At 59.9% G+C, this 51,458-nt stretch carries 35 protein-coding genes; 27 read left to right on the top strand and 8 right to left on the bottom strand.

The window, feature by feature from the left end; translation table 11 throughout:
• Nucleotides 1–1,406: hydantoinase B/oxoprolinase family protein (locus A3714_RS08380; RefSeq protein WP_063509139.1), on the bottom strand; the 1,406-nt coding region annotated here is incomplete at its 3' end.
• A gap of 226 nt (nucleotides 1,407–1,632) precedes the next feature.
• Between A3714_RS08380 and A3714_RS08375 the strand changes: the two genes are divergently transcribed.
• The 3 genes from A3714_RS08375 to A3714_RS08365 all read left to right on the top strand — a co-directional run bounded on the left by A3714_RS08375 (nucleotide 1,633) and on the right by A3714_RS08365 (nucleotide 4,873).
• Complete coding sequence (locus A3714_RS08375; protein WP_063509246.1) at nucleotides 1,633–2,814, top strand: aspartate aminotransferase family protein; 1,182 nt, start codon at nucleotides 1,633–1,635, stop codon at nucleotides 2,812–2,814.
• Complete coding sequence (gene argF, locus A3714_RS08370; protein WP_062816891.1) at nucleotides 2,811–3,719, top strand: ornithine carbamoyltransferase; 909 nt, start codon at nucleotides 2,811–2,813, stop codon at nucleotides 3,717–3,719. The genes A3714_RS08375 and argF overlap by 4 nt, the downstream gene beginning before the upstream one ends.
• A 98-nt stretch (nucleotides 3,720–3,817) precedes the next feature.
• Nucleotides 3,818–4,873 carry an ABC transporter ATP-binding protein gene (locus A3714_RS08365; RefSeq protein WP_063509377.1) on the top strand — a complete coding sequence of 352 codons (1,056 nt, stop codon included), beginning with the start codon at nucleotides 3,818–3,820 and terminating at the stop codon, nucleotides 4,871–4,873.
• Between the two features lie 140 nt (nucleotides 4,874–5,013).
• Here A3714_RS08365 and A3714_RS08360 read toward each other — a convergent pair whose 3' ends face one another.
• The 5 genes from A3714_RS08360 to A3714_RS08340 form a co-directional block, all read right to left on the bottom strand.
• Entirely contained in the window at nucleotides 5,014–6,117 is a 1,104-nt protein-coding gene (locus A3714_RS08360) for a GGDEF domain-containing protein (RefSeq protein WP_063509376.1), read from the bottom strand.
• Nucleotides 6,114–7,217, bottom strand: a complete 1,104-nt coding sequence (locus tag A3714_RS08355; protein ID WP_063509386.1) for a diguanylate cyclase — start codon at nucleotides 7,215–7,217, stop codon at nucleotides 6,114–6,116. The genes A3714_RS08360 and A3714_RS08355 overlap by 4 nt, the downstream gene beginning before the upstream one ends.
• Nucleotides 7,218–7,417: 200 nt before the next feature.
• Nucleotides 7,418–8,908, bottom strand: coding sequence for a glycerol kinase GlpK (glpK, locus tag A3714_RS08350; RefSeq protein ID WP_063509375.1), 1,491 nt, complete (start codon nucleotides 8,906–8,908; stop codon nucleotides 7,418–7,420).
• A 351-nt stretch (nucleotides 8,909–9,259) separates the two neighbouring features.
• Entirely contained in the window at nucleotides 9,260–10,876 is a 1,617-nt protein-coding gene (locus A3714_RS08345) for an ATP-binding protein (protein WP_063509374.1), read from the bottom strand.
• A 35-nt stretch (nucleotides 10,877–10,911) separates the two neighbouring features.
• On the bottom strand, nucleotides 10,912–11,634 hold the full coding sequence (locus A3714_RS08340) for a response regulator (protein WP_062816885.1): 723 nt from the start codon (nucleotides 11,632–11,634) through the stop codon (nucleotides 10,912–10,914).
• 648 nt (nucleotides 11,635–12,282) lie between these two features.
• Here A3714_RS08340 and A3714_RS08335 point away from each other — a divergent pair.
• From A3714_RS08335 to A3714_RS08320, 4 genes are all read left to right on the top strand, one after another.
• Nucleotides 12,283–15,165, top strand: coding sequence for a ribonucleoside-diphosphate reductase subunit alpha (locus tag A3714_RS08335; RefSeq protein ID WP_062816883.1), 2,883 nt, complete (start codon nucleotides 12,283–12,285; stop codon nucleotides 15,163–15,165).
• Nucleotides 15,166–15,319: 154 nt separating this feature from the next.
• Nucleotides 15,320–16,609, top strand: coding sequence for a ribonucleotide-diphosphate reductase subunit beta (locus A3714_RS08330; protein ID WP_062816882.1), 1,290 nt, complete (start codon nucleotides 15,320–15,322; stop codon nucleotides 16,607–16,609).
• Nucleotides 16,610–16,760: 151 nt separating this feature from the next.
• The gene (locus tag A3714_RS08325) at nucleotides 16,761–17,600 is read left to right on the top strand and encodes a hypothetical protein (RefSeq protein ID WP_063509373.1); all 840 of its coding nucleotides are present in this window, start codon (nucleotides 16,761–16,763) and stop codon (nucleotides 17,598–17,600) included.
• A 258-nt stretch (nucleotides 17,601–17,858) separates the two neighbouring features.
• Nucleotides 17,859–18,071 (top strand): hypothetical protein, encoded by a 213-nt coding sequence (locus A3714_RS08320; RefSeq protein WP_035248960.1) that lies wholly within the window; start codon nucleotides 17,859–17,861, stop codon nucleotides 18,069–18,071.
• Between the two features lie 52 nt (nucleotides 18,072–18,123).
• Here the strand turns inward: A3714_RS08320 and A3714_RS08315 are convergent, their stop codons facing one another.
• Nucleotides 18,124–19,833 carry an amidohydrolase gene (locus A3714_RS08315; protein WP_063509372.1) on the bottom strand — a complete coding sequence of 570 codons (1,710 nt, stop codon included), beginning with the start codon at nucleotides 19,831–19,833 and terminating at the stop codon, nucleotides 18,124–18,126.
• A gap of 293 nt (nucleotides 19,834–20,126) precedes the next feature.
• Between A3714_RS08315 and A3714_RS08310 the strand changes: the two genes are divergently transcribed.
• The 12 genes from A3714_RS08310 (at nucleotide 20,127) to A3714_RS08255 (ending at nucleotide 41,399) form a co-directional block, all read left to right on the top strand.
• On the top strand, nucleotides 20,127–21,767 hold the full coding sequence (locus A3714_RS08310; RefSeq protein WP_063509371.1) for an acetolactate synthase large subunit: 1,641 nt from the start codon (nucleotides 20,127–20,129) through the stop codon (nucleotides 21,765–21,767).
• A gap of 136 nt (nucleotides 21,768–21,903) precedes the next feature.
• Nucleotides 21,904–23,337 (top strand): aldehyde dehydrogenase family protein, encoded by a 1,434-nt coding sequence (locus A3714_RS08305; protein WP_063509370.1) that lies wholly within the window; start codon nucleotides 21,904–21,906, stop codon nucleotides 23,335–23,337.
• Nucleotides 23,338–23,670: 333 nt separating this feature from the next.
• Entirely contained in the window at nucleotides 23,671–24,183 is a 513-nt protein-coding gene (locus A3714_RS08300; protein WP_063509369.1) for a spore coat protein U domain-containing protein, read from the top strand.
• A 61-nt stretch (nucleotides 24,184–24,244) separates the two neighbouring features.
• Nucleotides 24,245–26,725 carry a fimbria/pilus outer membrane usher protein gene (locus A3714_RS08295; protein WP_156493849.1) on the top strand — a complete coding sequence of 827 codons (2,481 nt, stop codon included), beginning with the start codon at nucleotides 24,245–24,247 and terminating at the stop codon, nucleotides 26,723–26,725.
• Between the two features lie 15 nt (nucleotides 26,726–26,740).
• Nucleotides 26,741–27,430, top strand: a complete 690-nt coding sequence (locus tag A3714_RS08290; protein WP_063509367.1) for a molecular chaperone — start codon at nucleotides 26,741–26,743, stop codon at nucleotides 27,428–27,430.
• Nucleotides 27,427–28,383, top strand: a complete 957-nt coding sequence (locus A3714_RS08285) for a spore coat U domain-containing protein (protein WP_082844754.1) — start codon at nucleotides 27,427–27,429, stop codon at nucleotides 28,381–28,383. Before A3714_RS08290 ends, A3714_RS08285 begins: the two co-directional genes overlap by 4 nt.
• Before the next feature lie 106 nt (nucleotides 28,384–28,489).
• Nucleotides 28,490–30,535: a bifunctional UDP-sugar hydrolase/5'-nucleotidase gene (locus A3714_RS08280; RefSeq protein WP_156493848.1), complete on the top strand. Its 2,046-nt coding sequence runs from the start codon at nucleotides 28,490–28,492 to the stop codon at nucleotides 30,533–30,535.
• 125 nt (nucleotides 30,536–30,660) lie between these two features.
• The gene (locus tag A3714_RS08275) at nucleotides 30,661–31,452 is read left to right on the top strand and encodes an endo alpha-1,4 polygalactosaminidase (protein ID WP_063509365.1); all 792 of its coding nucleotides are present in this window, start codon (nucleotides 30,661–30,663) and stop codon (nucleotides 31,450–31,452) included.
• A 101-nt stretch (nucleotides 31,453–31,553) separates the two neighbouring features.
• Entirely contained in the window at nucleotides 31,554–33,506 is a 1,953-nt protein-coding gene (locus tag A3714_RS08270; RefSeq protein WP_063509364.1) for a monovalent cation:proton antiporter family protein, read from the top strand.
• A gap of 379 nt (nucleotides 33,507–33,885) precedes the next feature.
• Nucleotides 33,886–35,478 carry an AarF/ABC1/UbiB kinase family protein gene (locus A3714_RS08265; RefSeq protein ID WP_063509363.1) on the top strand — a complete coding sequence of 531 codons (1,593 nt, stop codon included), beginning with the start codon at nucleotides 33,886–33,888 and terminating at the stop codon, nucleotides 35,476–35,478.
• Between the two features lie 333 nt (nucleotides 35,479–35,811).
• Nucleotides 35,812–38,328: a membrane dipeptidase gene (locus A3714_RS08260; protein ID WP_063509362.1), complete on the top strand. Its 2,517-nt coding sequence runs from the start codon at nucleotides 35,812–35,814 to the stop codon at nucleotides 38,326–38,328.
• 32 nt (nucleotides 38,329–38,360) lie between these two features.
• Nucleotides 38,361–41,399 (top strand): parallel beta-helix domain-containing protein, encoded by a 3,039-nt coding sequence (locus A3714_RS08255; protein ID WP_082844753.1) that lies wholly within the window; start codon nucleotides 38,361–38,363, stop codon nucleotides 41,397–41,399.
• 228 nt (nucleotides 41,400–41,627) lie between these two features.
• On the opposite strand, the gene A3714_RS08250 is transcribed toward A3714_RS08255, so the two are convergent.
• Nucleotides 41,628–42,242 carry a lysophospholipid acyltransferase family protein gene (locus tag A3714_RS08250; RefSeq protein WP_231865994.1) on the bottom strand — a complete coding sequence of 205 codons (615 nt, stop codon included), beginning with the start codon at nucleotides 42,240–42,242 and terminating at the stop codon, nucleotides 41,628–41,630.
• 99 nt (nucleotides 42,243–42,341) lie between these two features.
• Here A3714_RS08250 and A3714_RS08245 point away from each other — a divergent pair, with 99 nt between their 5' ends.
• The 8 genes from A3714_RS08245 to A3714_RS08205 form a co-directional block, all read left to right on the top strand.
• Complete coding sequence (locus A3714_RS08245) at nucleotides 42,342–42,839, top strand: M48 family metallopeptidase (protein ID WP_063509361.1); 498 nt, start codon at nucleotides 42,342–42,344, stop codon at nucleotides 42,837–42,839.
• A 313-nt stretch (nucleotides 42,840–43,152) separates the two neighbouring features.
• Nucleotides 43,153–45,897, top strand: a complete 2,745-nt coding sequence (acnA, locus tag A3714_RS08240; RefSeq protein WP_062816819.1) for an aconitate hydratase AcnA — start codon at nucleotides 43,153–43,155, stop codon at nucleotides 45,895–45,897.
• A gap of 463 nt (nucleotides 45,898–46,360) precedes the next feature.
• On the top strand, nucleotides 46,361–46,639 hold the full coding sequence (locus A3714_RS08235; protein ID WP_062816818.1) for a hypothetical protein: 279 nt from the start codon (nucleotides 46,361–46,363) through the stop codon (nucleotides 46,637–46,639).
• Complete coding sequence (locus A3714_RS08230) at nucleotides 46,636–47,232, top strand: GNAT family N-acetyltransferase (protein WP_063509360.1); 597 nt, start codon at nucleotides 46,636–46,638, stop codon at nucleotides 47,230–47,232. Before A3714_RS08235 ends, A3714_RS08230 begins: the two co-directional genes overlap by 4 nt.
• Nucleotides 47,233–47,568: 336 nt before the next feature.
• A complete protein-coding gene (locus tag A3714_RS08220) occupies nucleotides 47,569–48,564 on the top strand; it encodes an AraC family transcriptional regulator (RefSeq protein ID WP_063509358.1) in 996 nt (331 codons plus the stop codon).
• Nucleotides 48,565–49,163: 599 nt separating this feature from the next.
• Nucleotides 49,164–50,045 (top strand): fatty acid desaturase, encoded by an 882-nt coding sequence (locus A3714_RS08215; RefSeq protein WP_063509357.1) that lies wholly within the window; start codon nucleotides 49,164–49,166, stop codon nucleotides 50,043–50,045.
• 12 nt (nucleotides 50,046–50,057) lie between these two features.
• On the top strand, nucleotides 50,058–50,864 hold the full coding sequence (locus tag A3714_RS08210) for an SDR family oxidoreductase (protein ID WP_063509356.1): 807 nt from the start codon (nucleotides 50,058–50,060) through the stop codon (nucleotides 50,862–50,864).
• Nucleotides 50,865–50,950: 86 nt separating this feature from the next.
• Nucleotides 50,951–51,458: SDR family NAD(P)-dependent oxidoreductase (locus tag A3714_RS08205; protein ID WP_156493847.1), on the top strand; the 508-nt coding region annotated here is incomplete at its 3' end.

Raw genomic sequence — 51,458 nt, 5'->3', positions numbered from 1 at the left:
CCTGCCAGTCCCCAGGGTGCGTGACGGCGGCGCTCGGTCAGCAAGGTCACCTGGGCATCGCCCAGGAATTCCAGCTCACGCACCAGACCATCACCGCCTGCAAACTGCCCTTCACCGCCACTGCCCCGGCGCAGCTGATAGCGGTGCACCCTGAGCGGATAGTGGGACTCCAGACTCTCGATGGGGGTATTCAGGGTATTGGTCATATGGCTGTGCACCGCCGACAACCCCGGACCACCGGCATGGGCGCCAGTGCCCCCGGCCATGGTTTCGTAGTAATCCCAGCCATCCTCTCCGGCGGCGCCCATGGCCACATTGTTCATGGTCCCCTGGCTGGCAGCGGGAATCGCCTGGGGGGCCGCCTGGGCCAGCGCCCCCAGCACCACATCCACCACCCGGGAGCTGGTTTCCACATTGCCAGCCGCCACTGCCGCCGGACGATTGGCATTGAGCAACGAACCTTGCGGGGCTGACAGGCTGATGGGCCGAAACAGTCCATCGCACGCGGGCACATCATTGTCCATCAGGCAGCGAAAGCAGTAATAAGCGGCGGCGGCCACTGACAGCGGACAATTGATGTTGCCTGCCACCTGGTCGGCGGTGCCGGAGAAATCCAGGCCGGCCTGCTCCCCGGCAATGGTCAGGGTGACAGCAATGACGATGTCCTGCTGCCCCTGGCCATCGTCATCCATGTAATCCCGGAACCGGTAACAGCCGTCCGGTAACGCTGCGATTCGGGCCCGGGCCCGTTTTTCCCCATAGGCGTTGAGGGCATCGAAGGCAGCAACCAGGTCGGGCTGCTGTTCCGCCAGTTCTGCCAGACGCCGAGCCCCCGCCTCACAGGCGCTGGCCTGGGCGACAAAATCGGCAAACCGCCGGTTTTCCACCGGCAGCCCCCCGCTCTCATCCAGCCCGGCCAGGTGTCGACACAAAGGCACCTGCCACTGTCCCGCCCGTTTCAGCCAGCTGGGAGCAATGACGATGCCCTCCTCCTCCAGATGGGTCGACACCGGCATGGATCCGGGACTGTGGGCGCCGATATTGGCGTGATGAGCACGGGTAACGGAAAAGCCAATCAGTGAGGCAGCATGAAACACCGGCGCGACCACGGTCACATCCGGTAGATGGGTGCCGCCCAGATAGGGATCATTGACCACCAGCAGGTCGCCGGGCTGCCAATCCCGGCCACTGACCAGATCCGCCATGGCATAGGCCATGGACCCCAGATGCACCGGAATATGGGCTGCCTGGGCACACAACCTGCCTTGTTTGTCGAAAACGGCGCAGGAGAAATCCAGGCGATCCTTGATGTTCGGCGAGAGGGCACTGAGCCGCAGCACCGCCCCCATCTCGTCACAGATCCCTGACAGGCGGTTGGCGAAAATACTGAGCTGGACAGGATTCATAGAAGCAATTAACAGTTAATAATGAATAGTTAATAACTAAAAACGGGACAACAGCCTACCGCTGTTAACTATTCACTGTTAACTATTCACTGAATTGTGCGCTATTATCGACGGTTCCGGCAGCCTTCGGCTGCCGTTTTTTATTTGGGACGCGTACAGACGGTGCTGTGATCAACGGTCCGGTGCCCGTTATCAATTCTCCATTATCGATTATCAATTGCCTGTTATGTCGCAATATCTGATTCCCACCTATGCACGGCAGCCGCTGGCGTTTGTGCGCGGTGAAGGGGTATGGCTCTACGATGAGGCCGGCCACAAGTACATGGATGCCATCTCCGGTATCGGGGTCTGCAACCTGGGCCACTGCCATCCGGCGGTAACCCGCACCCTGGCCGATCAGGCCGGGCAGCTTATGCACACCTCCAACCTGTACCGTATTCCGTCCCAGGAAGCCCTGGCCCAGCGCCTGTGCGAAGTGAGCGGCATGCAGAGCGTGTTCTTTTCCAACTCCGGCGCCGAAGCGAATGAAGCGGCCATCAAGATTGCCCGGCTCTTTGGTCAGCGCAAGGGCGTCAGCTGCCCCACTGTGGTGGTCATGGAGGGCAGCTTCCATGGCCGCACCATGGCTACCCTGTCCGCCACCGCCAATGCCAAGGTACAGGAAGGCTTTGCCCCGCTGCTGGAGGGGTTTGTCCGGGTGCCGTTTAACGATCTGGACGCGGTCCGCGCCCTGGGCGACAACGCCAATGTGGTCGCTGTCCTGGTGGAACCGGTACAGGGCGAAGGCGGTATCAATGTCCCCGCCAGTGACTATCTGCCCGGCCTGCGTGCCCTCTGTGACCAGCATGACTGGTTGCTGATGCTGGACGAAATCCAGTCTGGCAATGGCCGGACCGGCGATTACTTCGCCTGCGTGGGCGACAAGGTGACGCCTGACGTGCTGACCACCGCCAAGGGCCTGGGCAACGGCTTCCCCATCGGCGCCTGCCTGGTGGCCGGCAAGGCCGACGGGGTGTTCGGCCCCGGCAACCACGGCAGTACCTACGGCGGCAATCCTCTGGGCTGCGCCACCGCGCTGACCGTGGTCAACACCCTCACCGATGACGTGATGGCAGGGGTCGCGGAGAAAGGGGCTTGGCTGAAGGACGCCTTTACTGACGCCTTTGCCGATCTGCCCATGATCAAGGAAATCCGTCAACGCGGCCTGATGCTGGGTATCCAGCTGGATCGCCCCTGCGCCGAGCTGGTCAACCGGGCCCGGGAAGCCGGCCTGCTGATCAATGTCACCGCAGGCTCCGTGGTACGCCTGCTTCCGCCACTGGTGATCAGCCAGACCGAGATGCAGCACCTGGTGGAGACTCTCTCCCAGGTCATTCATGACTTCGCCAACGAACAGGAGGTCGCATGACCCGCCACTTCCTGACGCTCACCGATCTGAGCCGGGACGAGCTGGGCTACCTGATCCAGCGCGCCATTGAACTGAAAACCATGCTGCGTAATGGCCAGAGCCATACGCCCCTGCTGGGCAAGACCCTGGGCATGATCTTCGAGAAATCTTCCACCCGTACCCGGGTATCCTTTGAAGTGGCGATGACCCACTTCGGCGGGGCCAGCATCTTTCTGTCGCCCCGGGACACCCAGCTGGGGCGCGGCGAGCCCATTGAAGATTCCGCCCGCGTGCTGTCACGCATGGTGGATGCGGTGATGATCCGCACCTTCGACCACGCCACCGTGGAAACCTTCGCCCAGCATTCGGCGGTGCCGGTGATCAATGCGCTCACCGACGATTTCCACCCCTGCCAATTGCTGGCCGACATGCAGACCTTTGTGGAGCATCGTGGCAGCATCCAGGGCAAAAAGGTGGTCTGGGTGGGCGACGGCAATAACATGTGTGCCAGCTATATCAATGCCGCCAACCAGTTCGACTTCGAGCTGGTGATCAGCAGCCCCAACAGCTTTGAACCGGACAGCGAACTGCTCAACCGTTATCCCGAGCGGGTGCGTCTGGAAGCCGACGTGAACGAAGCCGTGAAAGGGGCGCATCTGGTCGTTACCGACGTGTGGGCCTCCATGGGGCAGGAAGACGAGCAGCAAGCCCGCCTCAATGCCTTTGAAGGCTACCAGGTGACCCCCGAGTTGATGGATCGGGCCGACCCGGACGCCCTCTTCATGCACTGCCTGCCTGCCCACCGCGGCGAGGAAGTCAGCCACGAGATGATGGACGACCCGCGCTCGGTGGTTTGGGATGAAGCGGAAAACCGTCTGCATGCCCAGAAGGCGCTGCTGGAGTTCCTGCTCACAGGCCAGCACTGATACAAACCCGTAAACCGTTGGAGTCTTGCTCGCAGGGCGAATATTTTCCGGCTTTCGCCCCGAGCCAGCCTCCAACATCTCCAGAAGGCGCAAACGCAATGAACCCGCCGTTGCTTACCCTTGAAAACCTGGCCTGCGGTTACCACCAGCAAGCCGTGGTAAAGGATCTGAGCCTGGAGCTGGCCACCGGCGAAATTGCCTGCCTGCTCGGCCCCAGCGGCTGTGGCAAAACCACCACCCTGCGCGCCATTGCCGGGCTGGAACCGGTCTCTGGTGGCAGTATCCACATCCAGGGCCGGCAGGTCTCCAGCCGCAGCCGTCAACTGCCTCCGGAACAACGGGGCCTGGGCATGGTGTTCCAGGAACATGCCCTTTTTCCCCACCTGACCGTGGCCGACAATGTGGCGTTCGGCCTGCGCAAACAGCCTCGCGCGCAACAACGCCAGCGAGTCAGCGAGTGCCTGGACCGGGTCCGGCTGGCCGGCATGGAAGACCGTTACCCCCATGAGCTGTCCGGTGGCCAGCAACAGCGGGTGGCACTGGCACGGGCACTGGCCCCCCGCCCGGCCCTGCTCCTGCTGGACGAACCTTTTGCCAGCCTGGATCTGGACCTGCGCCGGGCCCTGGCCCGTGAACTGGGCGATATTCTCCGCCAGGAAAATGTCACCACCCTGCTGGTCACCCACGATCAGGAAGAAGCCTTCGCCCTGGCCGACCGGGTCGGCGTAATGAACCAGGGACGGCTGGAACAATGGGACAGCCCGTACAATATCTACCATGCCCCGACCAACCGTTTCGTGGCGGAATTCGCCGGCTACGGTTCTTTTCTGCGCGGGGAGGTGCTCGATGAAAACACCGTCAGGACCAGCCTGGGGGAGCTCACCGGGCGCAGCAATGCTGCACTGATACCGGGCAGCCAGGTGGATGTGTTATTACGCCCGGAAGACGTGATCGCCGACGAAAGCGCACACCTGGCCTTGCCCGTGACCCGCCGCCAGTTCACCGGCGCCACCATCCTCTATCACCTGCGCGTCGGCGCCGACGAAACCCTGCTCTGCCAGACCGACAGCCACACCAATGTGGTGGAAGGCGATGTATTACACGTGCGACTGGCGACCAAACACTTGGTGGCGTTCACCGTCAGTGAACAGTGAACAGCGCGCGCGAAAGACGACCGCAATTTTAAACGCATGAGGCCGCGCCCAAAACCTGGGCGCGGCCTCATGCGTTTCAACACAAAACAAAAGTCAGGCGCGAACTATTAACTGTTCACTGTTAACTATTCACTGCCTTTTCACGCCACCCGGCTCTGATTGCGCCCCCCGGACTTGGCCTTGTACAAGCCCCGGTCCGCACGGTTGATCAGCTCGTCGATGGTTTCGTTTTCCTGGCAGGCGGCCACACCGACCGACAGGCTGACGGCGCCTGGCCCGCCTTCCTGCATAAAGCTTTCTTCGCGCCAGCGCTCGCGCAAACGCTCCGCCACCCGCAGCGCGCCGCTCTCGTCACTCTGGGGCAGAATCAGCAGAAACTCTTCCCCACCGAGACGACCGAAATAGTCACCATCCCGCATGCCCGCCAGGGCCAGCGCGGAAAACCGGCGTAACACCCGGTCTCCCCAGTCATGACCGTGACGGTCGTTGATCTGTTTAAAATGGTCCAGGTCCACATAGCAGATGGCAAAGGGCAGCCCCTTGCGGGCAAACAGCGCCCGCTGACGCTCCAGGATCTCAAGCAGGTGGCGACGATTGAACAGGCCGGTCAGATCATCCCGTATGGCCATTTCACGGACCTGCTCCACCGCCCGGGCCAGTTGATGGTTCTTGTCGGCCAAGGCGTCACGCAAACGGTTGATGCCCCCGCCGGTAATGGCAAAGCTCACCGAGATCATGGAAAACACCAGCCACTGCAAGGCTTCCACGGACAGACTCAATTGCACCCAGCGGTCGTTCATGGCCAACCACAGCATCACCGCATAGGCCGCACTGGCAAGCACCGCCACGCCGATCATTACCTTGCCGGAAAGTCGGAACGAGACCAGCAACAGGCCGGCAAAAAACAGGGTGACCACACTGAGCCGAAACTCGTCCACGTAGTAACCGGAGACCATGAATACCACCATGAAGTGCAGTACCAGCGGCAAGGACAGACTCGGTTCACTCAGACGCAGGGTCCAGCCGGTGGCAAGAAGCAGCTGGTAGGCCACCAGGGAGGCCCAGACCACGAACAGCATCAGCAGGCCCTGTTCCAGCGCCACGTCAAAATAGCCGAACTGGAAATACACCACGCATAACAAGGTATGCATGGCCATGATGGCAATGGCCGAACGGCTATGCCGCTTGAGCAAACGCTTCTCGCTGAGGGTCAGCTTTTCCGCCTGTCGCAGATCCTGATTCATTCGCTCTGCTCCACCACCAGTTTGTCGCGGCCGGACTCCTTGGCCTGATAGAGCGCCCGATCCGCACGCAGGATCACCTGCTCCGGGGTTTCTTCACGCCGGTACATGGCCAACCCCGCGGAGACCGTGACGGCGAGTCCCGGTGCCTCCTCAAAGCGCTGGCTGCGCATACCCAGCAGGATCCCCTCGGCCAGGTTACTGGCCTCATCCGGATCACTGACCGGCAAAACCAGCATGAACTCCTCTCCCCCCAGCCGGGCGGCAAAATCCTGCCCGCTCAGGTGACGGCGAGCCACCTCGGCAAAGCGCTCCAGCACCCGGTCCCCAATACGGTGTCCAAAGTCGTCATTGATACGCTTGAAATGATCCAGATCCAGATACACCACCGCCAGCTGGTAGGCGCCACGTGCCGACTGGCCACAGGCCTTGGCCAGTAACTCCATGGCATGGCGGCGCCGATAGAAGCCGGTCATCTCGTCTTTCACGGCCATATCGTGGATACGCTCAACAATGTCCGCCAGCTGCAGGTTGCGGCGACTCAACTGGGAGCGGATGGTGGAAATTTCCGAGGCCAGCAGAATCATCGCCAGCACCATGACCGAGAACAGCCCCCACTGTATCCATTCGCCCCGCAGGTCCACCACCTCCGGCCAGTAGCCGGAAACCACACCAAGAATGACCGCATAACCGAATACGCAATAACCGGCCAGCCAGGCGAACTGTCGGAATGACGCCTGCAGCACTCCCATCTGGACAATGGCAAAGAAAATCATCATCACGCACAGGCGCACCTGGTCCACCACCAGGGCAGTCAGCAGAATCCCGGTGGTGGACCAGACCATCAGCGGCATGATCATGGAAGGTTCGGAAAGCCGGCGATTCAACCCCAGCAGCATGAACAGGACGAAGCCCAGATGCCCCACCCAAATGGCAGCGAACATGCCGTAAAAAAGGGCGGAACCGCCGCGGAAGAAATCCAGCTGCAGGGCAATCCAGCACAGCAGGGTGTGGGCGCTTCCCCCGGCCAGGATGGCAAACAGCACCCGGCGCAGTCTCTGGGACTGCAGGGCTGCAGGATTGAGCGTTAATGATTGATCCATGCCGGATTCCCGATCCGGTGCAGCCATTCCCACCAGCAGCCGCACCCAATGGTAGTCATTTAGTATTATTGTTGTGTGAACTCTAACCCTAAATGTCTACCGCGTCACAGTTTTCATCCCTGAAACCGGACCGTCCATCACCGTGCCAATGAAAAAAGTGGCACAGAAGTCCCTGATTTTTCGGGCATTACCCTTGCAGCCTATTCACCGACCGGGCTCTGACAGACCCGGGCCACTGCTTCCCGCCATCCCTGATAGCGGCGTTGGCGCTCGTGATCTTCCAACAGTGGTGAGAATTCCCGCTCGCAGCGCCATTGCTCGGCCACGGCGTCCAGTGAGTCGTACAGACCCACGCCCAGCCCTGCCAAGTAGGCCGCGCCCAGGGCGGTGGTTTCGGTGACCATGGGACGGTCCACGCACACTCCCAACACGTCAGCCAGGGTCTGGCTGAGCCAGTTATTGACCACCATGCCGCCATCTACCCGCAAGGTGGTGGGCCGGGTACCGCAGTCCGCCGCCATGGCATCCAGCAGGTCCCGGGACTGATAGCACACCGCCTCCAGCCCCGCCGTTACCACTTCGGCAATGCCGGTGTCACGGGTCAACCCCAGCAGGGCACCGCGGGCGTGGGGATCCCACCAGGGAGCACCGAGACCGGTAAAGGCCGGTACCAGATAGACGCCACCGGCAGAGCCGGCGCGGCGGGCCAGTGCCTCGGTTTCACTGGCATCACGAATCAGATTGAGGCCATCGCGCAACCACTGGATGGCGGCCCCCGCTACAAAGATGGAGCCTTCCAGCGCATAGGTGGTTTTGCCATTGAGCCGGTAGCCCACGGTGGTAAGCAGACGATTATGGGACACCACCGCCTCGCCGGTATTCATCACCATGAAACAGCCGGTGCCATAGGTACTTTTCACCATCCCTGGCTGAAAACAGGCCTGCCCCACCAGTGCCGCCTGCTGGTCCCCGGCAATGCCGGCCACCGGCACCGCGGCGCCCAGCAGTTCAGGGCACGTGGAACCGAACTCACCGGCACTGTCTCGCACCTCCGGCAGTACGGCGGCTGGAATAGCGAACAACTCCAGCAAGGCCGAGTCCCAGGCCTGTTCGTGGATATTGAACAACAGGGTGCGCGAGGCATTGGTGGCATCGGTGGCGTGGACCTTGCCACGGGTGAGTTGCCAGAGCAGCCAGCAATCGATGGTGCCGAACGCCAGCTCGCCGGCTTCGGCACGCTGGCGGGCGCCGGGCACATTATCCAGCAACCAGGCCAGCTTGGTGGCCGAAAAGTACGGATCCAGCAACAATCCGGTCTTGCTGCGAACCGTATCTTCATGGCCGGCATCACGCAGGCGCTGGCAGTACTCTGCCGTGCGCCGGTCTTGCCAGACAATCGCTCTGGCCAGCGGATCACCGGTCTGGCGATCCCACAGCACCGTCGTTTCACGCTGGTTGGTAATACCAACAGCCGCCAGCTGCTGGGCTTCCACACGGGCATTTCTCAGGGCCTGCTGGCAGAGCGCCAGGGTATCCTTCCAGATTTCCAGGGCATCGTGCTCTACCCAGCCATCCTGAGGAAAATGCTGGCGGAACTCTTTCTGTGCCTGCCCACAGGCCCGCCCACTGGCATCAAAAACAATGGCGCGGGAACTGGTGGTGCCCTGGTCGATGGAAAGGATGTATGACATGGCTCGGCTAACCCTGTTATCAGAATTGGAGGCTGGATCAGTCAGACGCTGCGTGGAGGCGCCAGGAACCGTATTTTACATGATGGCGCGATGGCAGATTGAACGATAACGGACAACACGATGGACCTTATCGGCGATTTAAGAGCTTCTAAACCCACCCTACGATGCTGCCGGGTTGTCGACATCTGTTGCGCTTTGGAAACCCTGATCGCCCTTCGGTCGATATCCGCGCAAGCGCGGTTCGCCCCTCAAGCAGTTTATTCGCTTCGCTCACCCTTCGGGCCGCACGGAACTACCTGCGCTACTCCGCTACACTCCGTTCCTACAGCGACTTCGAAGAAAGCTTGCAGCTTAATTAACCCGCCCCAGCACATGCTGGCCCTGTTGGTGGCGCGGCAGAATGACGGTAAATCGGGCGCCGCCCATGGGGCTTTCATCCACGCGGATATCTCCACCATGCCAATCCACAATCCGTTTCACAATGGACAAGCCAAGACCATAGCCACCACTGGCACGATGGCGACTCTTGTCCAGCCGGGCGAAGGGTTTAAACACACGCTCGCGCTCGTGCTCGGGAATGCCGGGACCATTGTCATCCACATGGATCACCACCTGGCTTTCAGTCCCCTCAACCACCATCACGATCCGCGAGCCGGCATAGCGCAGGGCATTGGTTACCAGATTCTGTAGTACCCGGTGCAGGTAGCGTTCTTCCGCTTCCACTTCCAGGGTGGGCTGCCCGCACTCCACACTGATAACGGTATCACCACGAATGGTTTCCAGTTCGTCACGCAGCTGCTCGCAGAGCTCCCCCACCAGGACCGGCTTGAATTCAATATTGGGGGTGCCCTGTTCCAGGCGGGCGTAGGTCAGAATTTCATCGATCAATTGATCCAGCTGCTCGATATCATGGTCCAGGGCATTGAGTTTTTCCCGGCGCAATTCCGCCGACTCGATATCCGCCAGCATCTCCAGACCGAAACGCAGCCGCGCCACCGGGGTGCGCAGTTCATGGCTCACCGCCCGGGTCATCTCCCGCTGGGACTCAATCAGTCGGCGGATGTGGGCGGTCATGCCATTAAAGGTGGCCGCCACCTGGCCGATGGCATCGTTGCCTTCAATATTGGCGTAGGCCCCCAGATCACCACTGCCCAGTTGACTCACCGCCTGGTCGAGCTGCTTGAGGCGCCGTTGCAACGGGCTTACCTGCAGATAGGTGGCCAGCGCCACTGCCAACAGGCTGAGGGCCCCGGCCACCAGCAGCAATTCCATGGGGAACTGGTCGAACAGACTGAGGGGGCCGATCACCAGCAGTTTGCCGGTCTGCGCCACCGGAGCATAAATGCGGATACTGGAGTTGTTACGGGTACTGTCATCCAGACCGATAACCACTTCGCGACGATTGAGCCGCTGCTCCTGTTCCGGGTCCAGGGATACTTGGTCCCGTGGCACAAGATTGAGGGGGAAGCCGAAATGCTGCTGGAGCCGGCCCAGGGCCTGCTCCCATTCGTCTTCGGGGAAGTGGGAAAGATGGTTCAACACCAGCACGGCGGTGGCCCGGGCCTGCTGCTCGGACACCTTGGTCATGCGGGTGGTGATGTATTCGGATTCTCCGGGCAACTGAAAAAGGATATCGGCGTAGCCTTCCTTATCATTCAGACGCATCACCACCAGGCCGTCTTCCAGATGCAACGTCTCCCGGTAGCCCAGTTCCAGCTCGTTGGCAGACTGTAGCTGGATCTCCGCACTGAACAGCTTGCTGAGCACCTGGCTCCAGCGGTCACGCTCCCCGGGCTCATAGCGTTGGTAGCCTTCCGCCATCAGGTAGAAGGTACCCCGCGCCATTTCCTCCCGGTAAATATCCGAGCGGTAGCTGTTAACCAGCTGCACGGCGGCATAGGTGATGGCGCCGATAAAACACAGCGCCAGCAACAAGCCCCCGTAGAGCCTCAGGAAAATACTATTCAAGCGTCACCCAGCGTCACGCCGCGGCACAGAAACGCTCAGGCCGCGCCGATTTCCTTGACGAACAGATAGCCCTTGGAGCGCACCGTCTTGATACGCTTGGGATTTTCCGGATCGTCCCCCACCTTGGGACGAATCCGGGAAATGCGCACATCAATCGAGCGGTCCTGCCCGTCGTACTGAATACCGCGCAGCTTCTCGAAAATGGTTTCCCGGGACAGCACCGTGCCCGCATTGGACGCCAGCAACCAGAGCAGGTCGTATTCCGCACTGGTCAGATCCACGGATTCCCCGGCCAGGGTCACTTCCCGGGCGGAGTTATCGATCACCAGGGCACCAAATTCCAGCCGGGCCGGTGAGCTGTCCCGTTCGCTGTCGGTTTCCACCCGGCGCAGCAGGGCGCGGATACGTGCCAGCAACACCCGGGGTTTCACCGGTTTGGCCACATAGTCATCGGCCCCCATCTCCAGGCCCAGTACCTGATCCATATCATCGGTGCGGGCGGTGAGCATGAGAATGGGATTCTTGTAGGCGCTGCGAACCTCGCGGCAGACGGTCAGACCGTCGGCTCCGGGCAACATCAAATCCAGGACCACCAGATCCGGTTGCTCGGCACGAATGCGACGGATAGCTTCTTCGCCATCACTGACTACCGTCACATTGAGACCATTGGTTTGCAGATATTCACAGGTAAGATCGGCAAGTCTTTCGTCGTCTTCCACGATCATGATGGCTGGCGGGTTATCCTGCACCGTTGTCATCCCGTCCTTATCCTTTTTCACTTCGTATCATTATTGTCGTTGGTACACAGAGCCCAAGGCGGCAAACTGTAACAAACGTATCCCTATCAGGTGTTTATACGCATAGACACTGTCCACGGCAACCTTACTGATACCAAAGGTACATTGAAGCTGCTTCACGGGGTATTTTTTTCCGTTGACAAACACAATATCTAGTACCGCCCTGCCCCGCAAAAGTGCAACCCAAATGCACCCACAGTGGTCCACAACTTATCCACAAAATTTCCCCAGGCGAAGTGCTTGCAAATCCATAGACACAACTATAACTTGTACTGAAGTCGGGCGGCGACCCCAACATATTGGGTTTTTGTAAAATCGCTGCCACCCCGGGATAACCGCATCCAGCGTACCGAAAAATACAGCCACATCAGCCATTTAGGGCTTTTCTGGCGACCAGGGGCAAGTACATCGTCATGGACAAGACACAAGATATAGTGGTCCACACCCAAATCAGACCACCAGGCACCACCCAACACGGATTTTACTGCGCCACGGCCTGACCGCTGTGGCGTTTTGCGTGGTGAGCCCTACGCGGCATCAGACCACGCCGGCACCACCACCACACAAACCGACAACAGACAGAACAGCACAAACAACGGAGAGCGCACCATGCAGACGGATATGAGCCAAAACCCCAACCAGACCGGCTCCCCGGCAAGCGGCGAGAGCGACCAGGACCAGTCCATCGCCAGCACCGCCCCCGGTCAGCTGCGCGTTATCAAACGCAACGGCAAAGTGGTGGGCTACGATGACGACAAGATCACCGTGGCCATCAGCAAGGCGTTTCTGGCGGTAGAGGGCGGCACGGCAGCCGCCTCTTCCCGTATCCATGAAACCGTGGCGCGCCTCACCGAGCAGGTCACTGCCACCTTCAAGCGTCGCATGCCCTCCGGCGGCACCATCCACATCGAGGAAATCCAGGACCAGGTAGAACTGGCCCTGATGCGTAACGGTGAGCAGAAAGTGGCCCGCGATTACGTGCTGTACCGTGAGCGCCAGGCGGCCAAGCGTGCCGAGCAAAATCACAACCTGCCCGAACCCACCCACCAGGTGGACATGACCGTCACCATGGAAGACGGCAGCAAGGCTCCCCTGGACATGGCGCGCCTGGAACATCTGATCCGTTCTGCCTGCTCCGGCCTGGACGATGTGAGCGCCGACAAGATCATCACCGAAACGGTGAAAAACCTGTACGACGGTGTCTCCATTCATGACGTGAACACCTCCATGGTGATCACCGCCCGCACCATGATCGAAGTGGAGCCCAACTACTCCCAGGTCACCGCTCGCCTGCTGATGGACAAGATCCGCGCCGAAGCCCTGCAGTATCTGGGCGTGGCCGAGCGTGCCAGCCACGAGGAAATGAACGCCCTGTACAGCGATGCCCTCAAGGCCTACATCACCAAAGGTATCGAACTGGAGCTGCTGTCTCCGGTGCTGGGCGAATTCGACCTGGAAAAGCTGGGCGCCGCCATCAATGGTGATCGTGATCTGCAGTTCTCCTACCTGGGCCTGCAGACCCTGTATGACCGTTACTTCATCCATCACAACGACACCCGCATCGAGCTGCCGCAGTGCTTTTTCATGCGTGTGGCCATGGGCCTGGCCGTGGAAGAGGACAACCGGGAAGAACGCGCCATCGAGTTCTACAACCTGCTGTCCAGCTTCGACTACATGAGCTCCACGCCGACCCTGTTCAACGCCGGCACCCTGCGCCCGCAGCTGTCCAGCTGCTACCTGACCACCGTGCCTGATGATCTGCACGGCATTTATGGCGCCATCCAGGACAATGCCATGCTGTCCAAATTTGCCGGCGGCCTGGGTAACGACTGGACGCCGGTACGTGCACTGGGCGCCTATATCAAGGGCACCAACGGCCGCTCCCAGGGCGTGGTACCGTTCCTGAAAGTGGTCAACGATACTGCCGTGGCCGTGAACCAGGGTGGCAAGCGCAAAGGCGCGGTCTGTGCCTACCTGGAAACCTGGCACCTGGATATCGAGGAATTCCTGGAGCTGCGCAAGAACACCGGTGACGACCGCCGTCGTACCCACGACATGAACAGCGCCAACTGGATTCCCGACCTGTTCATGAAGCGCGTCATCAACGAGGAAGACTGGACCCTGTTCAGCCCCAACGATGCCCCGGACCTGCACGACCTGTACGGCGAAGCCTTCGAAAAGGCCTACCTGGCCTATGAAGAGAAAACCCGTAACGGGGAAATGAAGCTGTTCAAGCGGGTTCCCGCCATCAACCTGTGGCGCAAGATGCTGTCCATGCTGTTCGAGACAGGCCACCCCTGGTTCACCTTCAAGGATCCGTGCAACCTGCGCAGCCCGCAGCAGCACGTGGGTGTGGTGCACTCCTCCAACCTGTGCACCGAGATCACCCTGAACACCAACAAGGAAGAAATCGCCGTGTGCAACCTGGGTTCCGTGAACCTGGCCCAGCACGTGGACGCGAACGGTCTCGACACCGACAAACTGCAGCGCACCATTAATACCGCCGTGCGCATGCTCGACAACGTGATCGACATCAACTACTACAGCGTGCCCCAGGCCGAGCGTTCCAACATGAAGCACCGCCCGGTGGGTCTGGGCATCATGGGCTTCCAGGACGCGCTCTATAAGCAGGGCATCAGCTACGCCTCCGAAGGCGCCGTGCAGTTTGCCGACAACTCCATGGAAGCAGTGAGCTACTACGCCATCCAGGCCTCCGCCAAACTGGCCGAAGAACGCGGTGCCTACCAGACCTTCGAAGGATCCCTGTGGAGCCAGGGCGTACTGCCCATCGACTCCATCGACATCCTGGTCAAGCAGCGTGGCGAAGACTACTGCAAGGTGGATCGCAGCCAGACCCTGGATTGGAACAGCGTGCGCGAGATGGCGAAGAAAGGCATGCGTAACTCCAACGTGATGGCCATCGCCCCCACCGCCACCATTGCCAACATCACCGGTGTTTCACAGTCCATTGAGCCGACTTATCAGAACCTGTACGTGAAATCGAACCTGTCCGGCGAATTCACCGTGGTGAACCCCTACCTGGTCAACGCCCTGAAAGAGCGTGGCCTGTGGGATAACGTGATGGTCAATGATCTGAAGTACTACGACGGTTCCGTGCAACCCATCGAGCGCATGCCGGCGGACCTGAAAGAACAGTTCCGTACTGCCTTCGAAGTGGAACCGCGCTGGTTGGTGGAAGCCGCCAGCCGTCGCCAGAAGTGGATTGATCAGGCCCAGTCACTGAACCTGTACATTGCCGAAGCCAACGGCAAGAAACTGGACGTGACCTACAAGATGGCCTGGTTGCTGGGTCTGAAGACCACCTACTACCTGCGCGCCATCGGTGCCACCCAGACGGAAAAATCCACCATCAATGATGGCAAGCTCAACCGGGTCTCCTCCAAGGTGGAAGAGACCGCCGAGTTTGGCCAGGCCGCCGATGTACCACAGGCCTGCTCCATTGATGACCCGGATTGCGAGGCTTGCCAGTAAGCGCTGCCGGAAATGGGTCGGACGTCCGGAATCGGACGTCTGACGACAAAAGATAAATGCGTCCGACGTCAGACTTCTGACGTCCGACCCACCAAAGAATACGCAAGCGGTGATCAACACCACCAAACTTGTAAGCACGGAATGGAGAGAGCACATGCTGAACTGGGACGAATTTAATGCGCAAGAGACGCCTGTCGCCAAACAACAGCCCAAAGCCCCAACGCCGCCGCAACCTGAGACGGTATCTGACCAAGCGGCACCTCAAGCTCAAACATCGGCAGCGGGAAGTGCGCCGATTACTGGAGGAGCCGATGAGCAGCGACAAGGACGAACAGAACGAGCCACCACAGACGCCGTAGCCCGCGCCCGCGATACCGTGGCGAAAATGGATATCAGCGAAGGGGTTGCCGAGCTGGAAGGCACCGCCGGTCGTGTGGAAGTGGACGACAAGCGCATGATCAACTGCCGCGCCGACCTGAATCAGCTGGTACCGTTCAAGTACGACTGGGCCTGGCAGAAATACCTGGATGGCTGTGCCAACCACTGGATGCCCCAGGAAGTGAACATGAACGCCGACCTGGCGTTGTGGAAAAAGGCCGACGGTCTCACCGACGACGAGCGTCGCATCGTCAAGCGTAACCTGGGTTTCTTCTCCACCGCCGATTCCCTGGTCGCCAACAACCTGGTGCTGGCCATCTACCGCCTGATCACCAACCCGGAGTGCCGCCAGTACATCCTGCGTCAGTCCTTTGAAGAGGCGATTCATACCCACGCCTACCAGTACTGCATTGAATCCCTGGGCATGGACGAAGGCGAAATCTTCAACATGTATCAGGAGATTCCCTCAGTGGCCAAGAAGGCCCAGTGGGGTATCCAGTACACCCGCGACCTGTCCGATCCGGAATTCACCACCGGCACCGTGGAAACCGACAAGGCACTGCTGGAAAACCTGATCGCCTTCTACTGCGTACTGGAAGGCATCTTCTTCTACTGCGGCTTCACCCAGATCCTGTCCATGGGTCGCCGTAACAAGATGACCGGCGTGGCCGAGCAGTTCCAGTACATCCTGCGTGACGAATCCATGCACGTGAACTTCGGCGTGGACGTGATCAACCAGATCAAACTGGAAAACCCGCACCTGTGGGATTCCCAGATGCGTGACAAGGCTACCCAGATGATCCTGGAAGGCACCGAGCTGGAAATCCAGTATGCCCGCGATACCATGCCCCGCGGTGTGCTCGGCATGAACGCCGCCATGATGGAAGAGTACCTGCAGTTCATCGCCAACCGTCGCCTGGTCCAGCTGGGCCTGCCGGAGCAGTTCAAAGGCGTGAACAACCCCTTCCCGTGGATGAGCGAAATCATGGACCTGCGCAAGGAGAAGAATTTCTTTGAAACGCGGGTGACCGAGTATCAGGTCGGTGGTGCGCTGAGCTGGGATTAAGACGAGAAATCAAGGGCGCTTCGGCGCCCTTTTTTGTTGGGAGGCCTCACGTCCCCCTAAAAAGTTCCAAGCCGGCGAATAGTTCCTCAACACTTGGTAGCAACCACGCACTCAAACAACCTGTATATTGAATAAACCATCAATAAATTACATGTCCGTAAAATCTATTTACCTAGACTGGAATGTCTATGTTCGTCTGTTAGGCGGCGACTACTCGGATCTCGCCAATTCACTAAACCATGCTAAATCATCAGGGATAGTTATTCCTTTCAGTGCGGTCCACATCAACGAAGCCACCAACATTCGTAGCCAGAAAGAAATCTCAACAAGGTTAAATTTTATCAGCAAGCTCTCAAACCAAATTTACTTCGAAAATTCAATAACTAATACTGGGCTTGTTACCAAATCCCCATTGTCCGTCTATAACACTGTAAGAAGCACATCGAAAGCCGAAGCAATAATGAAGGCGCTTGGCAACACAATCACAAGGCCGTTGCTGATGACCATTAGGCCGTTATTGGGACTAGACCCTCGCCATCTCAACAATATAGACCCTGAGAAGATATGGGATGAAATTGACAGAGCCATCCTAAGCAGCAAAGCTTCCAACAAACTTCCTCCCCAGTTCAGAGAGTCCCCAGCGTTAAGTCTAGCCAGGCTAGTACTACAATATTCCAATCAAAGGCCTAATTATGTGAGTCAATTTCGGAGGAGCAAAAACCAACCAATCAGCAGACAAGACACAATGGTTTCGATCTTATATTCACTTCTGGAATCGTTTGGATATCACCCAGAGAAAAAGAAGATCTTTGAAAGAGCAAGCAGGTTCAATGATGCGTTGCACTGCTTCTATGGAATACACTCAGAAATATGCATTTCGGAGGATAATGGGTTCAGAATGAAATCCAAGGCAATTGCTTCACTCTTGGGTAACCAGACTGAATTCGTACATCCCAATGCTGCAAGCCAAGCGATATCAGGACTTATTTGAGTGACCACCCACAAATGGCGCTCCTGATCACCTGCCCTTCTCCCGCTCAGGCTCACCAGGCTTCACCGGCGCCAGCGACACCACAACTGGCCAGCAGGACAAAACCGTTAACGAAATAACAACGACCACCTGTCCTGAGTGGCGAAACTTTCACCAACCCCGGAGATTTCCCGTTTGTTTTGTGCCGGCATCGTTGGCAACATGGAGTAGAGTCTGAACAGGGCAACACAGGCTCATCCCAACTGCAGGAGGCTTCGCATGAGCGATTACGACGACAGAGATGATTACCAGCAAGAAGCCGAAGACCTGTTGGAAACGATTGAACAGGTAGAAGAAACCCTGACAGTCATGTCCAAGGTGGTCGGGCAGCTGAAAGAACAGGTGGCCTCACACCTGGACCCGTACACGGTTGAAATGAGCGCCGAGGAATTCCTGGAACAGTGCGAGAACCTGGAAGGGACCTGGCACTAGTTCCACTCAGCCTGAAGTGACAGGGGCCGCATCGATGGCCCCACTCACCCCCCTACTCCGCGATCCTTTCCGGATAACGGCGTACCCCATCCACCCAGGTTCCTCGCACCTGGATAGACGACCAGTCACCGATAAATTCCCGCGGATCACGATCCAGCCAGACCAGGTCCGCGCGCATGCCGGTACGCAATTGCCCGACCCGATCGTCCACACCCAACTGCCTGGCGGCATCCACGGTCACCGCCTGCAGAGCCCGTTCCACGGAAATCGCCTGCTGCGACCCCAGCAAGTCGCCGGAGGCGGTGCGCCGCTCGACCGCATTCCAGACCAGCTGCAACGGTTGAAACGGCACCACCGGTGAGTCCGCGTGCAGGGTAAAACGCAGCCCCTGCTCGGCGGCTTCCGCCAGCGGGCTGATCCGGGAAGCCCGCTCCGGCCCCAGGAAAAGATCCCGGTGGCGATCACCCCAGTAGTACACATGGTTATTGAAGAACGACGGAATCACATCCAGCGCCTGCATGCGGGCCAACTGGTCCCGGGTGGCCATCTGTGCATGAATCAACACCGGCTGCACTGCCACTTCCGGGCACTGCTGACGCGCTTGCGCCACCGCGTCCAGGCTCATGGTAATGGCCGCATCGCCATTGGCATGGATCGCGGTCTGCCTGCCGGCACAGTGGAACTGCACCACCTGCCGGGCAAGCTGCTGTGGAGACTGATTGGGAAAGCCCAGGTATTCCGGCGGATGATCGTCGGGCACCCTGTAATAGGGTTCCTCCAGAAAGCCGGTATAGCCCTGCAGGGAACCATCACTGACCAGTTTCACCGGCCCCAGATGGATCCGCTCCCCCTCCGGCAGAGTCCACTGGCCGTCCTTGCGTGCTTCCTCCGCAGCGGCTCCCGGCCAGACGCTCAGTCGCAAGGGAATCAACCCGAACCGTAATGCGGGTACCAGCGACTTGATGGTGGTGGTATCAGCCAGGCCATTCTGGGCGAAGGTAATTCCCCGCGACAGATACAACCGGGACGCCCGGCGCATGACCCGGTAGCCGTCAATGGCTGACAGTTTCAGGATATTGGCACGGACAGGATTAAACGCGGTTTCCGCCAACAGACCATTGAGGCGGCCGTCATCATCACGGCCATAATAACCGCCGGGTGGATCCTCAACATTCTCACTGATGGACATGGCCTTCAGGGCCGCCGAATTGACGACGCCCAAATGGCCGGAAATATGCAGCACCATGATCGGCCGGGTGTCGCTGATCGTGTCCAGCTCGGCCCGGGTGGGATAACGCTGATCACTCACGGTGGTATCGTCAAATCCGTAGGCCAGCAGCGCCCCGTCAAGACGTCGCTGAGACAGGGTGCGCAGCCGTTCCAGCAGGGTGGCGATACTGTCCAGGTCACCAATCGGCGGACTGTTGGCATCCACCGCCACCGCCGACAACCCTTCGCCCGGGAAGTGGCCGTGGGCCTCGATAAAGCCGGGCATCAGCACCCCGCCTTGCAAATCGACCACACGCACATCGCGACTGACCTGATCACGCAAGGTATCACTGGCGCCAAGGGCAACAATCTCACCGCGCTTGACCAACATGGCATCCGCACGGGGATTGCCCGGGTCCATGGTCAGGATGGTACCGTTGGTGAACAGCTGCACAGGCGGCGGCGGCGGATTGAACCAGCGATGCACTCCCGCCACGGCCACCACCAGCAGCGCAAGCAGGGACAACGCACCGATAATCCAGACTTTTTTCATAGTGATCGCTCCTTTGCGCTGACTCTGCCGTGAGCTGACGGCAGCCTCAAGCGCGAATATCACATTTGTTAATGAAACAGATCAGATTACCGCATACCTGTTCCGGGCCCGGGCGCGCTATAGTGAAGCTCGCCATGCAGCTGGCGCACTAATTTAAGGCAATTTTCCTGCACCAGCATGAGGAAAATGCGGCACCATCCTTGCATTAACCGCGGTGAATTTTGACAGCCACGCATCGTGGACTCCCGCTGGGAATCGAAATCCATAGCGGGATCAACTGGAGACAACGCACCATGAAAGCATCAGATTTGTTCGTTCGCGCCCTGGAAGCTGAAGGGGTGGAGCATGTCTTCGCCATTCCCGGTGAAGAAAACCTGGACCTGCTGGAGTCCCTGCGCGGCTCGAAAATCAAACTGGTGATCACCCGTCACGAGCAGGCCGCCGGCTTTATGGCCTCCACTTATGGGCGCCTCACCGGCAAGGCCGGTGTCTGTATGTCCACCCTGGGTCCCGGCGCCACCAACTTCGTGACCGCCGCCGCCTACGCCCAGCTGGGCGCCATGCCCATGGTCATGATCACCGGCCAGAAGCCGATCAAGACCAGCAAACAGGGGCAATTCCAGATCATCGATGTGGTCGACATGATGCGCCCGCTCACCAAGTTCACCAAACAGGTAGTCAGCGGCGACAGCATCCCCACCCGCATCCGCGAGGCCTTCCGCCTGGCCCAGGAAGAGCGCCCCGGCGCCACCCACCTGGAGCTGCCGGAAGATATCGCCCGCGAACACTCCACCATGCCGGTCACCGAGCCCAGCGCCACCCGCCGCCCGATCGCCGAAAACAAGGCCATCTGCAAGGCCATCGAAGCGATCCAGGGTGCCCGCAAGCCGCTACTGCTGGCTGGCGCCGGCGCCAACCGCAAGCTGACCAGCAAGATGCTGCGCCAGTTCGTGGAAAAGCTGGGCATTCCAGTAATCACCACCCAGATGGGCAAAGGCGTGGTCGACGAAACCGGCCCGCACTTCCTGGGTAACACAGCCCTGTCCGACGGCGACTTCGTACATCGCGCCATTGACCAGGCCGACCTGATCATCAATGTGGGCCACGACGTGGTGGAAAAACCGCCGTTCTTCATGCGCCCCGGCGGTGCTGAAGTGGTTCACATCAACTTCAACTCTGCCCAGGTGGACCCGGTGTACTTCCCGCAGATTGAAGTGGTGGGCGACATCGCCAACAGCCTGTGGCAGCTCAAGGAACGTCTGGATCCCCAGGAGCACTGGAGCTTCTCCGACTTCCACCGCATCCGCGATGCCCTGCAGAAACACATCCGCGAAGGTATCCAGGACGACAGCTTCCCAATCCGCCCGCAACGACTGGTGGACGAGATCCGCAAAATCATGCCGGAGGATGGCATCCTCACCCTGGATAACGGCATGTACAAGATCTGGTTCGCCCGCAACTATCCGGCCAGCAAACCCAACACCGTACTGCTGGATAACGCCCTGGCCACCATGGGCGCCGGTCTGCCCTCCGGCATGGCCGCCAAGATGGTCTACCCGGACCGCCGCGTGATGGCCATCGTCGGTGACGGCGGCTTCATGATGAACAGCCAGGAACTGGAAACCGCCGTGCGCCTGAAGCTGGATCTGGTGGTACTGATCCTGCGCGATGATGGCTACGGCATGATCAAGTGGAAACAGAACGACATGGATTTCCAGGACTTCGGCCTGGACTTCGGCAACCCGGATTTCGTCGACTATGCCCGCTCCTATGGCGCCTATGGCCATCGTGTGGAATCCACCGCCGGCCTGGCGCCGCTGGTGGAAGAGTGCTACCAGACCGGCGGCGTCCACGTCATCGACTGCCGGGTAAACTACACGGACAACAACCGGATTCTCAATCAGGAAATTCGGGAGTTGAGCAGCAAGTTGTGACCAAAGCCCGGACGATGCGGCCAAACGTCACCGTCCGGGATTTTGATTTAAGCGTGGGATGTCCGACGTCTGACATCCGACGCCAAACAAACAGCACCCAACCTCATGGCCCACTGAAACGCCTTAAGGAACCGACATGCTAAAAGACGCCTACCCCTATTACCTGGCCAACGAAGCGGTCTTCGCCAACCAGGATCTGGATGTCACCGACAAGTACAGCGGTGAGGTAGCCACCCGGGTGGCCATGGCCGATGCGGCCACCATTGATAAAGCCATCGACGCCGCCGACAAGGCCGCCGCCGCCATGGCAAAACTGGCCCCCTACGAGCGCCAGGCGATTCTCTACCACTGCGTGAAACGCTTTGAAGAGCGCTACGACGAACTGGCCCTGGCCCTGTGTATCGAAGCGGGCAAACCGATCAAGGATGCCCGCGGCGAAGTGGGTCGACTGATCGACACCTTCCGGGTAGCCGCCGAAGAAGCCGTGCGCATCGATGGCGAGATGCCCAACCTGGAAATCTCCGCCCGCGCCAAGGGCTACCGGGGCATGGTCAAGCGTGTGCCCATCGGGCCGTGCTCCTTTATTTCCCCATTCAATTTCCCGCTGAACCTGGCCGCTCACAAGGTCGCCCCGGCCATCGCCGCCGGTTGTCCCTTTGTGCTGAAACCGGCCAGCCGCACCCCCATCGGCGCCATCATCATCGGGGAAGTGCTGGCGGAAACCGATCTGCCCAAGGGCGCGTTTTCCATTTTGCCCTGTCATCGCGAAGGCGCCGACCTGTTCACCACCGACGAGCGTTTCAAGCTGCTCAGCTTCACCGGCAGCCCGGACGTGGGCTGGGACCTGAAAGCCCGTGCCGGCAAAAAACCGGTGATCCTGGAACTGGGCGGCAATGCGGCGGTGATCGTGGATGAGGATGCGGACCTGAACGATGCCGTGGAACGTATTGTCTTCGGTGCCTTCTATCAGTCCGGCCAGAGCTGTATCGGCGTCCAGCGCATCCTGATTCACGATGCCATCTACGACGAACTGAAAGCCCGGCTGGTGGAAAAAACCGCCGCCCTGAAAATGGGCGATCCGAAGGACGAAGGCACCTTTATCGGCCCGGTGATCTCCGAAGGCGAAGCCAAACGTCTGGAAAACTGGATCAACGAAGCCGTGGATGCCGGTGCCACCCTGCTGGTGGGCGGCAAGCGCAACGGCGCCATGCTGGAAGCCACCCTGCTGGAGAATGCCCCTCAGGGCACCAACATCGTGGAAGAGGAAGCCTTTGGCCCGGTGGCCGTGGTCAGCCGCTTCAGCGATTTCGACGACGCCCTGAACACCGTCAACGATTCCAAGTTCGGCCTGCAGGCCGGCATCTTCACCCGCGACCTGTACAAGGCCCAGAAAGCCTGGGACGAGCTGGAAGTGGGCGGCGTGGTAATCGGCGACGTGCCCAGCTGGCGGGTGGACAACATGCCCTATGGCGGCGTGAAGGATTCCGGCCTGGGTCGCGAAGGGATCCGTTGGGCCATCAACGACATGACCGAAGAACGGCTGCTGGTGATTCGCACCCCGCAGTCCTGACACTTACCTCCCTGCGGACCAGGGAGCACGGGCCCGTCATCGAGAGGTGGGGGCCCGTTTTTCATTCCCCTATGCCTTCCTGTCAAGGCGCTAGCGGCTGTTGTCATAAGCACAAGCTTGGTAACACAAGCCGGTATTCACAGACCAATCACGCTCTGTTTGGTACCGATCATTAGTCAAAGAATCCCGTTCATCGCCATTTTACTCCATCTTACAGGTTGGTTATTTACTAATCAGCCTCCCCACATCATTGTCTCGATACGCAGAAACTGCGACATGCGTCACAAAATTCATATGCAATAATCCGGTCCCAGACCGGCCAGGAGACTCACGATGAAGAAACTTCTCACTGCTTCTGCCATGACCGCGGCACTATTCGGTGCTCCCCTGGCCAGCCAGGCGGCCACGGAAACTGACACCTTCGATGTCCTGCTCACGCTGCTTGCTTCTTGCACCATTGATCAAGCCACAAATATGGATTTCGGTACCCGGACCGAAGCCGCTGTGAACGCTGGCGGCATCACCTCCACCAGCACCATCAGCGTGACCTGCTCCAACGGCACTGGCTTCGACATCGGCCTGAGCGGCACCAATGGCAGCCGCAACATGACCAGCGCCAACGGTTCATCGGTCGCCTACGAACTCTATCAGCCGGACAACAGTACGGCCTGGGAAAGCGGCGCACCCGCCGTGGAAGTGTCCGATATCGGTGACAGCACCCAGCAGGATTTCACTGTGAACGGCCTGATTCCTGCCCAGACAGCCACCATTGACGCAGCCGACAACATTGACGGCGATACCGGTGTCGATCTGAGTGACACCGTGACCGTGACCGTCACATTCTGATCCGCATAACCACTATTTACCGCCCCCGCTGTGGGGCGGACAGGATCGGGGATGCATTTGCGTGAAGCCATCATCCGCGTCAATACGCCGCCTGCCAGACACTCGGGAGCCCTGTGCCCGTGCCAGTCTGCTGGCGGTGTTTTTGTGTTACGCCGGATCGGTCCAGGGCCAGGAACCCCAGCTCGCTGACGCCGGGGAGGCACCGCAAAACCGGGTATCCTTGAACCAGAGTCTGTCGCAATCAGACATTGCTCGCCTTCGCGCCCAGGCCAGCGGCAAAAGCAACGCCGCCTACATTGCCTACCCGCAACTGATCCTCAACGGTTCCGCCACCCCGCACATGCTGCCCACCCAGGTGTATGGCCAGGAGCTGGCGGTGGAGACCCGGGAACTGGAAAAAATCGGTGTTCAGTTCCCGACCCCGCCCCAGGCCCAATGGCAAACCCTCAACGAACTGGGTATCGCGGGCCGTTATGACAATAACGCCCAACAGATCAATCTGGTGGTGCCGGCGCAATGGCTGCCCCAACAATCTCTGACCGCAGGCACATTCCAGAACAACACCCCGGTGCAACGTGGCCAGGGCGCCTTGCTGAACTACGATGCCTTCAGTACCTGGCAGGACGATGGCGAGAAAACCACCTCGGCAAGCCATGAAGCGCGCCTGTTTGGTGACTGGGGCGCCCTGAGTAGTAGCGGTGTAGTACGCTGGAATGATGCGGACCCGGATACTTCCGGGGACTATGTGCGCCTGGACAGTTTCTGGCGCTATACCAACCCGGACCGGATGCGCACCTATGTGGTCGGCGACACCCTCAGTGGTGCCCTCAGCTGGACCCCCACCGTACGACTCGGCGGGGTTCAGATCTCGCGGAATTTTGCATCACGGCCGGACCTGATCACCTTCCCGCTGCCGCAAATCAGCGGTTCTGCCACACTGCCCTCCGCCCTGGAAGTCTTCGTCAACGACTTGCGCCTGACCGAACAGGATGTTCAGCCGGGCCCGTTTCTGCTGGAAACCTCCCCTCGGCTCACCGGCCTGGGGGAAGTACAGGTGGTGACCACCGACACGCTGGGCCGGCAAGTCAGCCAGACCGTTCCCTTCTACGTGAGCCCGCAACTGTTGCGTGAGGGATATTGGGACTATTCCGCCACGGTCGGCGCCCCCCGACGTTTCTACAGCGCCCGCTCCAACGATTACGATGACGACCCGGTGGCTACCGGGGTGGCACGTTACGGTTTCAATGACCGGCTTACCCTGGAGGCCACCGCCAGCGCCAGCGAATCACTGACCAATGCCGGTGCCGGGGTCGTCTTTCGACCCTGGCTATTGGGCGTCAGCAACCTGGCCCTGGCCCATGGCGAGGACGATCTCAGCCAAGGCACCCAGTGGGTGGCCGGCCATGAATTCCGCACCCGCCGCTTTGGGGTCAGCGCCCAGTATACCCGTCGCACCGAGGGGTACCGGGACCTGAGCAACAGCCTGGATGTGCGCCCGGCCATCGAGAGCAGCCTGCAGGTCAACGGCAGCCTGAACCTGGAACAGCATGGCAGTCTCAATGCCAGTTATCTGGACACCCGGCAATTCAATGACGATGAAAACCGCTTCCTGGTGATCGGCTATAACCGCACGCTGTGGCGTCGGCTGTCTCTTACCCTGAGCGTGAACCAGAACCTGGAGGACAGTGAAGACCGGACCTGGCTGGCGTCCTTCAACTACTACCTTGACCGCGGCCGGGATCGCTCCGTCCAGGCGGGTGCCCGCTTCAGTCATGATGAAAGGGACGACAGCACCAGCACCCTGCTGACCCTGCAGCGGCCGGTGGAACAATTCTGGGACCTGGGCTGGGATCTGGCCTACAGCCCTGACTCGGACGGCATTCGCCGGGCCAGCGGCCGCTGGTGGACGCCGTATCTGGATGTCCAGGCCGGCGTGTTCCGTCAGGAGGACACGACCAGCACCTTTGCCAATCTCAGCGGCTCCCTGGTGACCAACTACGAGGATGTGTTTGCCGCCAACACCATGAACAACAGCTTTGCCATCGTGGATGCCGGCGGTTTCGCCGATGTGCCCGTGCGCCGGGCCAACCGGGTGATCGGCCATACCAATCGCAACGGCAAATTGTTGTTACCGGACATGGTTCCGTTCACGGAAAACAAGCTGAACATCGACATCAACGATCTGCCGGTGGATGCCCGGATCGGAGACACGGAGTTACTGGTCAAACCCGCCGACCTTACCGGCATCACTGCCCGCTTCTCGGTGGAGCAACGACATAGTGCCGTTCTGGTCATCCACACCGGCAGCGACGAACCCGTTCCCGCCGGCAGCCGGGTGCTGTTCAGTGACGCCGACGCCACCGTTGTAGGTTACGATGGGGAGGTCTTCATTCAGGGTTTGCAAGCGGGAAGTAATGAACTGGGAATCCTTAACGATGGCAGCCTGTGTACCGTGCGCTTCGATTTCACACCCGCGCCGGGAACCTTGCCACGTCTGGGTCCCTTTACTTGCAGACCGACATCGGACACCCGTGATCCATAAGGGATGATGTGCATCATGATGAAACGCTTTTCGATCTTTCTGGTTTTCCTGCTGTCAGCCCTGGCGGGGCCATTAACAGCCGGGCAGCTTACCGTGGCGCCCATTCGCCTGCATATGGGCCCTACACAGCCCAATGCCACCTTCACACTCACCAACGGTTCCAATGAGGATGGCTTCTATCAATTACAGCTGTTTGCCTGGGAACAGGAAAAGGGGGAGACGGTACTCAAACAGCAACACGACCTGATCATCACTCCCCCGGTCACCATGATTCCCGGCAACAGTGATCAGGTGGTGCGAGTGGTCCGTCAGCGCCCGACGGTGTCCGACAAGGAAAAAAGTTACCGCCTGATAATCAGTGAGGTACCGGATACCGAATCGGAACGTGGCGCTCAACTGAAAGTCCTGCTCAGGCTTTCCGTGCCGGTTTTTGTCGGAGACAAAAACCAGACCCATGCCCTGACAGTAACGCGGCAACAGAATCGCTTTGTCATTCATAACAAGGGCAATGGCCACGCCCGCCTTGTGAATGCCTATTGGCTGGATGACAAACAACAACCCCGCCTGATCCGCAAGGGGTTGGCCGGTTATGTGCTTCCCGATAGCGATTTAGGGTTTGATTACGACCCCCGGGATGGCCAGCCGACAGCGATCAGCGTCACCGCCAACGGCAAGAAACTGACCTTGCCCGTTGAGGAGGAATGATGAAAACGGGAAACCTGTTACTGGCTGGCATCGCACTCTGTTTCGCAGCACCCGCATGGAGTGCGGTGAATTGCAGTTTACAGGGCAGCCCCACCCTGGACTTTGGAAACGTGGACCCCTTTACCGGCGGCAATGTGACGACACAGGTGACCGTGAACTGGTCGTGTACCCGCGCTCTGTTTGATTCCAATCAGAACACCATGTGCGTTCATGTGGGCAACGACAACAGCGGCGGCATGCTACCCCGCCGGCTGTTTGCCAATAGCAACCAGCCCCCATCGATCCCTTTCAATGTCTATACAACCGCAGCCAGGGTCGAAGTGGTCGGGCAACCGGGGGGCGCCACCAACGTGGGCATCCCGGTCAATGTGAACATGCCATTTTTTACTTTCAGTGACAGTGGAACCGTCACCCTGTATGGCCTGCTCCCCGGTCCACTACCAGGAACAACCCGGGCTGAATTCCATCAGGCGCTGATGACCGGCTCCCAGGTACGGGTCCGTACCGGCGGCTTTAACCAGAGCTGCAGCGCCAACGCCGGCAACGTTACCAGCAACTATACCCTCACCGCCCAGGTCAATATCCCCGACCAATGCCAGGTGTCCGCCACCAATCTGGATTTCGGCACCCGCAATACCCCCCTCACCCAGGCTGACAGCACCTCCACAGTGACCGTTCGCTGCACCAACACCACGGATTTCGAGGTGGGCCTCAACGGCGGCCTCACCGGTAGCCGCCAAATGAGCAATGGCACGGATCAGGTTGCCTATGAGCTTTATCAGAATAGCGGTCGCACAGTGGTATGGGGAAACCTGCCAGGAGCCCGACGGACAGGCATCGGACAAGGCACCGGCTCGGCGCAGAACCTGACTGTTTTCGGGCGTGTCTTTGCCGACCCCAACGCTGAAGCTGGCAGCTATTCCGACACTGTCACCGTGGAAGTCACCTTTTAACGCTGAGTAACTGTCATCATCAAACCGTTGCCCAACCGTCATGGCGTGGTCATCGCCCACTGTTTTTCTGGGGGCTGTTTCTATTTCAGCTACCGGGATCACGACCATGACCATGCCGACATTTACCCGCTGGGCGCTGACTGCCACCGCCGCCGCCCTGCTGGCCGCCTGTGGCGGCGACAGCGACAACAATAATGACAACAACGGCGGCGAGACGCCGGCACCCTATACCCTGCAACTGCTGCACTTTGCCGACATGGATGGCGCCACCGGTGCTTTGCAGAACGTGGAGTCTTTCTCTGCCGTGCTCGACAAACTGCGCAGCGATTACCCGGACAATACCCTGGTACTGAGTTCCGGCGACAACTTCATCCCCGGCCCGCGCTATTTTGCCGCCGCTGACGACACCCTGGCGGCGGTGCCCGGCATCGCCGTGGCAGGCAATGGCCGCGCGGATATCGCTCTGGTCAATGCGCTGGGCGTACAGGCCAGCGTGGTGGGCAACCACGACCTGGATGGGGGCACCGAAGAATTCGCCAGCATCATCGGCATGGAAGGCAACTACCCCGGCACCGACTTTCCTTACCTGAGCGCCAATCTGGATTTCACCACCGATGGATTCCTGAGCGGTCTTGTTCAGCAGGACGGCCAGCCCCTGGACAGCCTGCCCAATGGTGCACTGGCCGGCTTCGGCACCCTGGAAGTGAATGGTGAGATGATCGGTATCGTCGGCGCTTCCACCCCGTCATTGGGCAATATCACCAGCACCGGCGACATCACCATCAAACCGGCCACTGGCGGGAATAGCGCCCTGGCCGCCGAGATTCAACCAGCGGTGGATGAGCTGCAAGACGCAGGTATCGACAAGATCATCCTGCTCGCGCACATGCAGACCCTCAGCATAGAAAAGGAGCTGGCCACCCTGCTGGACGGCGTGGATATTATCGTCGCCGGCGGCTCCAACACCTTACTGGCCGACGACAACGACCGTCTGCGCGAGGGCGACAACGCTCAGGATACCTATCCGCTGATGTTCAGCTCCGCCAGCAACGAGCCGGTGCTGGTGGTCAACACCGATGGCGACTACAAGTATCTGGGCCGGCTGGTAGTGGCATTTGACGAGAATGGTGTGTTGCTCACCGACCGCCTGGACGACACCATCAACGGCGCCTACGTAGCGGATGCCACCATGGCTGAAGGAGGCACCGTTAACGGGGACATCACCACCATCGTCGATACCCTGAATCAGGTACTGGCAGAACGGGATGGCAACATCCTCGGCCATACCAGTGTCTTTCTGGATGGTCGCCGTAGCCAGGTGCGCACCCAGGAAACCAACCTGGGCAACCTGACCGCAGATGCCAACCTGTGGATCGCCCGTCAGTACGACCCTGCCGTACAGGTGTCCATCAAGAACGGCGGCGGCATCCGTGACGACATCGGCTACTTCGCCTTTCCCCCTGGCTCCACCTCCGCCGACGAACTGGAATTCTTTCCGCCCGCCGCCAACGACAGTGCTGGCAAAGCCAGTGGTGATATTTCCCAGTTTGATCTGGAGGGTTCACTGCGCTTCAACAACACCCTGACAGTAGGCGACGTCACTGCCGCAGAGCTCCATGCGCTGCTCGAACACGCGGTGGCCAAAGTAGAAAATGTCGCCGGGCAGTTCCCGCAAGTCGCTGGCTTGCGCTTCAGTTTTGACCCGGCACAACCGGCACGACTCAGTGCACTGAACGGCGACGACGAAGACCGGGCAGGCCAGCGAGTCCGCAGCCTGGCAGTACTGGATGTGGATGGCGCCGTGGCCGACACCGTGGTGCAGAACGGCAGCCTGGTGGGCGATGCCAACCGCACCTTCCGTCTGGTGACCCTGGGCTTCCTGGCCACCGAAGGCGGCAGTGGCCTGGGCGGTGATGGTTACCCGTTCGATTTCCCGCTGGAAAACCGGCTGGATCTGGAAGAGGAAACCGTACCCGCAGAAGGCAGCAATGCTGCCACCTTTGCCGACCCCGGCAGCGAACAGGACGCCCTGGCAGAATACCTGCTGGCCAACTTCGACGCCGGAACCCCGTTCGACCAGATGGAAACCGATACCGACCAGGATGAACGCATCCAGAACCTGGGTGCCCGCGACGATACCGTGCTCCCCTGAAGTACGATCCAGCAACCGAAAGCCGGGCCCCAGGCCCGGCTTTTTCTTACAAAGAAACGCCATAACGCAACATTCGCCAATCCGGAAAACCGTTAGCATCTGGGCAAATCATTCCGGTAACCGCTATGGACCTTTCCCTGAGTCTGCTATCCGCCCTGCTGCTGCCGTTACCCACCGATGGCGGGAATCTGGCGGCCGAGCGTTATCAGCCCCCTGTGGACGTGCAGTGGCATATCCAGTTACAGGGTGAGGTCAACATCGGTTATGACGTGGATCTCTATGTGGTGGACCTTTTCGATATCGAAGAGAGTGTCATTGATGACCTGCAAGCCGCAGGCAAAAAGGTGATCTGCTATTTTTCCGCGGGCACCTACGAAAACTGGCGCCCGGACCGCTACCGTTTTCTGCCCACGGACAAGGGCCGGCGCCTGGGTAACTGGCCGGGGGAACGCTGGCTGGATATCCGCTCCCTCAATGTGCGCAAGCGCATGGCAGACCGGATTGAACTGGCGGCAGAGAAAGGCTGCGACGGGGTGGACCCGGACAATGTGGATGGCTATACCAATCAAACCGGCTTTCCGCTCAACAGCCGACAACAGCTTTCCTATAACCGCTTCCTGTTCCGTACTGCCCATAAATATGGCATGGCTGTTTCCCTGAAAAACGACCTGCAACAGGTCAACGAGCTGGTGGACTATGCGGACTTCGCTGTGAATGAGTCCTGCCATGAATGGCGCGAATGCCATCTGCTGCAACCCTTTATTGATGCCGGCAAACCGGTGCTGCACATCGACTACCGGTTCAGTCAGGATGCGACAGGCCGTGGATACCACTGCGAGCACATGAATGCACTGGGTTTCCAGTCCCTGACCCTTCCCCTGGCGTTGGACGACAGCTACCGATTCAGCTGCTTCTGAAGCCTTTCCGGCTTCCCTTGATGTCTATCAAGATCCGGCTCTGACCCGCCAGGATCCTGCTGCTACACTGGTAGCCTGGACATTGGGGAATCCATTTTTTTATGCACGACGCTCTGACACTGATTGTGGCCCTGCTCGGTACTGCGGTTGCCGCCGTGGTGCTGTTTCGTCGACTGGGGATGCCCCCCATTCTCGCCTATCTGCTCTGTGGCCTGGCCGCCGGCCCGTTCGGGTTTGGCTGGGTCAATAATACCGACGGCATTCAGCATCTGGCCGAATTCGGCATCGTGTTCTTGCTGTTTACCCTGGGCCTGGAATTTTCCATACCCCGGCTGATGACCCTGCGCCGGATTGTGTTTGGTGCCGGTCCGCTGCAGGTGCTGCTCACCGGTCTTGCCGTCTTTGCCATCATGCAGCTGCTGGGTTTCTCCTACACCCTGTCGCTGATTACGGCCTGCGCCCTGTCGCTCTCCTCCACTGCCATTGTTATCCGCGATCTGATTTCCCGGGGCTCGGTCAATACCGGCTACGGCCGAACCTCCACCGGCATTTTGCTGTTCCAGGATCTGGCCGCGGTGATCATGCTGGTGATGCTGCCGATCCTGACCCAGGAAAATGCTGGCCCGGTATGGTCCCTGGCATCTCTGACACTGGCCAAGTCCCTGCTACTGTTTGCCGGTATCTATGTGATCGGCCGCTGGGTGCTGCCGCGCATGCTGGAAGAAACCGGTCGGGCCCGCTCTGATGAAGTCTTCGTCATGACCGCCCTGCTGCTGGCATTGCTGGCCGCGTGGGTGACTCACTGGCTGGGGCTGTCCATGGCTCTGGGGGCGTTTCTGGCCGGCATGATGCTGGGCGAGAGCCACTTCCGTCATCAGATCGAAGCCGATCTTCGCCCTTTCCGGGATCTGCTGCTGGGGCTGTTCTTTATCAGTGTCGGCATGCTGGTGGACCCGAACCTGTTTGCCGATCAGTGGCACTGGATCATTATTGCCGCCGCCGCCTTGATGCTGTTCAAGGGTCTGTTGATATTCGCACTGCTGCGCCTGCTGAAAGAACGCAGCGATACCGCAATGCGAAGCGGCCTGATTCTCTCCCAGGCAGGGGAGTTCGGTTTTGTGCTGGTTGCATTGGGGGTCTCCCATCAGCTCCTTACCCCGGACAAGGCGGGGTTGCTGGTCTCCATCGTGGTCCTGACCATGGTGTGCACGCCTGCCTTGCTGAATAACAGTGGTCGCCTGACCCGCCGTCTGCTGCAACGCTGGCAAAAAATCCCGGAGGACATCCCGATCTCCGATGAGACCCGGAACCATGTCATCCTCTGCGGCTATGGCCGGGTGGGCCAGAACCTGATGCGCTACCTGAACCGCTTCCACATGAAGGCCGTGGCAGTGGACCGGGATCTGGTACGACTACAGGAAGCCAGTGCCGCCGGCGAACACATCCTGTTTGGTGATTCCAGCCGCAAGGAAATCCTGGTGAATGCGGGCATTCAGCACGCGCGTCTTCTGGTGGTCACCTTTGACGATCCGCGGCTGGCAGAGCGTATCCTGCACACCGCACGAGAGCTCAACCCCAATATCCGCGTGCTGGTGCGCACCCGGGACGACACCCATCTGGATGCCCTGATCAGCGCCGGCGCGGAGGAAGTGGTACCGGAAGTGCTGGAAGCCTCCCTGATGCTGGTGGCCCACGCACTGATGATGCTGGATGTGCCCTTCGACCGTGTCATTGCCACCCTGCGCAAAACTCGGCGGGAGCGCTATCGTATGCTGCAGGGCTACTACCATGGTGACACCCTGCCCACCACCGACAGCGCCGGTAACCCCTACCGTCTGCTGCATGCTGTCACGCTGTCGGACAAGGCCCGCGGTATCGGCCGGAGCATCGCCGATTGCGCGCTGCGGGACGTGGAAATTCGGGCGGTAAAGCGCCATGACAAGACGCTGGAACGCCCTGATGAGGAACTGGTTCTGGAACCGGGAGATACGGTTATTCTCTACGGGCCCCTGGAGGCAGTGGAAGCGGCGGAAAACCGGCTTCTGGGCGGGTAACCGCCCCGGACCTTTGTCACGCCGATAAGGGCCTGAGCACTCGCCCCGATCCCGGGCAGGGACGCTCATGCCAATCCCTGAAATCCCCCTCGTACTTAACGCCTTGATTCAATCAACCCATAGCAATATCGGTTATTCCTAGCAGTCCTCAGCCGTGCCCGGCAAGAGAACCCGCAGATAGCATCCCCCCGGCTTGCCCTGTTTCCCCTCAGCGTGCAAAAACCTTAATATGTGGACATGCGAGCCAATAAAAGCTGCCTGCAGCCCTCTAACAACAACACTCTCGGAACAATTGTGAACACTTGTTTATTTTCTCTTGAAGATTCGCCCCGGGACCGGTATTTTGTGAACACTCATTCACAAAGCGGAGGCGTGCGTCATGAAAAACACGTCATTAACACAACGTCCGACCACACCGACAGAACCCAACTGGCAGCCGCTCAATGATTTTGCCGAACAGAAGCAAAATGACAGCGGCCTCAAGGCCTGGTTGGCGGTGGTGGAAGGCTGCATCCGGGCCATTGAGAAAACCGCCTGGCAGGGCCGGGAAATCGCCGATCAGACCGTCAAAACCTGGAAGGCGATGGGCCGGGGCGCCAACGCTGTGAACGAGGAAATGCAGATTCTTGCCGACGAGATGCGACGCTGGCCCGCCCGCCTCAAGCGCCTCAGCAAAACCGGCTGGATGCTCACCAAGGTCGTTGCCAGCTACCGCCTGTGGGGTACCCGTTCCGCCTTTTTGCCGAGCAACATGCGCGAGAGCGCACTGGAGAGCCTGCATCAGCGAAATGCCCGTCGTTTCCGTGACACCTCTCTGGAACAGGGCGGCGCTTTCCTGAAGATCGGTCAACTGCTCTCCAGCCGCCCGGACCTGTTGCCCCAGGCCTGGGTGGATGAGCTCGCCATCCTGCAGGATCAGGCCAACCCGGTGCCCTTTGAGGGCATCGCCAGGGTGCTGGAACAGGAATTCGGCCAGCCACTGGACACGCTCTTTGCCCATTTCGACCCGGAGCCCCTGGCCGCTGCCAGTATCGGCCAGGTACACCGGGCACGCCTGCATGACGGTCGCGACGTGGCGGTCAAAGTACAGCGTCCGGGTCTGGAAGAAGTCGTGGAACTGGACATGACCCTGCTCAAGATTTTCATGGGCGCGGTGAAGTCTGCCCTGCCCCCCATGGACATCGACACCATCGTCAGTGAAATCCAGCGCACTGTCCGCGAAGAACTGGACTATGAGCGCGAAGCCCGGGTGATGACACAGATCGGTGAGCAACTGGCCGGCATCCCCGGCATCACCACCCCGGCCCTGGTGGCGGAACACAGCAGCCGGCATGTGCTGACCACCGAATTCGTCCGCGGTCGCAAACTCACCACCGTGCTGGATGAACTGCACCACACCGACCCGGAACGCCTGGGTGGGGTGCTGCACCGGCTGCTGGACGCCTGGTTTTCCCAGGTACTGCATGGCGGCCTTTTCCACGCCGACCCGCACCCGGGTAACATCATGCTCACCGACGACGATACCCTGGTGCTGCTGGATTTCGGCTGTGCCCAGCGCCTCAGCGACACCGCCCGGCGTGGATACTTCCGTGTTCTGCAGGCCTGCGTGGTGGACGACAAACAAGTGATTGCCGACACCCTGGTCACCATGGGCTTTACCACCCGCAGCGGCAACCCGGATACCCTGCTGGCATTCGTGTCCGCCGTTCTGGACCAGGTGCGCAACGCCATCATCTACCCGGACCCGGACAAGGGCTGGCCCAGCCCTGAGGAAATGATGCAGCAGGTAAGCCATTTGCTGGGCCGACTGCAACAGGACCCGGTGGACACCCTCCCCGGCGACTTCATCATGCTGGCACGGGTGTTCGGCACCCTGGGCGGCTTCTTCCTGCACTATCAGCCCAAGGTGGACATCGCGGCTCTGGTGCTGGGCTACCTGACCCGCCCGCTGGATAATCAACAGGCGGCGTAAGCGGCCTTTTCCGTGTTCAGTTGAGCGGTCGTTTGCCATGCCCGGTTGGCTCGACCGCTCTCCCAACTCCCCCCACTTCGTGGGGTGCACTGAGCCTGAGGCGAACTGCACCGGTCAGCCGCCGGGGTGGTGCAGTTCGTCTCAGGCTCAGTGCACCCTACACCGCCATCTCTCGGCCTCCACGACGCCCCTGTAACAAACCCCTCCCCCTTTTTGACAATAACGCTACAGCCTCCCTCAACCCTTTAGTTGTACAAACGTACCAATAAGAACGAACGTACTATAACAACAACGGGCGTCCCAACATGCGAGGACCGCCATAAGGGGTTAGCCATGCTACAACTGACCCGGGCTCCGGCCCTGACCAATTCTGTGTTGCCGTGCTCACTGCTGCTGGCCGCCAGCCTTCTGGCCGGCTGTGGCGGCGGGAGCTCCTCCTCCAGCACTGCCGCCGAGCAACCACGCCAACCCGGCACCGACAATCCGACCCCCACACCGGAACCCGGCCCGGACCCGGACCCGGACCCGGTGCCTGCGCCTGAGCCGGAACCCCTCAATCGCTACCAATTTGCCAATGGCTGCTACACCCTGAACAGCGATGGCCGTTTCCTGCAGGCCAACACCGCCAACAGCGATTACGGCCTGACAACCGACCCCGCCCAGGCCACCGCCTTTACCCTCAAACCCACCGATCTGGGCCGCTATCTGCTGGTGTCGGATTACCAGCGCACCACTGGCAGCGCCGGGCAGAAACAGCTGCTCGGTATCAGCGACCCGGCCGGCGAGTTGCTGGATCAGGGCGGCAACTTTATTGGTGAACTGAGCTATCTGGTAGCCGGCCTGGGCGACACCCTCAATCTGGTACTGGACCCGGTGGCCCCCCTGGGGGGCCTGCTGCGGGAATTGGGGGAAAGCCTGGAAGGCATCGGCAACAATCTGGGCGACACCACCCTGCGTCCATCTCTGGCCATGGTCTCCGATGCCAATGATCTGGCGGTATGGAATCTCTCTCCCAGTGAGGGCGACAGTTTCTCGCTGGCCTCCCAGGTCACCGGTCTGCTGCTGACCGCCGGCGATAATGGGTTGACCCTGACCTCCCCCAGCCTGGAAAACGCCGACACCCGTTTCGTGCTCAACGATGCCGAGGGTTGCAGCGGCTACCCGGAAGCCGAGCTGGGCGCCATCGTGGCCGACAGCGGACCGGCCATTTATCTGAAAGAGGTGGAGCGCTTCCGCGACACTCCCGGCATCGATAACGACGACGTGTTCGGCTACGTGGATGCCCACAGCCATATTTCCGCCTACGAATTCATCGGCGGCCGGGTCAACTACGGCGACCCCTTCCACAAATTCGGTGTCGATCACGCCCTCCACGACTGCCAGGAAAACCATGGGCCCCAGGGTCTCACTGGCCTGGTGGAACAGGTCACCAGCAGCCCGGGCCCCCACGAGACCCGCGGCTGGCCGGATTTTCCCTTCTGGCCCCGCAACGACTCTCTGCAACACCACCAGAGTTACTACAAGTGGATCGAGCGGGCCCACCTGTCCGGCCTGAAAATTCTGGTCAACCACCTGGTGCATAACGAAATCCTCTGCCAGATCAATCCGCAGAAGCAGAACGATTGCGACACCGTGGCCGCCATCGAGCAGCAGGCGGAACTGATGCATCGCATGGAGGACTACATCGACGCCCAGCAGGGCGGCCCCGGCGAGGGCTGGTTCCGCATCGTGACCAGCGCCAGCGAAGCTCGCCAGGTGATCGGCGACGGCAAGATGGCCGTGATCCTCGGCGTGGAAGCGTCCAAGGCCCTCAACTGCGGGGAGTTCCTGGGCGTGGCCGAATGCAGCCGCGAGGAAATTGTGGAGCGGCTGGACCGCCTCTATGCCATGGATGTGCGCAGCCTGTTCCCGGTACACAAATTCGATAACGCCTTCGGCGGCCACCTGCCGGATCTGTCCGATGGCATCGGCATTGGTGCTGTCCTGTACGGCGGCAACCTGCTGGAAACCGGCCACCTGGTGGAATTCGAAGAATGTCCGGATCACAACCATGATCATGACCACGCAGTGAACGACAGCCCCCTCGCCGACCCGCTACAACCCTACGGCATCTTTGAGCAATTGCTGTTCCAGCTGGATTACCTGGGTGAACGCTTTCCGGCCAGCCCGGAAGAGGTGGCAGAGCTGGACCCACGTCGTGGCACCGACCATCTGTGTAATACCCGCGGCCTTACCGACCTGGGTTTCTTCCTGATCGAAGAACTGGCCAAGCGCGGCATGATGATCGAAACCGACCATATCAGCCGCAAGGCCGCCACCCAGATTCTCGACCTGACCGCGCCGCGCGGCTACCCGGTAATCAACAGCCATGGCAGCTGGGGCGGCACCGAAACCCTGCGTGACCGGGTCGCTGCCCAGGGGGGCATCAGCGCCTCCTTCGGCAGTGTTCGCGACGACTGGGTGGACCAGCTAACCCGCGACGGGAATCGCCCGCGCCCCGACAGCTACAAGGTAGGCCCCTTCGGCGGCGCCCCCTTTGCTTCTGACGTGAACGGTATCGCCGCCCTGGCCGGCAACCCGGGTACCCCGGATCAGGAAGACAGCCTGTACCCGTTCACCTCTGTGGATGGTCGCGTGGTATTCGACAAGCAAGTCACCGGCGACCACGCCTTCAGCCTCTATGAGGGGCGCGGCGTCGCACACTACGGCCTCTACCCGGACCAGATCGCCGACATGGTCGCTCATAGCGACCGGCCGCCGGAACAGATCGACGATGCCATCAACCAGTTATTTACCTCGGCGGAAGCCTACCTGCGCATGTGGGAACGGCTTGAACAGGCGGCGCGGTAACGCCGCCACATAACAAGACTTTGGGGAATACCATGAAAACGCTAACAGCCCGCTCTCTCTTTCTGCTGTTACTGGCCACCACCGTCATCTCTGGCTGCGGTGGTGGCGGCAGCAGCGACCCGGTCAACACCCCCACCGCCAACACCGGTAATGATAACGGTGGCGATGGGGACAGTGACGCCGATGATGGCGATGACAACGACAATGATGACGGGGACACCGGCACGCCGCCCACCGGCGACGGTCGCACCTTCATCATTTCTCCCGGCGACAATGCCACCGAAGACATGGTCAATGCCATGATCCAGTTGCGCCCCGGCGATACCCTGCAGTTCGACTGCGGCTATTTCGATCTGGACCAGGGGCTCCTGATCCAGGCCACCGAAGATGTGCTGATCAAAGGCTGTGGTAAAGACGAGACCGTGTTGTCATTCAAGGACAGCGCCAACGTCACCGGCCTGGAAGCCTTGAACATTCGCGGTATTACCGTGGAAGACCTGACCATCCTGGATTCCCCCGGTGACGCCTTCAAACTCAAGGGCGTGAAATGGGGCACTCTGCGCAATGTGCGCGCCATGTGGTCTGGCGGCGGCGAGCCGGTCACCGCCGACAACTACGAAGACCGTCTGCATGTGGCATGCACCAAGCCGCCCTTCAACGAAGGGGACCCCGCCCCGGATTACGTGCCCAGCGCCGCCAGTGGCCGCTATGGCATCTACCCGGTGGAATCGGAAAACATTCTGGTGGAAGGCAGTGAATCCGTGGGCGCGTCCGATGCCGGCATCTACGTGGGGCAGACCAACACCGCCATCATTCGCGACAGCCGTGCTGTCTATAACGTGATGGGGTTTGAAATCGAGAATGTACAAGGCGGCGAATATGACAACAACGTGGCCGAGTGTAATACCGGCGGTTTCCTGATCTACGATCTGGAAAACATCACCCAGTACGGCGACACCTCGGTGATGCTCAACAATCTGGCCCGCAACAACAATACCTACAACTTCGCCCAGAGCGGGCTGGTGTCTGCAGTGCCGCGGGGCACCGGTTTTATCACGCTCGGCTATGACAATATCGAGGTGTTCAACAACACCTTTGAAGACCACAGCACCGCCGCCATCATTTACACCAGCTATGAACTCATCGATGGCAAGGGCAAGACCGCAGACAAGAAACTGGACCCCTATACCGAAGGCCTCCACATCCACAACAACGTGATGAAAAACTCCGGGTACGATCTGCCACCGCCGGATCTGGAAAAAGTGGCCAACGGGGAAGTGGAAAGCGTGCTGCCCACCCTGATCGGCCTGAAGAACCTGCCCACCATCAATGATCCCACCCAGCTGCTGGGCAGCCTGGAGAATATTCTCAACCTGGGTAAAGGCGCCCACATTGTCTGGGACGGTCTGCGCGACGAGCTGGATGCGGACTGCCCCTATCCGGTGGACAGCAACGGGGATCCGGTGCCCATGGACAGCAACGGCAAGCCCCTGCACACCAATGAGCACCCCAATCCGAGCTGTCATTACAACGCCTACAAGTTCGATGAGAACAACGAACGCATCCAGCCCACCTGGGGATCCTGTATCCGCGATAACGACTTTTCCGAGGACAGCGAACCCTATCTGAACTTCCACGGCACTGACGGCCTGGAACTGGTGCTCGCCCTTGCTGAGCAGGACCTGTCCATTCTCTCACCCGGCGGCCTGCTGGATGCACTGGAAGGGCTGCTCAACATGCCCTCGGACAGAAACTTGTCGGATCATGATTGCCAGGCCCGTTTCGGCAAACTGCTGCCGTCACTCCCACGGGTAGAGATTCCCCCCTTCGAGCCCAGCGGCGATTTTGATCCGGCCCCGCCGCAGGAAGTGGTAGACGAACTCTGTAACGCCGAGGTGGACAGCGGTGAAATCAATCGCGATGCCCTGGCGGTGAACTGCCCGCGACTGGAACAGTACAACCTGTTTGCCGACGCCACCGATCCACGCAGTCTGCCCAACGAAGGTGGTGTGCCCTATGTCCTGAACACCAAACTGTTCTCCGACTACGCCACCAAATACCGGGTCGCCTTCGTACCCCCCGGTACCAAGGCGGTCTACCGGGACGGCCAGGACGGCAGCAACCCCAATGGCGGTATCCACTTCCCCACCGGCACCGTGCTGGCCAAGACCTTCGCATTCACCGATGAGGCCAACGGCGATGAAACCCTGGTGGAAACCCGCCTGTTGATCAAACGGGTCAGTAGCAGCGGCAAACCCTTCTGGGAAGGCCTGCCCTACATCTGGGGCGAAGAGGATGGCCAACCGGTGGCCCGTCTGACCATGGGAGGGGGTAGTACCGCCGCCAGCTGGCATTATCGCGACAGCGACTCCGGTGCCCTGCTCACCGGCAGCACTGACAACTATTCCGTGCCCAACGCCAACCAGTGCATCACCTGTCATGGCAACGACGACCAGGCCGGCGGCAGCGCCCCCATCGGGCCCAAGCCACGCAACCTGAACCGTGCCTACAAGCCGGAATCCGCCTTCATGGGCAACACCGGCCAGGCGGGCTTCCCGCGCATCAACCAGCTTCAGTACTGGACCGACGTGGGCATCCTCAGCGGCACCGCGGAGTTGCAGATCAGCAACGGCGTCGCCACCAACATTGAGCGACTGCCGCACTGGAACGTGCCCGGCGACAGCGGCAACACGGCCAACTCCGATGCGGATATTGAAAGCCGGGTCAAAGCCTATCTGGAAGTGAACTGCCAGCACTGTCACAACGACAAGGGCGCCGCCTCCAACACGGGCTACTACCTGGATCATTTCCGTGAAGTGGACGCCAGCTATGGCATCTGCAAGAAACCCACCGCCACCGGCGGCGGCTCCTGCGGTCGCCAGCATGTGGTGGTACCGGGCAGCGCAAACAGTTCCATCGTTTCCTGCCGCCTGGCCGCGGAAAACGACCCGCAACGGATGATGCCCCCCATCGCCCGCAGCGTGGCCCACGACGAAGCCACTGCCCTGCTGGATCAGTGGATCAATCAGGTAGTGGATAGCAGCTACACCAACGGCAGCGCCTGCAACTAGCGCTGCACCTTTCCCCCTCCCTCCTCCCCTTGTCTCCGGGAGGAGTGTTTGGCCCCTCCCCGCAAGGGGAGGGTTTTTATTTTTTAAACCTGCCAGGGCAGCATCACCACTGCCGCTGGAGCCTTGCTCGCAAGGCGAACAATGTCAGAACTTCCCGGGTATTCGCCTTGCGAGCAAGGCTCCAACGGGAGAGAGTGACAGGGAAACCCGTCACCGGGTGCGCGGCGATTAACGCCGCTCGCGGAGGGCTTTCAGGGGTGCCGACAATTTATCCGGATGACGGGGGTGAATGGACGCATAGCACTCAAAAATTTCCGCCATATCCTTTTCCACATCCCCACAGGGTTCAATCACCCGGGCAAAGGTAATCTCTTTTTTCTGGTAGTCCGCTGTGGCCAACACGATAGGCACACCAGCCTGCTCGGCGATGCGGTAGAAGCCGGTTTTCCATTGTGTGGCCCCACCCCGGGTGCCTTCCGGCGCCACCACCATGACCAGCTTGTCACGACTGTTGAACTGCGCCACGGTCTGCTCCACGACCCCGCCGGCCTTGTGGCGGGCAATGGGCAACGCTCCCATCCAGCGCAGCATTGACCCAAACGGCCCCTTGAAGGCGCTATCCTTGATCATCACGTGAGCATCCAGCCCCAGCTGCATCATCGCCGCCAGGGTATAGATGCCATCCCAGTTTGACGTATGCGGCCCACCGATGACGACTGCCTTGGGCAATGCCGGCATCGGATTGGTCACCTGCCAGCCTGCCAGGCGCAAAAAGCCACCGGCCAGCCACCGGGAGAAGGCATTGCCGCGACGGGGATAATCAGAGTCCTGGGGTGACGACATGGGATTGTCCATTGCAAAGAGAGCGGCGATCATACCCACTCGGCAGAATAAGAGCATTGGCACTAACGCCCAACGTTTCCAGGAAGCGATAACCGGCCCATGAACCCCCTGCAGTACCTGACCGGCTACCCCACCCAGATCCAGCAGCAGGCCCAAACCCTGGTGGAGCGGGGGCAGCTGGGTGATTATCTGCAACAGCGCTACCCGGACAAGCATGATATTCAGGGCGACAAGGCCCTGTTCCAGTATGCCAACAGCCTCAAGCAACAATTCCTGCGCAAGGCGCCGCCGCTGGGCAAGGTCCATTACGACGCCAAGCTGAAAACACTCAGCCAGGCATTGGGTATGCACACCCGGCAAACCCGTATCCACGGCAGCAAACTGCGCAGCCATAACAGCGTGCGCATTGCCAGCCAGTTCAAGGCAGCACCGGAAGCCTTTCTGCGGATGATCGTGGTCCACGAACTGGCCCACTTCAAGGAAACGGAGCATAACAAGTCGTTTTACCAGCTCTGCTCGCACATGGCACCGGACTACCACCAGCTTGAGCTGGACACCCGCCTCTGGCTGCTCTGGCAGGACACCGGCAACGGCTGACATCCCTGCCGGGATCAACGCCGGCAGGGGTTCCTTCCGCCCTCCTTACCCGGGCCCACCCGCTGCTCGCAACGTCAAAACCCCTTTATTCAACAAGCTGTTACATTCCAGACCCCGGATAGCGCCAAAGACTCTGGCCGGCAGTTTCATGTCCCCACCATAAGGGCGTAGTATGAAATGACTTAACGTCATAACGCAGGGTCATCAGTGCCTCGGTTTGTGGCATTGCGATATGGATCCTGCGCCAGTGTTCCCGCTGGTGGCCGTTCTATCCATCAGTGCGGGACTCCAACCAGAGCCCAGGAGGTGTGTAGTGACACGGATTGGCCAGGACACCCTTAACAGCAAGAAAACGCTGGAAGCCAACGGCAAGACCTATCATTACTTCGATATCAATACGGTCGCCGACAAGGGCTGGGGTGATCTCAGCAAGCTCCCTTTCTCCCTCAAAGTCCTTCTCGAAAACCTGCTCCGTTTTGAAGACGGCGACAGCGTCACCAGCGCCGACGTGGAAGCCGTGATGCGCTGGCTGGAGAACAAACGTTCCGACAAGGAAATCAACTACCGTCCGGCCCGGGTGCTGATGCAGGACTTTACCGGGGTCCCCGGCGTGGTCGATCTGGCCGCCATGCGCGACGCCATTCACAAGGCCGGCGGGGATCCTTCCCGCATCAATCCGCTGACACCGGTGGATCTGGTCATCGACCATTCGGTAATGGTGGACAAGTTTGGCAATCCGCAGGCCTTTGAAGACAACGTGGAGATTGAATACCAGCGTAACCGGGAGCGTTATCAGTTCCTGCGCTGGGGCCAGAAAGCCTTCAACAACTTCCGGGTGGTGCCACCGGGCACCGGCATCTGTCACCAGGTGAACCTGGAATACCTGGCCAAGGGGGTATGGTCCTCCGAAAGCGACGACGGCAACACCTACGCCTACCCGGACACGCTGGTGGGCACCGACTCCCACACCACCATGATCAACGGCCTGGGCGTACTGGGCTGGGGTGTGGGCGGTATCGAGGCAGAGGCCGCCATGCTTGGCCAGCCCATTGCCATGCTGATTCCCGAGGTGATCGGCTTCAAGATCAGCGGCAAGCTGCGCGAAGGGATTACGGCCACGGATCTGGTGCTCACCGTCACCGAGATGCTGCGTCGCCGCGGCGTGGTGGGCAAGTTCGTGGAGTTCTTCGGCGACGGTCTGGCCGACCTGACCCTGGCCGACCGGGCCACCATCGCCAACATGGCACCGGAGTATGGTGCTACCTGCGGCTTCTTCCCCATTGATGAGCGCACCACCGAATACATGGAGCTGTCTGGCCGTGATGCGGACACCATTGCCCTGGTGGAAGCCTACTGCAAGGCCCAGGGCCTGTGGCGCTCCAGCGCCGATCCGGACCCGGAGTTCACCGATGTGCTGGAACTGGATCTGGGCGATGTGGTGCCCAGCCTGGCCGGCCCCAAACGGCCCCAGGACCGGGTACCGCTCACTGCGGTGAAACGCACCTTCATTGATGTGGTCACCGAGACCCTCAAGCTCAACGACGACGAAATCAGCACACTGGAAGGAGAAGGCGGCCAGACCGCCGTGGGCAACCATGAACCCAGTGGCGGCCAGGTACCGGTGGTGATCGACGGCCAGAAGCACTTCATGAGCCACGGTGACGTGGTGATTGCGGCCATCACCTCCTGCACCAACACCTCCAACCCCAGCGTCATGCTGGCCGCCGGGCTGGTGGCAAAGAAAGCCGCCGAGAAAGGCATGAACCGCAAGCCCTGGGTGAAAACGTCGCTGGCCCCGGGCTCCAAGGTGGTGACCGATTACCTGGATGTGACCGGCCTGCAGAAACCCCTCAACGATATCGGTTTCGATCTGGTGGGTTACGGCTGCACCACCTGCATCGGCAACTCCGGCCCGTTGCCGGAAGCAATCGACAAGGCGATCAGTGATGGCGATCTGGTGGTGGCCTCGGTGCTCTCCGGCAACAGGAACTTCGAAGGCCGGGTCCACCAGAGCGTTCGCACCAACTGGCTTGCCTCCCCGCCGCTGGTGGTGGCCTACGCCCTGGCCGGCACGGTGAAGATCGATCTGGACAAGGACCCCATCGGCAAGGACAAGGACGGCCAGCCGGTGTACCTGAAAGATATCTGGCCCAGCTCCGAGGAAATCCAGAATGAGCTGGTGAAGATCAACAACAGCATGTTCCGTAGCCAGTACGCCAGCGTCTTTGAAGGCGACGAGGTCTGGCAGAGCCTGCCAATCCCGGACTCCGAAACCTACGACTGGGACAGCAGCTCCACCTACATTCAGAACCCGCCGTTCTTCGACGGGCTGACCAAGCAGGTGGACGATGTGCAGCCGGTGAAGGATGCCCGCATCCTGGCATTGCTGGGCGATTCCATCACCACCGACCACATCTCCCCCGCCGGGGCCATCAAGGCGGACTCCCCCGCCGGGCATTACCTGCAGGGGCATGACGTGGAACCCCTGGACTTCAACTCCTACGGCTCGCGCCGGGGCAACCACGAGGTGATGATGCGTGGCACCTTCGCCAATATCCGCATCCGCAACGAGATGACGCCGGATATCGAAGGCGGCTTTACCAAACACCTGCCCGGTGGCGAGGAGATCTCTATCTACGGCGCCGCCATGCGCTACCAGAAGGAAGGCGTCCCCACCGTCGTGGTGGCCGGCAAGGAATACGGCACCGGCTCCAGCCGCGACTGGGCCGCCAAGGGCACCAACCTGCTGGGCGTAAAAGCGGTGATCGCGGAAAGCTACGAGCGCATTCACCGCTCCAACCTGATCGGCATGGGCGTGTTGCCACTGCAGTTCCCGGAAGGCACCGACCGCAAGACGTTGAACCTGGATGGCACGGAAGAGGTGGATATCCCGGACCTGGGCAATGACCTGAAGCCCAGCGACACCGTCACCGTGGTATTCCGCAAGGATGGCAAGGAACAGAAGGTAGACGCCCTCTCCCGCCTGGATACCGCCGCCGAAGTGGAGTACTACAAGAACGGCGGCATCCTCCACTATGTGCTGCGGCAAATGATGTAGGAGAAACCGCAAGCGACAAGCTGCAACGCAGGCTGAACGCGTTGCTTGCTCTCACCCAGGAGGCCGCGCCCGAACACCGGACGCGGCCTCCTGCATTTGTGGCCCCACCGTAGGGTGCACTGAGCCTCGGGCGAACTGCACCGATCTTCCCCCGCCCCGCAGGAGCACCGCTTGAGGTGCGAACCGAGCGTCGCGAGGCGACAAGGGGAGGAAGTCCGCCCTCCGTTCTTTCCGGAAAGACCTGTCTAGGATTGAAATGCCTGATCGCCCTGCGGGCGATTTCCGCGCAAGCGCGGTTCGCCATGCAAGCATAGCTCCCACAGCGGCTTCGTAGAGAACACGGATTTCGTGGTAACTCCTTGGCCTCTCCCTATCCAGCCAGCGTAGCTCGTAGCTAGCCCTCCCCCTTCCCACCTCCTTTTTGCTATGCTGATTCCCTTCACGGCCGGTTTGGGGGAAGTCCGTGCGTTACCTGTTTGCTGCCATCGCGCTGATCCTGTCCAGCATCTTGTTTGCCGAACAGGACAGCAACGCCCGTCTGCTCACGGAAGAGGAGCGTGACGCTCGCCTGCGTGAACAGCAGGAGCTGTCAGAGCGGGCGGCAGAATTACAGGAGCGGCAGGCCACTGCGCAGCAACTTCTCCGTCAGCAAGACCAATACCTGGATGCCCTACAGCAGGAAATCCAGGCACTGAAAAAACAATCCGAAGAGGCAGATGACACTGCCCGGGCAGAGCAATGATGTTGCAATGGCTACGCCAGCTTTTTCACCGCACCCCCGTTCAACCGGAGGCCCCGGCCTACTCCGCCGCTCAGCCTGCGCCGGAACCCGCTCCCCGCGCGTCGGAGCCGGACCCCATCGCGGCCCTCATGCCCTTCCAGATACGCCCCCTGGACAGCAAGGACATGGCCGAGCTGCTGGGCGTATTCCGTGAGGCCATCCAGGTCAGTGCGGCAGCGGAGTACAACCAGCAACAACGGGATGCCTGGAGCCAGGCCCAGAACTACGACAGCCTGATCTCGGTGCTCAGCGAGGGCGACACCGTGGTGGCGGAATGGGATGACAAGCTGGTGGGGTTTGCCCACCGGATCCGCGATTACATCAACATGGTCTTCGTCCATCCGGAGGCCTCCCGAGTGGGCATCGCCACCCTGCTCTACCAGCACCTGGAAGACGGCGCCCGCATCGAAGGCATCACCGAGCTGACCACCCACGCCAGCCTCACCGCCCATGATTTCTTTGCCTACATGGGCTTTACCAGCGAAGGTCAGGAACAGGCGGAGCGCGCTGGCATCCCTCTGACTCGCCATGCCATGCGAAAGTCGCTGGTCTGAACCCCGCCTCAATTTTTCTTATTGATCGAAAAATCTGATCACACCCCTCAATACAGTCTTCTGTGTTTCATTCTGGCCTGTCGCTAATCTGTGATTGTTGGAAAGCGTCATGCCTTTCCAGACAGACATCCCTGCGTTGATTCTGTGATACCCGAACCCGTGAGGGTTCATGCTTCCCCCCCTTAGGCCGTCACCCCTGACGGCCGTTTTTTTGTCCACTGCGCTCAGCCTTGCCATGGGTCGCGCGGTTGTGTCATTGCCTGCCGGAAATCCAGGTGCGACTATCTGAGTGTTCCCGATTCCCCGTGATCACCGCCGCACAGGATCTGCTCGACCATGACCCCGGACCTGGCATTGACCTACTGCCGCATGATCGCCCAGACCCTGGGCCTGGACGATACTGGCCTGACAGCGCTGGTGCGCGGAACCGGGATTGATGAGGAAACGCTACTACACAGCGACGGGTTTATTGACTGGGATGGAACCCGGCAATTGATTGCCAATGCCCATCAACTCACCGACCAGCCGGATATTGCCCTGCAATCCGGCCTGCGCGCCCTGCCAGCCATGCATGGCCCCATGGGCATGGCTGCCATGGCAAGCCCGACGCTGCGCGACGCCATGCGGCTGTTTGCACGGTTTAATAATACTCGCACCCGCATCTTCAACACGGTGATGGAAGAAACACCGGAACGCATCACTTTACGTTTGGTATTTGCCTATCCACATGACAGCGCCATCCGTTTTCTTACTGAATCAGCGATGGCCTCTTCCTACGCCTGCTATGTGATGTTGCGCGGCCGGCCACTGAATGACGGCTGCGTGTATTTCAACTATCCCGCTCCGCCTTGGGCCGACGCCTATCCGCAGGTTTTTCGTGGAATGGATATTGTCTTCGATGCGCCTGACGCTGCACTCAGCTTGCCCGCCAGTTACGGCGATGAAGCTCTCCACAGTCACGACAGGGATCTGCTTTGGGTCGCCATCCGACAGTGCGAGGTTCGCCAGGAAACCTTGCGCAAACAGGGAACGCTTAGCGACAGAGTGCTATCCCTGCTTCACCAGGAACCCGGCAAGGCGACTCTGGAAAGCATCGCCGATCAGTTACACATGAGCCCACGCACTCTGATCCGCAAACTCAAGCAGGAAAACACCCGCTTCCAGCAATTGCTGGACCAGACCCTCAGTCGCCGCGCCGCTCAGTTACTCAGCCTGCCGCACTATACCGTCGCTGCCGTTGCCGAAGATCTGGGTTACACCGATGTGGCCAGCTTCAGACGCGCTTTTCAACGCTGGTTCGGCACCAGCCCCAGCCGTTTCCGCCAGCAATAACCCCAAACGACAATGAGTCCTGCAAGGCGATATCAAGAGGTCTAGGTCAGTAGCCCCCTGTCATACACCGCTTAGCGAGACACTCTTTTGCCAACACCGCTCACTGTTGCAACGTATGGCCAGAAGCGCTCAGCGTAGATTGTCACTTTCCATCCCCATCTTGTCGGTATCCGCGCTCTCCTAGGCCCAGTATTCCAGTGACACTGGTCACCCAGTAAACGAGGGAACATGGGAAATGTATCGCGGAGAACACCAGGGCTGACTGGCCCCGCGCTCTGAGGCCCTGAAGATCTCGCAACCTCTGGCCGGGTGAACCGTCGCCGGCATTCTGGGTTATCTGGGGTGCATCGCACAGATCCTGGCTCGAAAAGCATGCAAACCCTCTCACCGTGAACATTCAGGCAGCGGTATTAACGGGCTCCCCGTCCTGAGGCCGTAAACCCTTCTCTGTCTGATGTTCCCCTTTCCGGGCGGCAATTGCCGCCCGTTTTTTTATTCCGCGCATTGGCACTTTTTATCCCCCGATTGGCAATTTCCGCGCTTATGTTGCCATGCCGAAAAGTAAACACTCTGTATTGGACCTATTCAGGAGAGCGCCCATGACAAATACAACTGGCACACAACAAGATGACCTCAAGACGCTGGCCCGGCTCAAGCTATCCCCCAGGATTGCCTGGCCCACCGTGGCTATCCTGGTGGCCTCCCATGCCGTCAACATTCTTACCTGGACAATGGTACTTAGTGGCCTGTGGCCGGCCTGGGTCGGGCTGATCATTATCAGCATCACCGGCTATGCATTGTTTACGCCTGCCCATGAGGCCATTCACCGCTGCGCCGCCCAAAAGCCGGAACACAACGATCTGATCCTCTCCATCGCCACGTTTTTAGCGGTGCCGTTCGGCAAGGGCACACTGTTTCGCTTGATGCATATGCGTCACCACCGCTTTACCAATGACCCGGAAAAGGACCCGGATCACTGGATGGCCAGCAGCCTGTGGACCATGCCGCTGTGGGGATTCTGGCCCTTCATCTATCTGATCAACTACCTGCGCAAGCCGGAGGTGTTGCCCAATGTGGAGCCCTCGGAAATCAAGCGCGAGTTGGCGGTGGCCGGTCTGGCGCTGACTGCCCTCATCCTCTGGCGCCCCTATGAAGCGTTAATGTTGTGGCTACTGCCCACCTACTTTGCGTTCTTTCTGATGTGTCTGGTGTTCATGGTACTTCCCCACTATCCGCATACTGCTCGGCAGGACGACGACCCCAACGCCACCGCACTGATGCGCATGGGTAAGGAATGGCTTCTGACCCCGATCTTGATGTATCAGAACTATCACCTGATGCATCACCTTTACCCCACCATTCCCTTCTACCGTTACGGCAAGGCCTGGAAGGCCCGCGAGCAATATCACCGGGAGCATTCCAGCAACATGATCATCCGTCCGTTCCAGCTTGGCCCGGACGACAACACCGGCAACGCCTGACAGGAGAGTCCCATGACAAAAACTGTTCTGATTACCGGCGGCGCCGGCGGCATTGGCCGGGAATTCTGCAAGCTTTTCAACGCGGACGGCTACCGCATCATCGTTTTCAGCCTGCTGCAGGATGAGCTGGATGCATTGGGTCATGACCTGAAAGCACAGCGCAAAGATGTGGACTATCGGGGAGTGCAAATGGACCTGTCCCAGCCCGGCGCCGCCGAAGCCATCATGCAGTGGCTGGACCAGGAAAGGATCGAGCTGGACGTACTGGTCAACAATGTGGGTTTCGGCATGATGGGCGAGCACGTGGAGCAGGACAGCAAGAAGCTGGAGCGTATGCTCACCCTGAACAACATCCTGCTCAGCAAGCTGTGCATGCTGGTGGGCGAGACAATGAAAGCCCGTGGCCGGGGCAAGATCCTGAACATTGGTTCCCTGGCCGGCTTCTGCCCCATGCCCTTCTTCGCTGCCTATAGTGCCACCAAGGCGTTCGTGATCAATTTCAGCGCCTCTCTGCACGAAGAGCTGAAACCCTACGGCGTGCAGGTCACCTGCTTCTGTCCCAGCACCACCAAAACCGCTTTCCTGGACACCGCCCAGAGCAAACACACCTCTTCCAGCGGCATCAGGGAGTTTGTTTCTGCCCAAATCGCGGCCCCGGAAGACGTGGCCAGAGCCGGCTATGCGGCCCTCAAAAGGGGAAAACGCTACGCCCTGCCCGGCCTGTCCGTGACCTTGCAAAGCCTTTTTATCCGCATGATGCCCCTTGGCGCCATGGCCAATCTTGTTCACAAGAAATCGGTGAAGGCCGATGACCGTTAACAGGCATTTTCAGGATCAGCAGGCCCTGTAAACGGGGACGCAAATTTCCTTGCAAAGATGATTAAAAAAATTGTCAGGAGGCTCTTATGAGTCAATGTTTTAGTGAAAATCTCTTGGCCGGCAAAGTGGCATTCGTTGCGGGCGGCACTCGAGGGATTAATTTGGGTATCGCAAAAGCGTTTGCGTGCGCTGGTGCCCGGGTTGCAGTGATTGGTCGAGATGCGGAAAGGGCGGCGGCTGCCCAGGCCGAGATTGAGCAGGCTTCAGGTGGACGTGCGCTGGGTATGCCCTGCGACGTTCGAGATTATGCAGCGGTTGAGACAGCCATAAAAACCACGGCAGAGGCCTTCGGCAAGATTGATATATTGGTATCCGGCGCGGCAGGTAACTTTTTCTCACCCATTGTGGGGTTATCTGCGAATGCGTTTAAAACCGTCGTCGATATCGACCTTATTGGTACATTTAACGTGTTCAGGGCCAGCTTCGACTATCTCACCAAGCCCGGTGCCTCTCTGATAGCCATCACAGCAGGCCAGGCGGAACATGCCGTCCCCTTCCAGGCCCATGCTGCGGCGGCTAAAGCCGGGGTCAACA

Origin of the sequence: Alcanivorax sp. HI0007, assembly GCF_001635525.1 — a bacterium.
Lineage (GTDB): Bacteria > Pseudomonadota > Gammaproteobacteria > Pseudomonadales > Alcanivoracaceae > Alcanivorax.
Note: the sequence above shows the minus strand (reverse complement) of the source record. Positions and strands in the feature narration are given on the sequence as shown.

What these genes read in the sequence shown, in the direction of transcription:
- A3714_RS08375 (WP_063509246.1), top strand. Translation starts at nt 1,633, where the DNA reads ATGTCGCAATATCTGATTCCCACCTATGCACGGCAGCCGCTGGCGTTT.
- argF (WP_062816891.1), top strand. Translation starts at nt 2,811, where the DNA reads ATGACCCGCCACTTCCTGACGCTCACCGATCTGAGCCGGGACGAGCTG.
- A3714_RS08365 (WP_063509377.1), top strand. Translation starts at nt 3,818, where the DNA reads ATGAACCCGCCGTTGCTTACCCTTGAAAACCTGGCCTGCGGTTACCAC.
- A3714_RS08360 (WP_063509376.1), bottom strand. Translation starts at nt 6,117, where the DNA reads ATGAATCAGGATCTGCGACAGGCGGAAAAGCTGACCCTCAGCGAGAAG.
- A3714_RS08355 (WP_063509386.1), bottom strand. Translation starts at nt 7,217, where the DNA reads ATGGATCAATCATTAACGCTCAATCCTGCAGCCCTGCAGTCCCAGAGA.
- glpK (WP_063509375.1), bottom strand. Translation starts at nt 8,908, where the DNA reads ATGTCATACATCCTTTCCATCGACCAGGGCACCACCAGTTCCCGCGCC.
- A3714_RS08340 (WP_062816885.1), bottom strand. Translation starts at nt 11,634, where the DNA reads ATGACAACGGTGCAGGATAACCCGCCAGCCATCATGATCGTGGAAGAC.
- A3714_RS08335 (WP_062816883.1), top strand. Translation starts at nt 12,283, where the DNA reads ATGCAGACGGATATGAGCCAAAACCCCAACCAGACCGGCTCCCCGGCA.
- A3714_RS08330 (WP_062816882.1), top strand. Translation starts at nt 15,320, where the DNA reads ATGCTGAACTGGGACGAATTTAATGCGCAAGAGACGCCTGTCGCCAAA.
- A3714_RS08325 (WP_063509373.1), top strand. Translation starts at nt 16,761, where the DNA reads ATGTCCGTAAAATCTATTTACCTAGACTGGAATGTCTATGTTCGTCTG.
- A3714_RS08320 (WP_035248960.1), top strand. Translation starts at nt 17,859, where the DNA reads ATGAGCGATTACGACGACAGAGATGATTACCAGCAAGAAGCCGAAGAC.
- A3714_RS08315 (WP_063509372.1), bottom strand. Translation starts at nt 19,833, where the DNA reads ATGAAAAAAGTCTGGATTATCGGTGCGTTGTCCCTGCTTGCGCTGCTG.
- A3714_RS08310 (WP_063509371.1), top strand. Translation starts at nt 20,127, where the DNA reads ATGAAAGCATCAGATTTGTTCGTTCGCGCCCTGGAAGCTGAAGGGGTG.
- A3714_RS08305 (WP_063509370.1), top strand. Translation starts at nt 21,904, where the DNA reads ATGCTAAAAGACGCCTACCCCTATTACCTGGCCAACGAAGCGGTCTTC.
- A3714_RS08300 (WP_063509369.1), top strand. Translation starts at nt 23,671, where the DNA reads ATGAAGAAACTTCTCACTGCTTCTGCCATGACCGCGGCACTATTCGGT.
- A3714_RS08290 (WP_063509367.1), top strand. Translation starts at nt 26,741, where the DNA reads ATGATGAAACGCTTTTCGATCTTTCTGGTTTTCCTGCTGTCAGCCCTG.
- A3714_RS08285 (WP_082844754.1), top strand. Translation starts at nt 27,427, where the DNA reads ATGATGAAAACGGGAAACCTGTTACTGGCTGGCATCGCACTCTGTTTC.
- A3714_RS08280 (WP_156493848.1), top strand. Translation starts at nt 28,490, where the DNA reads ATGACCATGCCGACATTTACCCGCTGGGCGCTGACTGCCACCGCCGCC.
- A3714_RS08275 (WP_063509365.1), top strand. Translation starts at nt 30,661, where the DNA reads ATGGACCTTTCCCTGAGTCTGCTATCCGCCCTGCTGCTGCCGTTACCC.
- A3714_RS08270 (WP_063509364.1), top strand. Translation starts at nt 31,554, where the DNA reads ATGCACGACGCTCTGACACTGATTGTGGCCCTGCTCGGTACTGCGGTT.
- A3714_RS08265 (WP_063509363.1), top strand. Translation starts at nt 33,886, where the DNA reads ATGAAAAACACGTCATTAACACAACGTCCGACCACACCGACAGAACCC.
- A3714_RS08260 (WP_063509362.1), top strand. Translation starts at nt 35,812, where the DNA reads ATGCTACAACTGACCCGGGCTCCGGCCCTGACCAATTCTGTGTTGCCG.
- A3714_RS08255 (WP_082844753.1), top strand. Translation starts at nt 38,361, where the DNA reads ATGAAAACGCTAACAGCCCGCTCTCTCTTTCTGCTGTTACTGGCCACC.
- A3714_RS08250 (WP_231865994.1), bottom strand. Translation starts at nt 42,242, where the DNA reads ATGTCGTCACCCCAGGACTCTGATTATCCCCGTCGCGGCAATGCCTTC.
- A3714_RS08245 (WP_063509361.1), top strand. Translation starts at nt 42,342, where the DNA reads ATGAACCCCCTGCAGTACCTGACCGGCTACCCCACCCAGATCCAGCAG.
- A3714_RS08230 (WP_063509360.1), top strand. Translation starts at nt 46,636, where the DNA reads ATGATGTTGCAATGGCTACGCCAGCTTTTTCACCGCACCCCCGTTCAA.
- A3714_RS08220 (WP_063509358.1), top strand. Translation starts at nt 47,569, where the DNA reads ATGACCCCGGACCTGGCATTGACCTACTGCCGCATGATCGCCCAGACC.
- A3714_RS08215 (WP_063509357.1), top strand. Translation starts at nt 49,164, where the DNA reads ATGACAAATACAACTGGCACACAACAAGATGACCTCAAGACGCTGGCC.
- A3714_RS08210 (WP_063509356.1), top strand. Translation starts at nt 50,058, where the DNA reads ATGACAAAAACTGTTCTGATTACCGGCGGCGCCGGCGGCATTGGCCGG.